The sequence below is a fragment of the Pedobacter soli genome (assembly GCF_900101435.1).
GTDB lineage: Bacteria > Bacteroidota > Bacteroidia > Sphingobacteriales > Sphingobacteriaceae > Pedobacter > Pedobacter soli.
On the sequence record NZ_FMZH01000003.1, the window covers coordinates 230,687 to 288,357 of the forward strand.

Annotated in this window: 40 protein-coding genes and 1 tRNA gene (2 of these 41 running past the window's edge); 19 read left to right on the forward strand and 22 right to left on the reverse strand. The window is 42.2% G+C overall.

Annotation, left to right across the window (positions count from 1 at the left end; translation table 11 throughout):
• From BLR37_RS08365 to BLR37_RS08415, 11 genes are all read left to right on the forward strand, one after another.
• On the forward strand, window positions 1-725 hold the 3' end of the coding sequence (locus BLR37_RS08365; protein WP_244154623.1) for a RagB/SusD family nutrient uptake outer membrane protein. 814 nt of this gene lie to the left of the window's left edge; 725 of the gene's 1,539 nt are visible here — the last part of the coding sequence; the start codon falls outside the window, past its left edge; its stop codon occupies window positions 723-725.
• Between the two features lie 2 nt (window positions 726-727).
• Window positions 728-1,390: a hypothetical protein gene (locus tag BLR37_RS08370; RefSeq protein ID WP_090767073.1), complete on the forward strand. Its 663-nt coding sequence runs from the start codon at window positions 728-730 to the stop codon at window positions 1,388-1,390.
• Window positions 1,391-1,403: 13 nt separating this feature from the next.
• Window positions 1,404-2,426, forward strand: a complete 1,023-nt coding sequence (locus tag BLR37_RS08375) for a DUF5007 domain-containing protein (RefSeq protein WP_090767076.1) — start codon at window positions 1,404-1,406, stop codon at window positions 2,424-2,426.
• A 21-nt stretch (window positions 2,427-2,447) separates the two neighbouring features.
• Window positions 2,448-5,642: a SusC/RagA family TonB-linked outer membrane protein gene (locus BLR37_RS08380; protein WP_090767078.1), complete on the forward strand. Its 3,195-nt coding sequence runs from the start codon at window positions 2,448-2,450 to the stop codon at window positions 5,640-5,642.
• Window positions 5,643-5,653: 11 nt separating this feature from the next.
• Window positions 5,654-7,213: a RagB/SusD family nutrient uptake outer membrane protein gene (locus BLR37_RS08385; RefSeq protein ID WP_090767081.1), complete on the forward strand. Its 1,560-nt coding sequence runs from the start codon at window positions 5,654-5,656 to the stop codon at window positions 7,211-7,213.
• Between the two features lie 22 nt (window positions 7,214-7,235).
• The gene (locus BLR37_RS08390; protein WP_090767084.1) at window positions 7,236-7,976 is read left to right on the forward strand and encodes a fasciclin domain-containing protein; all 741 of its coding nucleotides are present in this window, start codon (window positions 7,236-7,238) and stop codon (window positions 7,974-7,976) included.
• Window positions 7,977-7,989: 13 nt separating this feature from the next.
• Window positions 7,990-9,597, forward strand: a complete 1,608-nt coding sequence (locus tag BLR37_RS08395) for a DUF5008 domain-containing protein (protein ID WP_167356568.1) — start codon at window positions 7,990-7,992, stop codon at window positions 9,595-9,597.
• Window positions 9,598-9,624: 27 nt separating this feature from the next.
• Entirely contained in the window at window positions 9,625-11,352 is a 1,728-nt protein-coding gene (locus tag BLR37_RS08400) for an alkaline phosphatase family protein (protein WP_090767089.1), read from the forward strand.
• Window positions 11,353-11,360: 8 nt separating this feature from the next.
• Window positions 11,361-12,812, forward strand: coding sequence for a M60 family metallopeptidase (locus tag BLR37_RS08405; RefSeq protein WP_090767092.1), 1,452 nt, complete (start codon window positions 11,361-11,363; stop codon window positions 12,810-12,812).
• 30 nt (window positions 12,813-12,842) lie between these two features.
• Complete coding sequence (locus BLR37_RS08410; RefSeq protein ID WP_090767095.1) at window positions 12,843-14,588, forward strand: alkaline phosphatase family protein; 1,746 nt, start codon at window positions 12,843-12,845, stop codon at window positions 14,586-14,588.
• A 95-nt stretch (window positions 14,589-14,683) separates the two neighbouring features.
• Window positions 14,684-16,597 (forward strand): NHL repeat-containing protein, encoded by a 1,914-nt coding sequence (locus tag BLR37_RS08415; protein ID WP_090767098.1) that lies wholly within the window; start codon window positions 14,684-14,686, stop codon window positions 16,595-16,597.
• 828 nt (window positions 16,598-17,425) lie between these two features.
• Here the strand turns inward: BLR37_RS08415 and BLR37_RS08420 are convergent.
• Window positions 17,426-21,484 carry a hybrid sensor histidine kinase/response regulator transcription factor gene (locus BLR37_RS08420; protein WP_090767101.1) on the reverse strand — a complete coding sequence of 1,353 codons (4,059 nt, stop codon included), beginning with the start codon at window positions 21,482-21,484 and terminating at the stop codon, window positions 17,426-17,428.
• Window positions 21,485-21,840: 356 nt separating this feature from the next.
• Between BLR37_RS08420 and BLR37_RS08425 the strand changes: the two genes are divergently transcribed.
• The 3 genes from BLR37_RS08425 to BLR37_RS08440 all read left to right on the forward strand — a co-directional run bounded on the left by BLR37_RS08425 (window position 21,841) and on the right by BLR37_RS08440 (window position 25,331).
• Window positions 21,841-22,155 carry a hypothetical protein gene (locus tag BLR37_RS08425; protein ID WP_090767104.1) on the forward strand — a complete coding sequence of 105 codons (315 nt, stop codon included), beginning with the start codon at window positions 21,841-21,843 and terminating at the stop codon, window positions 22,153-22,155.
• 713 nt (window positions 22,156-22,868) lie between these two features.
• Window positions 22,869-24,065 (forward strand): glycoside hydrolase family 88 protein, encoded by a 1,197-nt coding sequence (locus BLR37_RS08435; protein WP_090767110.1) that lies wholly within the window; start codon window positions 22,869-22,871, stop codon window positions 24,063-24,065.
• 9 nt (window positions 24,066-24,074) lie between these two features.
• Window positions 24,075-25,331: a DUF2264 domain-containing protein gene (locus BLR37_RS08440; RefSeq protein WP_090767114.1), complete on the forward strand. Its 1,257-nt coding sequence runs from the start codon at window positions 24,075-24,077 to the stop codon at window positions 25,329-25,331.
• A 936-nt stretch (window positions 25,332-26,267) separates the two neighbouring features.
• Here BLR37_RS08440 and BLR37_RS08455 read toward each other — a convergent pair.
• From BLR37_RS08455 to BLR37_RS08495, 9 genes are all read right to left on the reverse strand, one after another.
• Complete coding sequence (locus BLR37_RS08455; RefSeq protein ID WP_090767123.1) at window positions 26,268-27,014, reverse strand: metallophosphoesterase; 747 nt, start codon at window positions 27,012-27,014, stop codon at window positions 26,268-26,270.
• A gap of 68 nt (window positions 27,015-27,082) precedes the next feature.
• On the reverse strand, window positions 27,083-28,135 hold the full coding sequence (locus BLR37_RS08460) for an HNH endonuclease domain-containing protein (RefSeq protein ID WP_090767126.1): 1,053 nt from the start codon (window positions 28,133-28,135) through the stop codon (window positions 27,083-27,085).
• Window positions 28,136-28,204: 69 nt separating this feature from the next.
• On the reverse strand, window positions 28,205-29,236 hold the full coding sequence (locus tag BLR37_RS08465; RefSeq protein ID WP_090767129.1) for an MrcB family domain-containing protein: 1,032 nt from the start codon (window positions 29,234-29,236) through the stop codon (window positions 28,205-28,207).
• A gap of 306 nt (window positions 29,237-29,542) precedes the next feature.
• A complete protein-coding gene (locus BLR37_RS08470; RefSeq protein WP_090767132.1) occupies window positions 29,543-29,950 on the reverse strand; it encodes a hypothetical protein in 408 nt (135 codons plus the stop codon).
• Between the two features lie 43 nt (window positions 29,951-29,993).
• Window positions 29,994-30,632 (reverse strand): hypothetical protein, encoded by a 639-nt coding sequence (locus BLR37_RS08475; protein ID WP_090767135.1) that lies wholly within the window; start codon window positions 30,630-30,632, stop codon window positions 29,994-29,996.
• A gap of 13 nt (window positions 30,633-30,645) precedes the next feature.
• On the reverse strand, window positions 30,646-30,948 hold the full coding sequence (locus BLR37_RS08480) for a DUF2695 domain-containing protein (protein WP_090767138.1): 303 nt from the start codon (window positions 30,946-30,948) through the stop codon (window positions 30,646-30,648).
• A 30-nt stretch (window positions 30,949-30,978) separates the two neighbouring features.
• Window positions 30,979-31,200 carry a hypothetical protein gene (locus tag BLR37_RS08485; protein WP_090767141.1) on the reverse strand — a complete coding sequence of 74 codons (222 nt, stop codon included), beginning with the start codon at window positions 31,198-31,200 and terminating at the stop codon, window positions 30,979-30,981.
• Window positions 31,201-31,257: 57 nt separating this feature from the next.
• Window positions 31,258-32,157: a hypothetical protein gene (locus tag BLR37_RS08490; RefSeq protein WP_090767144.1), complete on the reverse strand. Its 900-nt coding sequence runs from the start codon at window positions 32,155-32,157 to the stop codon at window positions 31,258-31,260.
• Window positions 32,158-32,288: 131 nt separating this feature from the next.
• Window positions 32,289-32,651, reverse strand: coding sequence for a nuclear transport factor 2 family protein (locus tag BLR37_RS08495; RefSeq protein ID WP_090767147.1), 363 nt, complete (start codon window positions 32,649-32,651; stop codon window positions 32,289-32,291).
• A 280-nt stretch (window positions 32,652-32,931) separates the two neighbouring features.
• Here BLR37_RS08495 and BLR37_RS08500 point away from each other — a divergent pair, with 280 nt between their 5' ends.
• Both BLR37_RS08500 and BLR37_RS08505 read left to right on the forward strand, forming a co-directional pair.
• Complete coding sequence (locus BLR37_RS08500) at window positions 32,932-35,001, forward strand: arylsulfatase (protein WP_090767150.1); 2,070 nt, start codon at window positions 32,932-32,934, stop codon at window positions 34,999-35,001.
• 408 nt (window positions 35,002-35,409) lie between these two features.
• Window positions 35,410-36,255, forward strand: coding sequence for a sugar phosphate isomerase/epimerase family protein (locus BLR37_RS08505; protein WP_090767153.1), 846 nt, complete (start codon window positions 35,410-35,412; stop codon window positions 36,253-36,255).
• Window positions 36,256-36,329: 74 nt separating this feature from the next.
• Here BLR37_RS08505 and BLR37_RS08510 read toward each other — a convergent pair whose 3' ends face one another.
• From BLR37_RS08510 to BLR37_RS08520, 3 genes are all read right to left on the reverse strand, one after another.
• Entirely contained in the window at window positions 36,330-37,625 is a 1,296-nt protein-coding gene (locus BLR37_RS08510) for a hypothetical protein (RefSeq protein WP_090767156.1), read from the reverse strand.
• A gap of 489 nt (window positions 37,626-38,114) precedes the next feature.
• A tRNA-Arg gene (locus BLR37_RS08515) sits at window positions 38,115-38,189 on the reverse strand.
• Window positions 38,180-38,425 (reverse strand): GIY-YIG nuclease family protein, encoded by a 246-nt coding sequence (locus BLR37_RS08520; RefSeq protein ID WP_090767159.1) that lies wholly within the window; start codon window positions 38,423-38,425, stop codon window positions 38,180-38,182. Before BLR37_RS08520 ends, BLR37_RS08515 begins: the two co-directional genes overlap by 10 nt.
• A 292-nt stretch (window positions 38,426-38,717) precedes the next feature.
• On the opposite strand from BLR37_RS08520, the gene BLR37_RS08525 reads away from it, so the two are divergent.
• A complete protein-coding gene (locus BLR37_RS08525) occupies window positions 38,718-39,440 on the forward strand; it encodes an SDR family oxidoreductase (protein WP_090767162.1) in 723 nt (240 codons plus the stop codon).
• 81 nt (window positions 39,441-39,521) lie between these two features.
• On the opposite strand, the gene metG is transcribed toward BLR37_RS08525, so the two are convergent.
• Entirely contained in the window at window positions 39,522-41,630 is a 2,109-nt protein-coding gene (gene metG / locus BLR37_RS08530; RefSeq protein WP_090767166.1) for a methionine--tRNA ligase, read from the reverse strand.
• A 40-nt stretch (window positions 41,631-41,670) separates the two neighbouring features.
• On the opposite strand from metG, the gene BLR37_RS08535 reads away from it, so the two are divergent.
• The gene (locus tag BLR37_RS08535; RefSeq protein WP_090767169.1) at window positions 41,671-42,570 is read left to right on the forward strand and encodes a S66 peptidase family protein; all 900 of its coding nucleotides are present in this window, start codon (window positions 41,671-41,673) and stop codon (window positions 42,568-42,570) included.
• Between the two features lies 1 nt (window position 42,571).
• Complete coding sequence (locus BLR37_RS08540) at window positions 42,572-42,979, forward strand: DoxX family protein (protein WP_039474257.1); 408 nt, start codon at window positions 42,572-42,574, stop codon at window positions 42,977-42,979.
• Between the two features lie 79 nt (window positions 42,980-43,058).
• Here the strand turns inward: BLR37_RS08540 and BLR37_RS08545 are convergent, their stop codons facing one another.
• The 8 genes from BLR37_RS08545 to BLR37_RS08580 form a co-directional block, all read right to left on the reverse strand.
• On the reverse strand, window positions 43,059-44,510 hold the full coding sequence (locus BLR37_RS08545; RefSeq protein WP_090767172.1) for a RagB/SusD family nutrient uptake outer membrane protein: 1,452 nt from the start codon (window positions 44,508-44,510) through the stop codon (window positions 43,059-43,061).
• 11 nt (window positions 44,511-44,521) lie between these two features.
• On the reverse strand, window positions 44,522-47,668 hold the full coding sequence (locus BLR37_RS08550) for a SusC/RagA family TonB-linked outer membrane protein (protein ID WP_090767175.1): 3,147 nt from the start codon (window positions 47,666-47,668) through the stop codon (window positions 44,522-44,524).
• Between the two features lie 653 nt (window positions 47,669-48,321).
• Entirely contained in the window at window positions 48,322-49,686 is a 1,365-nt protein-coding gene (locus BLR37_RS08555; RefSeq protein ID WP_090767178.1) for a RagB/SusD family nutrient uptake outer membrane protein, read from the reverse strand.
• A gap of 11 nt (window positions 49,687-49,697) precedes the next feature.
• On the reverse strand, window positions 49,698-52,703 hold the full coding sequence (locus BLR37_RS08560; RefSeq protein ID WP_090767182.1) for a SusC/RagA family TonB-linked outer membrane protein: 3,006 nt from the start codon (window positions 52,701-52,703) through the stop codon (window positions 49,698-49,700).
• Window positions 52,704-52,862: 159 nt separating this feature from the next.
• Window positions 52,863-53,567, reverse strand: coding sequence for a hypothetical protein (locus BLR37_RS08565; protein WP_090767185.1), 705 nt, complete (start codon window positions 53,565-53,567; stop codon window positions 52,863-52,865).
• A 108-nt stretch (window positions 53,568-53,675) separates the two neighbouring features.
• On the reverse strand, window positions 53,676-54,608 hold the full coding sequence (locus BLR37_RS08570) for a BT_3987 domain-containing protein (RefSeq protein ID WP_090767188.1): 933 nt from the start codon (window positions 54,606-54,608) through the stop codon (window positions 53,676-53,678).
• 7 nt (window positions 54,609-54,615) lie between these two features.
• Entirely contained in the window at window positions 54,616-56,214 is a 1,599-nt protein-coding gene (locus tag BLR37_RS08575) for a SusD/RagB family nutrient-binding outer membrane lipoprotein (RefSeq protein ID WP_090767191.1), read from the reverse strand.
• 11 nt (window positions 56,215-56,225) lie between these two features.
• Window positions 56,226-57,671 carry the 3' end of a SusC/RagA family TonB-linked outer membrane protein gene (locus tag BLR37_RS08580; protein WP_244154624.1) on the reverse strand. The gene runs 1,701 nt beyond the window's last position, so only the last 1,446 of its 3,147 coding nucleotides appear in the window; its start codon lies beyond the right edge, outside the window; the stop codon is at window positions 56,226-56,228.

The window sequence follows — 57,671 nt, forward strand, 5'->3', positions numbered from 1 at the left end:
TAAGCGGTGCCATTTATACCACCACACCCAACCTAACCAAGGTTGATGGTTTATTTTATGGCAATAACGCCTCGCAACTGGTAGGCTTTCCGTTTAATTACAACACCGCCGAAATGAGCGCTGTTGGCCATATCGAAGACCTTGTTCTTGCAGCGCCCATCATTTCAAAAGCGGTACCGCAAATTAAAATGCCCGACGATGTAATTGCCGGCATTTTTAACGAAGCAAACGACCTCAGGTTCAGGTTCGATCCGCTTACCGGCCTGCCCGTATCCGATTATTTCAGCGGATATGGCACTTCGAATACCGTATTCAGCAAAATTAAGTGCATCCGTAATGCTTCTACCGATGGTACACTGGCCATTTACAGCTCGGCACTGGTATTTACCCGCATGGAAGAAATTACCCTGCTTTATGCCGAATCGCTGGCTGCTATAGGCAGTATGGACGAAGCTACCGACGCCTTAGACATTGTACGCAACAGCCGTGGTATTGGCCTGTACAAAGGTACAAACGCCGGATTAATTGATGCCATTTTTGCCGAACGCCGCAGGGAGTTAATGGGCGAAGGCTGGCGCTGGTACGATCTGGTACGCTACAACAAACTGAAAAACAACGACCCTAAATTCACCGACCTGATTAAAAAGGGCGGCATTTACTGGCCTATTGATGAAGAAGTGCTGAGCACCAATGCAAAAATTACACAAAACGAATATTGGAGGTAACGATGATAAAAAGTATTAAAAATATAGCCTGTTGTATGGCCATTGCCCTGTTTGCCCTTGCCTGCAAAAAAGACGATGGCGCCTACAACTACGAAAACGAAGCCAATGTATTTGATGGAAATGCTTATGCCTACCTCAAATCGCAAACCGGCAAATACGATTCGCTGCTTAAAGTATGCGACCGGGTAAGCTGGGCAAAAGATACCCTAACCAACAGTAAAGCCATTACCCTGTTTTCGCTTACCAACCGTAATTTTTCAGTAGCATTAAATGCACTGAATAACCTCAGGTTAAGCCAGAACAAAAAAGCATTGGGTATTGCCAATCTGGATGCCGACCAGCTGGGTATTTTATTAGACCGCTACATTGTAAGCAATAAAATAACTACCGATAGCCTGCACTTTGCCGATGGTGCTTTTTTAACCAGCACCCATTTTAAGTATGGCATGAATGCGCAGGAACTGAACTCGAACGCCAGTGGTTATGTTTTTGGTGGTCCCAAAGGAGTAGTTTACAGCGACGTTAAAAACTCGCAGTACACCAAAGAATGGAAATCGGCCACTACCCAGGCGGTAAATATCGAAACCAATAATGCCATTATCCACGTGCTTTCGGCCTCGCACGAATTTGGTTTTGGCGAATTCCTCATCCGATTAAATAAATAAATCATTCTGTTATATGATACCAGGAAATAAATCAATTGCCTTATTTTTTGCAGCCATTGGCGCACTGGCCATATTCGGTTGTAAAAAGTTATTGCCGAGCGATACCGATGCCTTTAATAAAGACGCCGGATTTAAACAAACCGTTTACAAACCCATACTTGGCCGCACTACCTTAATGGGCGATAACTTCAATATCGAAAGTTCATCGCTGCCGCTTACCTTCAAAATTGTATCCATGCGCAACAGCGATGGCATTACCAGCCCAGAGTTGTTAAAACCTTTTCCGGTACTGGTATGGAAAAAAGCTTATGATGGAAGCGAGAAATCGATTCAGGAAATTGAAGCCAAGCGTACTACCGAACAACATACCCTGTTCGAAGTAGGCGAACACTCGGGCGAATTTATCATGTGGGCCGAAGCCAAAAGCAACATTGTAAAAGCACTACCCGATTCGGGTTACGTTTTCGATGTAGAAGTATCGAACAATGGCGGCCGTAAATATTTTAACAACCTGGTATTACAACCCCAGAGAGAACTACCTTACGAGCCTAACCGCATTAACCCGCTAACCGGTGCCAATACCGGTGGCAGCATTAATCCAACAGTTATGACTGGCATCGTGGGCGATAAATCGGGCCAGCCCCTGTCCTCAAGCGATATTACCATCCTGTTTAACAAAGTAGGCGAGGGCAACTCCATTTCCTTTAAGTTTTTAGATACCCTGCTTAAACCCATCGACCCGGCCAAATTTAAACTCACCAACTGGAGCAAGCTGGTACATGGCTTTAACATGCAAATGAGCACTACCGCCGTAAAATACGATGCAGCTTATCCCATCCCGCTGGTAACCATCCCAACACCTTACACCAACCCTGCAGGTAACCGTGCCCGTGTAGCTTTTGCTTACGATCGCATTGGCTTTGGGGGTTTCAGGGTAGAGGCCAACTTGGGTTTAGACTTCGCCATTTTCGAAAAGGGCGATTGGGAGGTCATCTTCTGGTTTAATAAAGATAACCCGCGGTTTACGAACGACTAGCCCCAGAAAAATAAGTTGAACATGAGTTTTTACAATACAGATATGACTAAAAAATACATCCTAAATTTATTGCTTTTGGTAACGCTGGCAGTATGGGGCGGTGCTGTATCGGCGCAAACCCTCATCAGCGTAAAGGGCAAGGTGGTAGATAAGAGTGATGGCAACGGCATACCGGCCGTAACCATTATGGCCAGCACCTCAACCCGGGCAATAGGAATGACCAGAGATGATGGATCATTTATGGTAAGCGTACCCAATAACGCCACACTAACCTTTAAATACCTCAACTACAAAGATGTTGTAATCAAATTAAACGGCAAAAACGACCTTAAGGTGGTTATGGACGAAGACCGTACCTCGCTAAAAGACGTTGTGATAGTTGGTTATGCCCAAAAAACAAAAGAAACCGTAATGGGCGCGGTAACATCGCTAAAAGGTAAAGATATTCAGGATGTTCCGGTAAGTAACGTGACCGAATTGTTTCAGGCCAAAGTACCGGGTTTAAACATCCAGATCAATACCGGTAGCCCCGGTGCTGCACCAACCATTAATATGCGCGGTTTATCGGGCATCAGTGTTACCGGCTCTGGCGACAATGCCTTTTTAACCCCAACATCACCTTTATTCGTAATTGATGGGGTACCGGTTGATTTAAATACCGATTACCAGTATGGATTTTCGAGTAATGGTCCCGGCATTAGTCCTTTATCGTTAATCCCACCCGAAGATATTGAAGAAATTAACTTCTTAAAAGATGCCAGTGCAACAGCCTTATACGGTGCACAGGGCGCTTACGGGGTAATTCTGATCAATACCCGCAGGGGTAAATCGAAAACGCCGATTATCCAGTACTCCACTAACTTTTTCTTCAATACTCCGCCTAAGCTTCGTCAGGTAATTGGTGGTGCTGCCGAAAGCAATTTAAGGCTTTGGGAAATTTATACCTATGGCGCCAATGTATATTCGGCACGCCAGAGTATTGATAATACCCCAATGCTGGCCGATAGCTTAAATGCCTTTTACAACAACTCTACCGATTGGCAGAGCATTTTTTACCGCTCTACCTATAACCAGCAGCATAACGTAAATGCCAGCGGTGGCGACGATTCTTTTAACTACAAAATTAACGTGGGTTATTACGATGAGAAGGGGATTCAGGAAAATACCGGCTTTACCCGCTACTCACTCAGCATGAATACACGTTACAAACCCAGCCCTAAATTTAACGTCAATCTCATCCTATCGAGCAGTTTGGGTAACACCCAAAAGGGAAGTGGCAATGGTTTGCTGCAAACGGGTGTGGCCTCGGGAGCAGGTTCTTCATCTTTATTGCCGGGGCCCAGCTTAATTAACAGCAGTGCGGCTTTAGGTGCTTTAATTGTTGATAACGACAATAAGGCCGGCAACATTAAAACCAGTGTAGAAGCCCGTTACGAGTTTCTTACGGGTCTGGCACTCTCCAACATCACCAGTTACGATTATTCGATGGGAACTACCGAGACCTTTAACCCAGCCATATTAAACAACAATGTAGCAGGTGTTTACTCGTACAACGATAAGCGCAGCACCTTGTACAACAGGGCTATGTTAAGTTTTAACAAATCGTTCCAGAAAGATGTACATAACCTGGGTGCCTACGTTTTCTCAGAAGTGTATGTGCGCAATTTCCAGGCGCATGCCATTAAACAAGACCAGTATACCAACGATCAGTACCAGGGACCATTCGGTACTGCAGCAGCAAGCTCTGGCGGTGGGATTTTAGATAACTACTCCGATTCAAGAGCCGCATCGCTTGCAGGAAGTATCTCTTATAACTACAAAACCAAATACCTCATCGAGGCTACTTTCCGTTTAGATGGTACATCGAGTACCGGTTTAAATGCGCCTTGGGCACGAAACCCATCACTGGCCCTGAAATGGAATTTCAACAAAGAAAATTTCCTGGCCAACTCCAAATGGCTCGACGTGGGTATGCTCCGCCTCTCGTGGGGTAGAAATATTGCCCCTGTAGGTAGTGTTTTCGATGCCAATGGTACTTACGATTATTATGGTAACTACAACGGTATGCCCACTACGGCTATCGATTTTAACAACCTGCCCAACATTAAATTATTACCTACATCAACTACCCAATACAATGCAGGTTTAGATTTAAACCTCTTTAAAAACCGCATTACGCTAACTTTCGATACCTATTACAAAATGGTCGATAACCAGCTTTGGGAAAAGAACATTACCACACACAATGCTTTTACCAAACTTAAAACCAACGAGGTAAGCAACGTAAACTATGGTTATGAGCTGGCAGTAAGTTTCAGGCCATTACCATCTACCAGCAAGGTAAACTGGACACTGAGCATTAACGGGGCTTATAACAAGGAAAAAATTACCGCCCTGCCCGATGCTACCCGTCAGCTGTTACTGGATGGAGGCGCTACCGGACAAGCCATCTTGTATCGTCTGGGTCGCAACTCGCTAACCAATATCCTGTACAATTTTAAAGGGGTATTTGCTACCGATGATGATGTACCGGTTAACCCTGCAAACGGTACCCGTTACCACACTTTTAACGGCGCTGTCCCAGTGTATTTCAAAGCAGGCGATCCGTATTATGCCGATATCAACGGCGATTACGTGCTCGATTCGAAAGATATGGTGGGTGCCGGTAACTCGCAGCCTTTAATCAATGGCGGTATCAGCAACTTTATCTCCTACCAGGGTTTTTCGCTTAACGTAATTATGGCTTACACCTGGCACCGCGATATCCTGAACAATCCGCTGGCTTCGAGCTTCCAGAATTTTGCTTCGCCTTTTTCTGCAAACAACCTGGTGCCCATCAGCGCCTATAACATCTGGCGTCAGTCGGGCGATATTGCCAATTACCCTAACCCTTACGATTATTTGCGTTATGGCAACTATGGTGCTACCGATAAATCGACGCAGTTTTTGCCTTTCCGTTATAACCAAACCCTGTTTCAGGAAGATGGTTCGTACCTGAAACTGGCAACCGTAACGCTGGGTTACAACTTTAAGCCAGAATTAACCAAACGCCTTGGCATTACCAGCTTAAGGGTATTTGCTACAGCCAACAACATCCACACCTTTAGTTTTTACTCGGGTGCCGATCCGGAAAATGTGAGTTCGCTGGGCAGGGATAACTCTGGTGGTTACCCAGTACGCAGAACCTATGCTTTGGGCTTAAACATTCAATTATAAACAGGATAACGATGAAAAAAACAATATATCTACTGGCAGCACTGCTGCTGTTGAGTGTAAACTTTAGCTGTAAAAAGTTCTTAAACGTAGAACCGTTAAGCAAGCTATCGGGTAACAATTACTGGAAAACCGAAGGCGATGCCGAAGGTTTTGCACTGGGCATGTACCGCTCGTTCAGGGAGGCCACCATGCAGAGTGTACTTTTCGAAATCGGCGATACCCGCTGTGGCTGGGCCATCCCATCATCCAAAGGTTATCCGCCGAGGATCGATTTTACTTACATGGCCACCAATAACCTTAAAATGGCCATTGCCGCCCGTGCCGACCGCTCTTTGCCTGGTTACGAAGCCAATGCCATTAACGAGTGGTTTCAGCTTAACTCACGTTACGATCTGATCCAGAAATGGGCACCTTTTTACAAAGTGATCCAATCGGCCAATATTATGGTTAAAGAAGTAGCGGCGATGCCTGATGGAGCCCTTTCGCCAGCCAAAAAGAAACAATATATCGCCGAAGCAGTGTTTATGCGCTGCGTGTCGTATTTCTTTTTAGTGCGCCTTTTTGGCGATGTACCTTACTATACAGAAGCCTACAACCAGGAAGCCCTGCCCCGCACCAATATGGTTAAAGTATTAAAAAGCTGCCTCGAAGATCTGGGGGCTGTAAAAAATGATTTACCCTGGACTTATAACGACCCTACTTTTAAAGGCATCAGGGCCATGCGTGGTGGTGCCATTGATTTAATGATGCACATGAACATGTGGTGCGCCGGTTTTGATGCAGGTAATGCACCGGCATATTACACCCAGGTTGACGAGCTGGGGAATGAACTGCAGGATATTGGTGTAGACCAGCAAAAAGCTTACCGCTTAATGCCCATTGAGCAAACTTATCTCATCATGTTCGGTAAATCGCAGGAAGGTTTATTCGAAATACAGCTGAGCGATAATACCGGCGAGAACACCGCCAAACTGCGTTACAAATACTCTTTCTCGGTAGTACACAACCCTTTCTTCGCCAGCAGCGACAGGCCGGTGAGTGAGCTGGTGTACAATGCCGATTTTATGAAGAAAATTTATCCCGAAAGCGGTACCGATAAACGCAAAACCGTATGGTTTGACGAAAACATATACGACCAAACCGGTGTATGGCAGTTCTATAAATTTTATAACCGCGCAGCTTTGGTTCAGTTCAGCGATGATAACCCGATTATTTTCCGTCTGGCCGATGCCATTTTACTGCATGCCGAAGCACTTGCCGAACTGGGCCGTGATGGTGAAGCCGCTACCTTGCTTAACGTAATCAGAGCCCGTGCGGGTGCCGATCTTTATCCGGCAAATCCGGGTGAAGGCAAAATCAAAGACGCCATCTTTTTAGAGCGCGCCAAAGAACTAATGGGCGAAGGACACCACTTTTACGACCTGGTACGCACCCGCAAAATCCTCGATCCTAAGTTTACGCCTAACCCGCTTTCGTTCTCAGCGTTTCAGGCTGGTGCATGGACCTGGCCTATTGATCCCAGCGCAACCATTAACAACCCTTACATGACTTTGAACAATTACTGGCGCTAACCCATTAAAGCATATATTAAACATGAATAAGTTTAACAAATACACACTATTGCTAAGTCTGGCGTTTTTAACCGGTTTAGCTTTTAGCTGCAAAAAATACGAGCACTACCTTGATGGGGGCGTAAAAGAAGCCAAATTTGATGGCACCATTTTACAATATCTGCAAGCCAAGCCCCTGCATTTCGATACGCTTACACAGGTAATTAAACTGGCCGGTATGGAAAGTACTTTTAGCAGCGATAACATTACCTTTTTTGCACCTACTGATCCAACCATTAACCGGGCCATCCGCACGCTAAACAAAGAGCTCCGCTCAACCGGAAAAGATACCGTAAATAAACTTTCGGATGTTAAGCCTGCCGTATGGAAAACAGCGCTCTCGCTTTACATTTTTAAAGGTACCAACCGGCTTAAAGATTATAGCCAGGTAGATACACTTGCGCTTAACACCTATAAAGGGCAGGGTTATATTTCTTACAACGGTGCTCCCATGAACATTGGCGTAGTGTATAACGATGCGGTAACCAATGCCGGTAGCGCCAATGAAGTAAGGGTAAAATATGCCGGTTACAGGCAACTGATGATTTCTTATATCACCGATTTGTCGCGTCCGCAAGCTTTCTGGATCAACGCACCTGTAGCTTCATCAGACATTAACCCCACCAATGGGATTGTGCATGCACTCAAAATGGAAAAGCACTCTTTTGGCTTTAACAGCACCTATTTTAACTCAATTGCGATAGAAAATGGAATTGGGAATTAATAAAAACAGCATTATGTTAAGAAACAGACAAATTTCAGGAAAAAATATGGGGATGGCCTGTCTGCTCCTGCTGGCCCTTTCTTTTGCTTCGTGTAAAAAAGAAAACCCCATAAGCGAAGATCCCTATGCAGGCGGTAAGGTTGCGCTGGGCATTAAATTCGCTTCAGATGTTTCGGATACTGAGCAGGTAAACGGCACTACGCAGATCACCTTCGAGGTAACCGGCCTGATGCCATTTAAAGATCAGGTTAAATTCTACATTAACGATACCGAAGCCAGCATTACCAAAATAACCGATAAAACCATTACCGTACTTTTTCCGGCAGGGGCCAGTACCGGTGGTACTACACTCATTGTGGGCGACCAGATCTTTTTTGGCCCCGCTTACCGGGTAGAGGGTAAGGTTGAGGTAGATGCTACTTTTGCCGCCAATACCAGTCTTGGTAGCATCAGGCAGATTTTATCCTTACCCAACGGTAATCTGGTTATGGTAGGCTCATTTGCAAATTACATGGCAGCAGCCACCACCAAAACCCCTATCAACAATATTGTATTAACCAATGCCAATGGTTTTATTACCTCAGGCTTTTCAACCGGCAAAGGAGCCAATGGGGCTATATCGTCTATCTTCAGGTTAGCCAACGGTCAGTTTATGGTAGGCGGTAGCTTTACCAATTACAACAACCGTGTTGGCATAAATGGTGTAACCCGCTTAAATACCAATGGCTCTTTAGATTCGTCGCGGGTAGAAGTGGTAGGGAAAACTTCCGATCACTCGTACGATACGGTAGCCACCTTTAACGGCGGGGTAAGCGGCTTCGTTAACAAGGTTTTTAATTACAACAACAGCATTTATGTTGTAGGGAGCTTTAACAATTACGCCGAGTTTTTTTACGAGCGCTCTACCCGCGACAATAAAGTAGTGGGCTATACCAAACTCAATGGCCTGTTAAAAATGAACCTCGATGGTAAGATGGATTCAAGCTATAATTTCAACGTAACAGCCAACCTGCCTTATGTTGCCGGTAATGGTCCTATTAGCGATGCGTTGATGCAAAGTGATGGCAAAATTATACTGGTAGGTTCATTTACTACTTACCAGGGCTTAAACAGCAACCGCATTACGCGTATTGGCACCAATGGCCTGGTTGATGCCACCTACCCATCCGGAACCGGAGCAGACGATGCCATCAACGCCATTACCTACAGTGCCACTTCGGGCAAATATTTAGTGGCCGGTGTGTTTAACAATTACAATGGTTTTGCCACCAAAGGCCTGGTGATGTTAAATACCGATGGTACGGTTGACAGGAGCCTGGTACTTAAAACCATCGAAGGGGGCAGTATCAGTAAAGCCTTTCAGCTAAAAAGCGGTAAAATACTCGTATTCGGATCTTTTAAAAAGTACGATGGCGTTATTCGTCAGGGCTTCATGGTACTAAATCCTAACGGAAGCCTGGCTACAGGATACAACAATACGGGTAAATTTCAGGGCATTGTGAACGATGTTTACGAAAGCACCGACATTTTCGGTAATCCAACTGCCCTCATTGCCGGTACCATTACCCTTTTCGATAACCAGCAGGTATCGGGTGCAGTACGCATCTCCCTCAAACCATAATCATGTTGTTAACCAAATTAGCTTACAATGAAAAGTAAAATAAAAAAACCGGCATTTAGCTACCCACTGGCAGCCCTTTTAATGGCAGCCCTGGTTGCTGTTTTTTCCTGCAACAAAGAACTGGCCGATAAAAAAGATTTCTCTAACAATACCGGTGGCGAGGTTGCCGATGCCCAAAAGCAAAAAGTATTGTATGTAATTGTTGATGGTGCCCGTGGCGAATCTATTTTCAAATCGCCTACACCTGTGCTTTCGCGTATGATTAAGAATGGCATGTTCACCATCAATTCCGTATCAGACGAAAATGGTTTAAACGCTACCTCCTGGGCCGATATGCTTACCGGCGTAGATAAAAACAAACACAAGGTAATTAGCGAAGATTTTGCGAATAACAAACTGACCGATTATCCCATGTTTTTTAAACGCGTTAAAGACAATACCACATTAAGAACCGCAGCATTTGGTATTTCGCAAAGCATGAGCAGCAAGCTGGTAAGTAATGCCGACGTAAACAGCACTTTTGCAACCGATGAAGCGGTAAAAACAGCCACCTTAACCGAGCTGGCCAATAACGATGCTGCTGTGGTGCTGGCCGAATTTCAGGGCGTAGATAAAGCCGGAGCACAATATGGTTACGATGCCAGTGTCCCCGAATATGCTTCGGCCATCAGCACGATTGATACCTACATTGGCGAGCTGAATAATGCCATTAAGGCCCGCGCCAATTTTAGCAAAGAAAACTGGCTCATTGTAATTGCCTCCAACAAAGGTGGTGCTTATCCGGTGATTCCGGCGTTGATGGATAATACCTTATTCAGCAAGCCCCTGTTAAACAGTTTTATCATTTTATATAACCCCAACTTTAAATCGACCATTTACAACAAGCCTTCAAGCTTAACCTCATTACCCTATGCCGGTAGTTTTGGGCGCTTAAACGGCGATACCATTGCCACGGTTGATGCCACCAAATCTAACCTCTATAATTTCGGCACTACAGGCGAGTATACGGTAGAATTTAAATTAAAAGTACAGGCATTTGGTACGCTCAACGCACCTATTTTCTTTAAAACATCGAGCCCGGCCAACAGTACTACCGGCTGGTGGATTATCCACAACGGATCAAACGGTACCTGGCGCCTGGGTGGTTTAGCATCTGCTGCTATTGCTACCCCAATTGCCAAAGCCATGGAAACCAACCGGTGGTATACCATTGGGTTTAAAATCTATTTTGTGGGTACTGTACGTTATGTACAGCTTTATCAGGATGGCGATCCTGTTGGTTCGCCCACAGTAATTACCGGCAGGAGTGTAAATAACAGCGAGCCCCTGGTTGCGGGTTACCGTTCGGGTTACGGCAATACCGCCAAACAGTTTATTGCCGATATCCGCATTTTTAACGTAGCTGTGCCCGATGCAACGATCAAAGATTATTCGTGCCAGGTAGCCATTGATGCTACCCATCCGTATTACAATAATTTAATTGGTTACTGGCCGGCATTGGATGGCACCGGAACGCTGATTAAAGACCAGAGTAAATCTAAAAATGATTTCGTATTCCAGAAATCGAACCAGTGGGTAACCTTTGAAGATTACGACAGCAAATTTTGCATTAAACCTTCGCCCGAGCTCTATAAAGTAGTACCGCGGGGCGTAGATATACCCACTTTTATTTTGGGCTGGCTAAACATCAATGCAACAGGCTTTAACCTCGATGGTAAAGTCTGGACACCAACCTACACCAACATTTTAAAGTAACCGAGGCCATGAAAAGTAAACATATAAAAGTTTTAACCTCCGCTTGTGCTGCGCTTTTACTGCTTACACAAGCGTGCAGAAAAGATTACGGCTACTCTTTTGAAGATGGCTACAGTAAAACCGAGGTAAAAGATACCTTTGGCAACCAGGAGCTCGATACCTCCAAATACAAGATAGACCGCTCGCAGTTTAACCTGGCAAGGGTTTTCCCGGGTTTGGTATCCATTTCAGAGCCGCGGCTTAAAAGTTCCAAAGTAACGCTCGATTTCGACTTTGTATACGCCAACAATGCCAATTTACGCATTTCGGTAGCACCGCAAGGCTGGTTTAGTACAGGTATGTATGCGCCTGCAGGTGAGCTGATCCAGATCGATGTACCTGCCGGAGAGTATGGCATGACCGCACAGATTGGTGCCTGGGATGATGATTTGACCAGCCTGCAAACCAAACTCAGGGCACCGGTAATTTACAGTCGCCATACCCTGGCACCGGGTAAAAACCTCATCCGTAACCTCTATGGCGGGCAGGTATACATTATCCCGCCAAGGGCATTGGGCCGCAAGGTCGAGTTCACTTTTACCGGAACGGTTAAATCGCCCGATTTTGTGCTGGGCCAAACTACTGATGAGGAATGGAAAGCCATGATGGCCACCACCACCGTACCCTTTTTCGAACTGCGTGGCAAAAGGATCATCTTTACCCTGCCGGTATCGCGTTTAGCTAAATTCCCCATTGCCAGCCCAACGGCTTTAATGCAAACCTGGGATGAGCAGATCCTGCACTGTTACTGGGAATGGTACGGCTTATCAGAAAACGCTGCAGATGCCCGCGATTTAAACCCAATGTTACCGTGGCGCATTGTACACGATATCCAGCCATCGGTGGGTGCACAGCACAGCGGTTACCCGGTAGTGGCTATGGCCAACGATAACTATTTTCAACAGGCGGTAACCCTGAGCGGTGTAGTTGGCCAGAACTGGGGTACCTACCACGAGCTGGGCCATAACATGCAAATGAACAATACCTGGAACTTTGATGGTAACGGAGAGGTATCGAACAATATTTTCTCGCTAAAAGTAACCAACTACCACGGCTATAAACACAGCAATTACAAACGGTTAATGACTGCAGCACTGGCTTTTGTTACGCCTACCGGTACAAAATCTTATGTCAATGCCTCAGAAGATGCCAAACTGGGTATGTTTATTCAGTTAATGGAGCGCTACGGCTTCAATTTTATTACCTATTTAACCACTGAAGCCCGCCATGCAAGGTTTACCTCATCCAGCAACCAGGATAAGATCGATTTCTTTTACGAACGTTTATCCGAGTTTGCCAAAACCGATATGGAACCTTTTTTAACCAAATGGGGCATTACCGTAAGTACTGTTTCCAAAACTAAAATTGCAGCCAAATTCCCCTTGTTAACTGAGGCTGTTTGGTTGTCTGATCCCAGCTAATTCATCCAAAAAACATAAAATAAACCAACAATGAAGAATTATCAGTTTAGTTTAAAAAAATACAGTGCGCTGGCCATCCTGCTGCTGTGTGCCGTTATTTTTGGCTGTAAAAAATATTACGATCCACCGGCAGTATTCGAGAAACAGGAAATTGTTTCGGTTAAGAAAAGAAAGGTTCTGCTGATCGGCATCGACGGGGCAACAGGCGAAGACATGAAAAAAATTATGCCGCCTGTAATCAGTTCCATCCTGCCTAATAGTAAATATTCGTGGCAGAGCAGGAGCGATGCGCCCGTGAGTGATGCCGGTACCTGGAAAAATATCATGACCGGTATTGCTACCATCCATAAAATACAGGACAGTACCTTTATCGTACCCGAGGGGGCCAGCGAACACGATGCGGTGGTAGAATATCCCTCGTTTATCGAACGTCTCCAGGCTACGCCTAAAATGCGTTATTCGGTAGCCATTTCGCCATGGAAAACCCTTGTTGATCGCTTACTGCTGTATGCCGATGAGCCCATTGCGGTAAACAACGATGCTGCCGCAGCCGATACCGCGGTAAAGAAAATTGGCATCAGCAAAGCCGATTTGGTAGTGGTAAATTTTAACCAGGTTAACCAGGCCGGCTTAAAATACGGTTATTCGGCCGATGTACCCGAATACAAAACTGCCGTAACACAGGTAGATACCTACATTGGTAAACTGCTCGAAGCGCTTAAAGCCCGTAAAACCTATAACAATGAAGAATGGCTGGTGGTTATTACATCTAACCATGGCGGCTATAATAAAGGCTTTACCAGTCAGACCGAGCGCGAGCGCAACTCCTTTAACATTTATTACAACCCTGCTTTTAAGAAAGTAGAAATCGATAATGTGCCTTTAACCGATGGCTTTTTATTTCCTGCCTCAAAAGCGGCTACCGATGCAAAAGCTACGCTTGCTGCAGCAAACTCAAGTATTTATGAAATAGGGGCATCGGGCGATAAAACCATCCAGTTCAAAGCATTTGTTAAATCCAGTTCATCATCAAATGGACAGAATTTTGTGTTATTATCCAAATCAAATGCATCGTATGGTACCGTAAACGGATGGAATTTTATGGTACAGGTAAATGCCGATGGTACGCGTAAATTCAGGGTAACCATGGGTTATAATACGTCAAGCTTTTTCTTCATCTACGCCCCTGCTAATTTCGATTTAAACAAATGGTACGCGCTAACTTTAAAGATTTATACCAATGCAGGCAAAAGAATGGCGGTGTTGTATGTAGATGGGGTTGCGGGTGATGCGGTTGACATCTCGGGCAGGACCATAGGCAGTGGCGCTAACGATTTGTTTCTGGGTAATTTAAGTATCACCACAACCGCAGCAGTAGCATCAGGATCGTTTGCCGTTAACGATATTGCCTTTTACAACAAAGCCCTTACCGATAGCGAAATTAGCGATTTTACCTGCAGCAGCAGCGTACCCCTTGCTAACACCAATTTAATTGGTTACTGGCCATGCAAACAGGTAGATGGCGATAAAATGCTGAACCAGGCACCTACAGCTTTAGGCAAAGATTTAACCATTGCCGGAAAAGGCGGTTTATGGAATTCGTTTGAAAGGAAGGTTTGCAACGCTACTGCGCCATCGGGCAATACCATTATGGCCGTATCCAATTCAGATATCGCTTCACAAATCATCTACTGGTTTGGCGTAAATGTAGACGATGCCTGGAAATTAAACGGAAAATCGTGGCTGAAACTGTACGAAGTAGAGTTTTATAAATAAACAATCCGCCCAATAACAAAAACCAAAAAGGTGATGGATCAGCAAAACCAATGCGTCTATCGGTCCATCACCATTTTGAACCTAAACCCAACAGCATGAAAAAAACTTACTACATCCTCATATTGGGCCTGGCCTTAGGGCTTGCAGCCTGTAAAAAGTTTGCCAACGAAGCTTTTAACGATACCACAACCGAAAAAACAACACTGAAGGTAAAGGTGATGAATGATAAGGATAACCGCCTCGAACCTGGTGTTAAAATCCTCATCAGTCGTAAAATTGATGCCAGCGCTGCCTTTCAGGTGATAGATACCGTACGTACCAATGCGCAGGGCGAATTAACCTACCAGGTACCTTTCCCCAATTTATTCAGGGCCGAAATTGATACCGCTTTTTACAAATACGATTCGAAAGAATTACTGATGCAAAATGCCAGCAATGGCGAACTGGTTTTACATACCAAACCCAAATTCGGCATGTCAACCGTTGATATCAGCGTATTAGATAGTGCCTCATCAACAGCTTTGGCCGATTTTTTGGTGAATGTAAGCTACCGTAAAATTGGTACTGCTAAGTTTATCGATAATGGTTCAGAAAAAACCAATGCCAGCGGCAAACTCCTGCTTTCTTTACCTTACCCAACCGAGGTAAAGGTTAAAATCGGCAATACCACCGCTTACCGTCCCGATTCGGTTTCGGTTAATTTACTTGATGAAAACAGCAAGAGTACCCAGCTCAAAGTATCAACCAGTGCGCTGTTTGCCTTTAATGCTTCCGATGCACTCGACCTGCAGTATGTAGCCAATACCAGTTTTAATGTATATGTGAAGAAAACCGGCGAAAGCGCGTTTACACTCTTTAAAACCATGCTTACCGATGCTTCTGGTAATTTTAACCTGATGATACCGCAACCGGCACAGGTGAAAGTAGAAATGCTCAACAATACTTATTTTACCAATTATTCGGTTGTAGCTGATGTGCCTACTTATGCTACCGTAAAACAGAAGGCAGTGCTTACACTAAAGGCGCCGGCTTATACCAGCCCGGTTTTAACCAACCTGCAATCTACCGAACTCGTACTCAATAATGGTTTATCGTTAAACGGTCCGCAGGATATGACCACCGATGGCAAAGGGAATATTTACATTACAGATTCAGGTAACAACCGGATTATAAAGGTTGATAATACCGGCAATGCCACGGTTTTAGCGGGCAACGGTACTGCTGGTACTGTTGATGGCGCCGGCGAAGACGCACAGTTTAGCGCGCCTTACGGCATCAGGTGCGGTACTGATGGTTCCTTGTATGTAGCCGATGATACCCGTCATATTATCAGGAAAATTGTAATTGCGGCTGATGGAAAAGCAACCGTAAGTACCATTGCAGGCGCAGCCGGATCAAGCGGTACCACCGATGGCGCCGGTACCACTGCCAGGTTTAACCGCCCGGCAGGTATTGCCCTTGATAAAGCGAACCGTTATTTATACGTAGCCGAATGGGGTGGCAATAAAGTGCGTAAAGTCGATTTATCCAATAACACCGTTTCAACGGTTGCCGGTTCGGGTACCAGTAGTGTATTGGGCGGAACAGGTACAGCAGCAACTTTCCAGATTCCATGGGGTGTAGCTTTAACCGACGATGAAACCGGACTTTATGTGGCCAGCTGGAATGGCAGCTCCATCAGTAAAATAAACCTGGCCAATAGTTTTGTTACCGTATTGCGTAAAGGAGCTACTACCAATTTTAGTTCGCCACGTGGGATCTACGTAGCCGGAGGCAAGTTATATGTGGCCAACACCGGTAACCATACCCTCTCGGCAATTAACACTGAAGTAGAAACCAATACTACTTTTAACCTGTTGATGGGTACCACTACATCGGGCAATGCCGTGGGTTCGGCCACAGCCACCCGCTTTAATGGCCCGGTTGGCATCTGGTACGATAAATATTCGGGTAAGTTCTATATCGCCGATACCGGAAATAATAAGATTAAAGTAATCCGGGGGAATTAGTTCCCCGGATTACTCCCTGCGGGGATTGTTCACCAACACTCAACGTCACCCTGAACTTCCGCCCGGCCGGTCGGACGGGTGTTTCAGGGTCTCTTCTTGACTAGTGTACACTATTCAGAGATGCTTCGTTGCGCTCAGCATGACATATTAAGAAAATCCGTCATTCCGAGAGCAGCGCAGCGGAACCGAGGAATCTATTTAGACGATTAGGGAAGGGAGTAAGATATAGATCAATTTACGTTACACTAAGTTCGTCACCCTGAACTTGTTTCAGGGTCTCTTCTTGACTAGCGTAAACTATTGAGAGATGCTGAAATGAATTCAGCATGACGGCGAGGGAAAAGCATGACGCAAGGGGATCCTCTGCACCCTGCTATCTGGCATAGGAGATGATGGCCGGAGAAAACGTTAAAGCTTTTCCACAACCGTTCAAAAAAGCATTGTCCAAGGCAGCGTGTCTTTCCCGACTTTTTGTCGGGGCTTGCGCTGCCGCTATAAAAGCTTTGACGATTTTATCCAACATCAGGTCCAAGCCTTGATCTTTTGTTTCTTTTCTATCAAGAGAAAAGAAAGAGCCCCCGCGGCGGTGAGCGGAAAGAAAACAGCCAAAGCATTAAGATTAGCTTCGCTGAGCACTTCGTGGTTCCCACTTTCGTGGGAATGACGGATTTGCGAAAGGGAGCGTCACCCTGAACTTCCGCCCGGCCGGTCGGATGGGTGTTTCAGGGTCTCTTCTTGACTAGCGTACACTATTGAGAGATGCTGAAACAAGTCCGATAGCTATCGGACCAGCATGACGGCGAGGGGCTACACCCTACTATGCCTCTCTCACTCCTTCCCCTTCTGATTACTCAAATAAACCTTCGGTGTATAACCAAACTGTTTCTTATACTCGCGGCTAAAATACTTCGGATCGTTAAAGCCCACCAGATGCGCCACTTCCGAAACATTGTAAACCCGGCCTTCCAGTAAAACTGCGGCCTTTTTTAAACGGATCGATTTTACAAAATCATTAACCGATAAATCAGTAATGGCCCTTATTTTCTTGTACAATACCGGCTGGCTCATGCCAATTTCGCGGGCCAGTTCCTGCACCCCAAAATGCTGATCGCTCAGGCGCTCTTCAATACACTTGGTAAGCTTAAGCATAAACTTATGGTCTACCGTATTAATCGTTACATCCTGCGGGTTCAGGTTGGCCTGCTCGCCAAACTTACGCCGCATGTTAGCCCGCGATTGCAGCAAATTGCGCACATTCAGCAACATCAGCTCAATGCTGAAAGGTTTGGTAATATAGCTATCCGCACCCGTTTCCAAACCATCTACCTGTTGTGCCTGCGAAACCCTGGCCGTTAGCAAAATCACCGGGATATGGGCCGTACGTTCATCGCTTTTCAGCAGGCGGCATAAATCCAGTCCGTTCATCACCGGCATCATTACATCACAAATAACCAGATCGGGCAACTGCTCGCTGGCCATTTCCCAACCCACCTGACCGTTTTCTGCTTCTAAAATCTGGTAGTTTAGCCCAACGGTATTGCGCAGCAACTGCCTGATTTCCGGATTATCTTCCACCAGTAAAACCGTTTCCTTAAAGTTCTGCTTCGGGTTCAGGCTACCCACCACCACATCGGGCACTGGCATAGGCACCACATAGGTACTGCTTTCCTGCCCATCGGTAGCTGGCTCATAAGGCTCCAGCTGCTCTACCCAGCTACTATCTTTTTTTAAGATAACGGTAAAACAGGTATCGCCGGCCTGCGTTTCATTTTCCGGTACACTGGCCATTAACAACTCGCCATTATGGGCCATTACAATGCTTTTAGATAGCGCCAGGCCGATACCCGAACCAATGTGCACAAAACCCGGACTGTTTACCTGGAAAAAATCGCTGAAGAGCTTGCTGGTGCTGCTTTCCGGAATCCCGATACCATTATCGCGCACTTCAATTTGTACCTCCTGCTTCACTTCTTTAATGCTAACACTAATTGCTCCGTTATCTCGGGTAAATTTAAAGGCGTTCGAGAGCAGGTTAAAACAAACCTTTTCCATCTGCAATTTATCAAACCAGATCAGTATCGGTTCGCCACTGTATTCGAAATGATAAGTAATATTGCGGCTTTCGGCCAGTTGCTCAAAGGCATTAAAAATTTCGCGTAAAAACAATACAACATCCTGTTGCTGCGGCTGCAGTTTCAGGTTACCCGTTTCCGTTTTCCTGAAATCCATCAGCTCGGTTACCAGCTGCATTAAACGGTCGGCATTGCGTTTTATCGGCAAAATCTGGTTGTTAATTACCGGCAGGTCTTTGGTGCTTTTCAGCAGGTTTTCAAGCGGACCTAATATCAGCGTAAGCGGCGTTCTGATTTCGTGCGAAACATGCGTAAAAAACCGCAGTTTAACCCGCTGCACATCCTCTGTCCGTTTTAACAAGGCCTGTACAAAAAGGTAGCGTACAATGAGAAAGAGCATGGCCGAAAACAGCAATAAATAAAGCCCATAAGCCCACCAGCTGGCCCAGAAAGCCGGGCGTACCCTGATGTTAATGCTGGCTACTTTTGCCCCCGGAATACCATCGTTATTGGCACCTTTTACCATAAAGCGGTAATTGCCCGCCGGTAAATTGGTATAAGTGGCACTAGGCGTAGCCATATCGTTCCAGCCACGGTCAAAACCTTCTAAAAAATAAGTGTATTTGTTTTTGTCGGGTTTTACAAAATTGAGTAGGGCAAACTCGATGGTAAAATTGTTCTGGTCGTGATTAAAAGTAAGCGTTTGGCCTGTATTGATTTCTTCGGCCAGTTGCCCGTCTTTTTCACTTACATACTGGTTAAACAATTTTAATCCGGTAAAAATCAATGGCGAAGCATAGTTGTTCAGTTCAATTTCGCGCGGATAAAAAGAAGTAAGCCCGTTTATACCGCCCATAAATATTTCGCCACGGCTATCGATAAAGTAAGAACGCGCATTAAACTCATTGCCTGCCAGCCCATCACTTTTGGTATAATTCCTGAACCTGCCCGTTGCCGGGTTCAGCTCCGATAAACCATTGGCCGTGCTGAGCCATAAATTATGACTGGCATCTTCCACTATTCCCAGTACATTGTTGTTAATCAGTCCGTTTTTTTCCTGAAAGGTTTTAAAGGTTTTGGTTTTAGGGTTATAAATACTCAAACCGCCAAAGTACGTTCCAATTAACATTTCGCCGGCACTGTTTTCGGTAATGCAGTTAATGTAATCAGATTGCAGCTGGTTGCTTTTACTTTCATTTTTATGAAAAACCGCCAATACGCCTGTTTTAAAGTTATATTGATACAGGCCCATATTGGTACAAATCCAAAGGTCGCCACGGCTGTCTTCGTAAATATTGGTGATATTTTTGCGCCGCAAATAACGGTCTAAAATACTTTTGGTGGTATGGGGAGGGTATTTCCCATCCTTTTTGGCCAGCGTAGTAAGCCCGTTAAGCGAGCCTATCCAGATGGTACCGCGGCGGTCTACTTCGAGCGCCAGGATTTCGGCCGAACCTGCAACCCCTAACGAATCGCGCACGTTTTTAATGTGCTGGGCTTTGCCTGTTTTCGGGTCGAAGATATTCAGCCCCCCACGGTGTGTACCAATAATAATTTTATCGCTGTTGGGGCCTTCTTTCTTCATTACCTTAATCAGGTTCGAGCTGATGCTCGATGAATCTGTAGAATTGCTTTTGTAGCTCTTAAAAGTATTGGTTTTGCGGTTGTAATAATTTAAGCCGCCCCCTTCAGTGGCAATCCAGAGGTTGTGTTGGGCATCTTCCAGCACCGAGCTCAGTACATTGCCACTAATGCTGGGCAAAAACCTGCTGTTGCGGTAAACTCTAAAGCGGGTAGATACCGGCGAAACCATGTTTACCCCGCCAAAATAAGTTCCGATCCAGATGTTCCGGTTTTTATCGCTAAAGATATTGTGAATAGAATTGTGACTGATGGTGCTGCTCACTTCCGGATCGTGCTGGCAACTGGTAAAAGTACCCAGGGTAGGGTCTAAAATGCTCAAACCATCTTGCGTGCCCACCCATAAATTGCCTTTGTAGGGCATAATTTCCCTGATATCATTATGGATAATCGAACCGGGGTTCTGGTTATCGTGCTGAAAAACCCTGAGGCTGTTATGTGCTACATTAAACTGGCATAAGCCATTGCTGGTACCCATCCAGATATTTCCCTGTTCATCGGCAACAATGGCGGTAATGTAATTAGAAGGCAGGGGCGAAGGGAAATCCACTTTTTTGTAATGGTAGCCTCCCTGATCGTGGCGCAATAAAACTACCCCATTACCCGTGCCTACCCATAAATTACCATTTTTATCTTCGCAAAAGCTATAAATGCTGTTAACCGGATCGCCGTTCCTGCTGCTGAAACGAAAAATCTTAAACTTATTGGTTGCCCGGTCAGTAAGTAAGTTTAATCCGTTTAGCGTACCTACCCAAACATTTTTATTGCGATCCTGATAAATAGCTTCCACACTATTGCTGCTTAAGCCCTTAATGCGCACAAACGAATCGTTTTGTGCATTGTAGTGGTTTAATCCGCTCGAGGTACCTGCCCACAATACCCCTTTACTATCGGTTAACAGCGAAGTAATTTCGACCCCCGAAATACTGGCCGGGTTTTTAATTTCACTTTTATAAATTTTAAAGCGATAGCCATCGTAACGGTTAAGCCCCTGGCGCGTACCAAACCACATAAACCCCGTGCTATCCTGGGCAATAGCAATTACAGAATTTTGCGACAGGCCGTTTTCGACCGTGAGGTTTGAAAAAGAAACCGCAGGCTGGCCCTTTGCCGAAAAAAAAGTAAGGAAAATTAGCAGGCCAAGCAATAGCCCGACGGGCTTATCACATCTCATATTCAATTTTGTAGGTTCTAGTTAGTTAGCTGTCCAATAAATATAGGAAGATGATTACTCTCCTTAGTATTGTACCGGGATTTTAATGCGATATTACTGATTTTTCTACCCTTTCTTTTAGAATCTTCGTCTTTTTTTCGATAGTAATGTATCAAATTTGATTCATGCAAATAACTGCAGCTGACTGGCCATTGGTTTAACCAGTACCAAACAGGCTGTTGTACCAAACAAAAAAGAGTTAGTTGATCAATAGCCGGAATAAGTGGGCCACCCGTTGTGCCCACTTATTGGCCGGCAAAACCAACCCTGGCCTTAGCCCAAATTTATCCTTTCCCTTACACCATAACGCCCCAAACATGACGCTTGAAAGAACCACTAAGCCCATTGCAAACCCATTAAAAAACGCGGTCGACATCAGGATGCTGGAACCCATTATTTTTTACTCGGGCAAACACGATGAACTGCAAATTCATGTAAAAGAAGCCCTCAACGGCGAACTGATTATTAAATCGTTAAATACCGCCATGCTCGAGATTAAAGCCGTAATGCTGGCCGATACCGATACACCGCTCAACTGGAAACAGAATAAAGAATGCCTGAAGATTACTTTCGACAGGGATTTAATGCCGCTTGGAGAAAATATGAACAGAGTGATTAAGGTGGTGTTTTGACCTCTGCTATGATCGTCACCCTGAACTTGTTTCAGGGTCTCTATGTAGCTCGCACAAATAAATAAGAAATGCTAAAACAAATCCGATAGTAAACTTGACTCCTAAAGAAACCCGTCATTCCGAGAGTAGCGCAGCGGAACCGCGGAATCTATATCGATTAACCTAAATCAGCTGTAACCCTCTCGGCTGTCACCCACCACCTCGTCGTCACCCTGAACCTCCGCCCGGCCGGTCGGGTGTTTCAGGTATCCTTATCGAAAAACACGTCATTGCGTGGAGGAACGACGAAGCAATCTTTCATGCCGGTAATTCTTGCTGCAAAGATTGCTTCGTCGGCTGAAAAAGCCTTCTCAGCAATGACGACATTCATTAGGTGTCTGTCATTGATAGTGGAGTCGAAGGGTCTACATAGCGCGCATGCTATCGGATTTGCTTTAGGGTTTCGACATAACCAACGCGAGCAAATAAGAGATGCTGAAACAAGTTCAGCATGACGACAAGGGGTTTACACAACCCTGCTTCTCAATGACGATCCCTATAATCATGCGCTATATCCAAAACGTTACATCCCACACCTCCCTTTAGGATTTTCTACCCCATCACTTAGGATTTTCGTCTTTTTTGAGTCTGCAAAAACACAATTTTGCCAGAACCAACAGTAAAATGCCGTACCGGCTTAACCGAATTTAATTAATCCACAATATACCTAAACTATGAAGAGACTACTGTTCAGCATCTGTTTACTGGCTTCGGCAGCAATTAGCCCCGCCCAAAAAGCAGTTGATGAGAAGGAAGCGATGAGAAGCCTGATTGATAAACAGTTTAAATTTGCACAGCAACAATATCAGATCCTGGCCAAAACCACACCCGATAACCGCATGCCGAAAACTTTTTACGCCAAAAGTAACCGGCTCGAAACCAGCGATACCCAATGGTGGTGCAGTGGCTTTTACCCAGGCTCATTACTTTACATTTACGAGTACACTAAAGATCAGGCCACCCTTAAAGAAGCCGAAAAACGACTGGCTATACTCGAAAAAGAAAAACACTACACCGGCAACCACGATTTAGGTTTCATGATGTTTTGCAGTTTCGGCAATGCTTACCGCATTACGGGCAAAGCGGCCTACAAACCCACTATCGATACTGCTGCCGCTTCGCTGGTTACACGTTACCGCCCCGCAGCCAAGGTAATCCAATCGTGGAACAGCAATAAACTGTGGAAAGGCCCTGTAATTATCGATAACCTGATGAACCTCGAGCTGCTGGCCTGGGTAAGCGATCACGGTGGCGACCCGAAATACAAGGAAATTGCCATTCACCATGCGGATACCTCGTTAAAAAACCATTTCCGTTCCGATTACAGTTCGTATCACGTAGTAGATTACGACATGACCACCGGTAAAGTATTGAAAAAAGGAACTGCCCAGGGTGCATTCGATGAGTCGGCCTGGAGCCGCGGACAGGGCTGGGCCTTGTATGGCTATGCCATGATGTACCGCTTTACCAAAAACAAGCGCTATTTGGAACAGGCCAAAAACATTGCCCATTTTATTATTAATAACCCCAATATGCCTGCCGATCAGGTGCCCTACTGGGATTTTAATGCACCTGGGATCCCGAATACCTATCGCGATGCTTCTGCCGCAGCCGTTATTGCCTCGGCATTATTAGAACTGGGCCAGTACAGCAGCAAGAGCGAGCAAAAGTTATTTGTGGGCGAAGCCAAAAAGATGATTGTTTCGCTTTCATCAGCAGCTTACAGTGCCAAACCCGGCCAAAACGGTGGTTTCCTGTTAATGCACAGCACCGGTGCATTGCCCCTTAAATCAGAAATCGATGTACCTTTAAGCTATGCCGATTATTACTATCTTGAGGCGCTGATGCGCTATAAAAACTGGTATTTATAACCTTACAATATGGAAAGAAGAAATTTTATAGGAGCCCTGTCTTTAACCGGAGTATTCGGTTTATTTAGCCCTAAAACCGTACTCTCGGCTACAACGCCAGTCGAAGCCCCCAACCGACTTAAAAACGACCGCGAATACTGGTACAAACTCTTATATAAAATTGCCAGTCCGGTGGTAGAAAACCTGGCCAACGGCACCCTGGTTAAAAACATGCCTTTAATTACGGCACCTAAATTCGATTCGCGTTCTCCAACCGTATCTTATTTAGAGGCTGTGGGCCGTACTTACGCAGGTATTGCTCCCTGGCTGGCCCTGCCTGATGATGCTACAGCAGAAGGTACTTTAAGAAAAAAACTCCGTTTACAGGCCGTTCAGGGTTTAGACAATTGCTTTGCACCAAACAGCCCCGATAAACTGAATTTTAGTAAAGATTACCAGCCCATTGTAGATTCGGCTTACCTGGCCCAAACCTTTTTAAGGGCACCTAAAGCCCTGTGGGAACCATTAAAACCCGAAACCAAACAGGCCATTATAGCCGCTTTTAAATCGCTGCGCAACCGCAAACCTTTTAAAAATAACTGGCTGCTGTTTGGCTCTATTACCGAAGCCTTTCTGCTTTCCATTGGCGAGCAGCATGACGAAGCCCGTTTAAACGAAGGGGTAGATGCACTTAACAGCTGGTACAAAGGTGATGGCTGGTATGGCGACGGACCAAACCTGGCTTTCGATTACTACAATTCTTTTGTAATTCACCCGATGATGGTAGATACACTGGCCATTATGGTTGATCATAAACTAGCAAAACAGGAGCGTTACGACCTGGCTTTAAAACGCATGCAGCGTTACGTGGTAGGACAGGAGCGGATGATTTCGCCCGAAGGTACTTACCCGCCTATAGGCCGTTCCATTACCTACCGTACCGGTGCTTTCCAGGCTTTAAGTCAGGTGGCTTTAATGCATAAATTGCCCGATACCATTACACCGGCACAGGTACGCTCGGCATTAACCAAAGTAAAACAGAATTTATACGATACCCCAGGTACTTTCGATGCCAAAGGCTGGTTACAACTCGGTTTTTGTGGTCACGATCCCGAAATAGCCGATTATTATACCTCTACAGGTAGTTTATACATGGCTACGCTGTCGTTCCTGCCTTTGGGCTTACCGGCCAGCGACGAATTCTGGTCGGCCCCAGCCGCCGACTGGACGGCTAAAAAAGCCTGGGCCGCGAAACCTTTCCCGAAAGATTATCATGTAGAGTATTAAAGTATAAAAGCGACTGTATTAAGGCTGGCTCACGCTATAAGCGGATGAGCTGGCCTTTTTGTTTTACTCCCTATCCGCCTGTCGGCACCTTTCCCCTTCGGAGGAAAGGATGCAGGATAAACATTTATCACTATCCCTCTTGACGTCACCCTGAACTTCCGACCGGCCGGGCGGACGGGTGTTTTAGGGTCTCTCCCTAACCGACACGAGCAATAGAGAGATGCTTCGCTGCGCTCAGCATGACAGAGAGGTTTGAGCGCGGAGTAACAAAAGTCCTTCGACAGGCTCAGGATGACAACGTTAAATATGATTCTCTATACCCTTCAATCAATCCGATGGCTATCGGACCAGCATGACGCAAGGGTTTTTCTGCACCCTGCCATCCGGCATAGGAGATTTTCGCAGGAAAAAGCACGAAAAGCTTTGCACAACCTTTCATACCCCCGCTGCCCAAGGCAGGAGCAAGTGCGTGCGTTGGCCTAAGGGCCGGCAAGCGCCTAGAAACTGCCGCCATTAAGGTTTTCGTAGGTTTTTACAAGAAAAGATCCAGGCCTTGATTTATGCCCCTTTTGTTGTTGTTTTAATCGGCGGGCATGCTTTCGCTGCGCTCAGGTTTTGTTACTTTTGGATCAAGCCAAAAGTAAGAGCGGTTCGGCGGCTGACCTGTACCGATTTTATATCGGTAGCCGAGGCAAGCCAGTGGGAAGGGAAAGGAAATAGCAACCGAATTAAGATTCCCGCCTGCGCGGGAATGACGGATCCCCTCTAGCCGTCACCCTGAACTTCCGCCCGGCTGGTCGGACGGGTGATTCAGGGTCTCTCCCTAACCGCCACGAGCAAATGAGAGATGCTGAATTAAATTCAGCATGACGGCAAGGGGTTTCCTGCACCCTGCCCTCCGGCATAGGAGACCATAAAAGAATACCCTCTAAACACTTACAGCTCAACAATCAACTGCTTCTCATAACCATTATAAGGCTCATTTAAATAGCCATGTGGATTACAAATTACTTCAGTGGAACCAATGTGGTAGCGCACAGGAGTATGGATATGCCCGTGTATCCAATACTTCGGCTGATATTGTACAATCAGATCTTCCAGATTAGAAGCATAAGCCGCACTCACCGGATCGTTTTGGTAGGCCTCCGGCACCGACCGGATACTGGGAGCATGATGCGTAATCACCACATTTTGATAAGCTGCCGATTCGGCGAGGCTGTTTTGTAACCAAAGTTTCGAAAACTGGTGGACCTTAAAAGTATCGATGCTGCGCAACCGACTATAGGAAGGATTACGGCGAATCTGTTTATAATCATTCATTTTCCCCTGGCAAATTATCCCGTATTCAATGGGATTTCCGAAAAGCGAAAAGTCTGTCCATAGGGTAGCGCCATGAAAACGAACCCCATCAAGCTCAAAGCGCTCATTTTCGAGCACCTGTATATTCGAACCCTTTGCTTCTGCTACAATTTGATGCAGCGTTTTGGGATAAGCACCTTTATAATATTCGTGGTTCCCCAGCACATACAACACCGGCTTATCCGGAATATGCGCTTTAATCCATGCAATTCCTTTAGTACCCAAATTAATATCGCCAGCCAATATAACCACATCGGCCCTTTCAAAATTTAAAGCCGAAAAGCCAAATTCCTGATGTAAATCGCTGATGATCTGGATACGCATTGAAATTGATTTAAAAACCTAAATTACAGAAGAGAAATTGAACGCAAAAGCTTTGAGGGTTTAAACTATTAGCAAACCATAAACTCAAATCCATTATTACTTGCTATCGTTATTAAAGGTTCGATCGTTGTTCTAAACTTTCCTTTGTACGAATCGGGTAACTTATCCACCTGATCAAGATCAGGAAAGATACTTAGGTAATCCTCTAATATTTTCTTCTCAATAGATTTAGCCTTTATAATCTCTATCGCCTGCTTTTGAAGATGATAAAAAGCATCAAAGTATTTATCCAACTTGGGTAATTTATCCGATTTCGAACTGTTGAACTTAGGATTAGCTGGGATTAAGTTCCAAAACAAATCATGCGAAACGAATGCATAAGGAATAAAATGTTCTACTGCAAAAGCTTTTTCATGTAACCTTGAATTGGTGTATATGCAATCCACTCCTCCCAATTCAGCAATAACCATATTCCAGCAATTCCGTTGTTTCAGCAAGCCATTTCTTTTGGCCGGCTTAATCAATTTATTAGGAATATCGGGCACATTTGGATTGTGCTTCTGTAAATATAAACTCAGGTTCCAATAACAAAAGTCTTTTAAAACCCCAATGTTAGACATCAGGTAATTTACCCAGACCGGATTAATGGTGATATGGGTTTCATCAACAGCATACAAACAATCATTTTCAAATTGACTGGATGCTTGATAAATAAATTTTGAGTTTTCAGCCTTTGCAGGAAACCAAGGGCTTAAAAAACGATGGGGTACTTGTTTATTAAAATGCCACAAGGCTTTTAGTGTTTCTCTATTTGTACTATTATTTAATTGTTTTTTTATCCTGCTACGATCCTCATCTATGGTGAGGTTCTCGCTTAAAGCAATAAGACCAACTGCTTTATGTAATTGATCTTGTTTACCAAAACTAACATTAAAATAATTAATCGTATACCAGCTGGTAGCTACCATAACTACAAACAGCCTATGCTTAGGAATGTAATATTCTCCTCGTTCCACCTCTTCTAAAATAGATAGAAACCAATAGAATTTGTAGGCTGCAGCAGTATTATTAAAACTTGCCTTTAACAGATTTATGGGTAAGCGTTCGTGAAAAGGGATCATTGAGATTCAATATATCTACTAACGGAAGAAAATAAAATTCGGGAGTAATGTACTCTTGGAAAGCTTTGTTTAATCCACTTTAAACCTATACCGATCTCTATGGTCAGCTAGGTATTTTTGCTGTTTTTTATTAAATGCTCCAACATTAGCCTTTTTAAGATTCCAGGCTTCGAAAACTTCTTTTGCTTCATCTTTAAGTAATATATCTCCACTATCAGTAAAACTGATAAAACCTTTATCAAAAAGCTTATCAACATGTGGACTTAAAAGTAACCCATTATTACCATCAAGCTTTTCATCATCTTTCGATTTGCACCAGGGTTTAATGTGGCTGGCAATTAAAAAAGCCAAATCAGATATACCCGTAATTCTACAGCATTTTTCCTGGTTAACAACATTCTTTCGAAATGTTCCCTGACCTAATCTAGCCTTAATCAATGTCTCTTTTTCAATTTCAGTCCGATTTGAGTTTTTGATTTTTTCTTCTTCATTTTCTTCCTCTTGACTTGCCGAAGTTAAATTTGTTGCCTCAACTAACTGAGCGTATATCAATAACATTGCTTTCAAGTCAGCAATCAATTCATCTTGTGCGGGTAAATCAACTAAGCTATAAAATTTAGAAATGATATTTCCTGCTTCGTAATCACCGGGCAAATGGCTTTTGGTAGTCTTATTCTTTCTTAAATCAATTTCAGCTGAAGAAAATAATTGCGGGTTATAATGTATTCGCGATCTCAACTCTTCAGCTCTATTCTTCAAAACTTTCCGATACCCACCCTTAATTTCTAAACCAACACTAGTTACACCCTGATTTAAGGTTAAATAGAAGCCTGACATGTCTTCCCTAAATATATAAACGGGATAATAACCATCTTGTGTCGTTTTCGTAACTAATACATCAAGGATTGCAACCCAAGGACAAGCCGCCCAGCGACTTTGGCCAGCTGATCCTTTGAATATATATTTTTCTGGTTCAGCAACAATTTCCTCAACGGCATTCGGAAAATCTGTTCGTAATAAATTGGCTAGAGGATTATCGGTAAACTCTTCAAGAGTTGAAGAAGCATAATGTTTGAGAACATTAATAAAAAATGCACGCATAATATAATTGGGATGGGATTATAAAATTTGTTGCCACAGCCCCCAAGAATGCTTATTCAAAAGTTAAAAAGACAGCAATATAGTTGCAAACAAATGCCGTATTGAGGTTAATTTCAACTTGTATTCTGTCCTTAGACTATTAAAAAAGATGCATTAGTAGGATGATTCGCAATCCCAAGGTAGTTATCTTTTTTTTAATAAAAAATATGACGCTCATAAACTATTAGAAATATGACACGAACTGTTTATTACAGTAGAAATTAGATAAGGGAATCTAAGCGCCCAACATTCCTCTTCTTATCAAAATTAAAACCTATCATAAAACTCCACCCACCCCTCAAGAAACACAACTTCATTTGCTTCACTCTTATAAGGCAAATAATAATGTCCGCCACTCTGATTTTCTGTGCTATAAAATTTGGCTACTAATACATCACTTTTATCTCCATGAGCGTTCGTTATTAGGGTATCGTAGATGATAGCATAAGCAATTAAATCTTTCTGAGCGAGCATTTGTTTTAGGTCAGCCTCCAATTGCTTAATTAATTCAGTACTTAGCGGAAAATCGTCGCCATAATTAGCCAGATATTGGATCGACTTACCAATTCGATCACTGTAAACCGCGATAGGATAAAATTCTCCATCTTGCTCTTTTAGCAACCATTTAGCTAAGGTAAAACCATAGTTTAGTAAGTCAATCACTTGTTGTTGCATGGGTAAAAGTTATTTTTTAAAACTACTTGCTTAACGATAAAGACTACCACTTCCACCATTTTTTCTTTCGCTCTGGGGTATTGCCAAACTGGTTTTTCTGACTTACCTGATATTCTTCGAGTACTCTTCCATCAAAACTAAACTTGTATGCAGTATAAGTCCAATCTACTGCCAGGATGTAATTGTCACAAATTTCAATATTATACTTTCCTTCCAGGGTTGTCCAAATGTCGCGACCGCCATTCTGCCATAATATTTTTCCTGTTTTATCCAATCGACTAAGCTCCAATTCGCCATGCACCAAATAATCCTCTTCAAGATAATATATACCAAAACAAGTGAAAGCATCAGCCACAGTTTTCCATTCTAAGCTCAATGATGGTAAGCTTAGTTTAAATACAGTATTAGAGCAACAAATTACCAAGCTATTATAACTTATTAAAATTGTATTTTCAGTGATTGCCGTAGCTCCTCCCTCAGAGTTGATTAAACAACTTGCGATGACTAAATCATCAACAATTAATTCAATCCCAACAGATGAGGTAGTCTGACGATGATTGCCACTTATGTAAATTTTCTCGTAAACATGCAGATAGTCGGAGGAATCAGACTCATAACCTGTTTCATCATATAATTGAATGGTACAATTTTCAAGTACCAACGTTTGATTTGGCGTCCTCATAATTTATAATCTCCTAAACATGCCATAAAAATTCAAACTGCTCTTCAACATTTGCCAATACTTCGCAATCGCAGAACCCATTATGATCTGTTAACCATTTTATAACATCCTCCACATTATTAATTCCTGTTATGTTTAAAAACCTAATGGTTAAGGCATGATCATCATTGCATTTTTCATGTTCAAAAGCTAAATCCAGATAGTCAAATAAGTTTTTGAACTGATCCTGGCTCATTGGTAATCTGGCTTGAAATTCTTTTAAGGCCTTGAAACGGAGCTCATCACGGATTTGCTTCCGTATGTCTTTGTTATTCATCTTTGTGAGTTAGCATTTTAAGTATAAAGGTCAAATATTGATGTTAATACCCGGGAAGCTGGATTCGACAGCAGTCATAAGCTGATCGAATTCCTGATAACTGGAAAAACTTTCATCTTTATAGTTATCCTCGTCAAAAACATTATTACCATCAAAACAAAAAGAATGTAATGTGAACAATTCATTTTTCATGCCCAGGGTAATGGTGTAGGATTCATCGTTTGCTCTTTTATAGTGAGCAATAATCTCCATTTTATTCTTAAGTCGCTTATAGATCTGTTTTGTGTGAGACATTTATATTTTCATCTATTAATAACCCCAATTTAAACAACTGATATTCCAGGTGTATTTTGTTTTGATGGGTTTACCCAAAATTTGAGGCGCTTCCCAGCCTGCCATTTTTAATAGTTTCTTTTTTACTAATTGCTTACAACTAGTAGAGAGGTTATCTTCCGGAAATATTACATCAGTTATAACTCCATCTTCATTGATGCTCAAAACCATCCTTAATCGGTTAGGTAAATGCTCAATCTTTGGTTCGTCTGTACATTTCAAGAGTACCGGCATTATTTCAGTAGAAGCATATTTCATTAATAATAAATTATTACCTTTTTTATATACAGGACGGGCTTCCTTTAATGATTGATATATTGATTGTAAGCATAAGTGGGTTATTTCAGAACTTTCCAACTGCAAACGGGCTAATGCTACTAACGCGTTGGCTGAGGGTATTCCTTTAAACTGTTTAGTAAAATAAGCTGTATCTGAATTAACTCGCGTAAAATTATAAATAAGACTATCAAAATAGTTCTTTTTCAAAGGGTCAATCTGAGCTTTCCTACACTTTTCAACAAGTGATGATGTAGCTGACATCAATGCCCCTTTAACAAAATCGGGAGTAGAAATAACTTCGTAAGCAATATTTACATTATAACCAGTCAAATCAAGATTGGTGATTTGAGTCTTGTATTCATCAATTAAACCATTAAGATCTGCATTTGCAAAAGATATAGAATCGGCCTGCTTTGAAAGTGCCTCAATATCAAAAACATGTATCTCTTTTAGCTTTGTTCTATTCATTACAATTAAACCTTCATTGGATCGCTCTAAAGAGTCCTGTATTTTTTTAAATGATTGAATAATAGGCGAAGTGCAATTGATAATCAGCAGACAAAATAAGGCTTGTACGGTGAGCAGTAGGCGTTTCATTTTTTGAAGGTATACAATATCCCGAAAAGTAACAATGGCTTAATCTTCCATAGACTGGCCCAAAAACAAAAAAAGGAAACATCCTCAATGTTTCCTTCATACGCTTAAAAGCTTCCCTTTGCAAACTTTCCTTACCCCATTCGGTAAAAGAACTCATCGGCTACAATTTTACCGTCTTTTACTTCGTAAACGGCAATTTCGCTCATTTTAATGCGGCCATGTTCTTTATAGGTGGCATCGATATACATCACGATTGAAAAATGATTGTCGGCCACCAGGGGCTCGGAGCAGGTGGCGCTGTGAATTTCCTGTACGCTTTCTTCCCAGCGCAGGGTTTTGTCTTTTACCGCGGCTTTACCTTCGGTAAGTTCCATTGGCGAGCCTTTAGGTTCGCGGCTTACCACGTTATCGGCATACAGTTCATCAATAGCCTGATCGTTTTTGCCTTCGCGGCAGAGCTTTACCAATTGGTTAGCAACTTCTTGTGTAGTCATAATCTTATGTTTTTGGATAGTATAAAGACAGGTAAAAACGGCGAATTGTTTCTTTTAATCATTATACCATTTATCAATTTCGTTATTATTTAAGATTCAGGCTGCTGTAAAAGTGCAGAATGACTACCTTTACCCCATACCATCTAACCAGATTGTGCTTAACCCTAAAATTATACAGACCCGGGCTGGAAATAACAGCCTTAAACCATTATATACAGCAGGGGCTAAGCACCCTTGTTGTACAACATTAACCCAAGCCATATAATCCCGATCCTCCGCTATGAAAAGCAGCAAAAGAAACATCATCAGGTACACGCTCGTCCTCTTATGGTCGGCTTTGGCCGTATCAACTACAAATGCCCAGCAAAAGCCAAACATCATTTACGTTTTGGTTGATGATTTGGGCTATGGGGATCTGGGCGTACTTTTCCAGAACCAGAAAGCTAAAAACCTGCCTGCATTGGTTACGCCCAACCTCGACGCAATGGCCAAAGCAGGGGCGATACTTACCCAGCAATATGCCAATGCTCCGGTATGTGCACCATCCAGGGCCTCGCTGCTTACCGGAGTAAACCAGGGTAATGCACACATCAGGGATAACCAGTTTGATAAGGCCCTCGAAAACAACCACACCATGGCCACTGTACTCAAAGATGCTGGTTATGCTACTGTAGCCATTGGAAAATGGGGTTTGCAGGGAACAGATGAGAAGCAACGCCCCAACTGGCCTGCCCATCCCTTAAAAAGGGGCTTCGACCAGTATTATGGTTATATGCGCCATGCCGACGGGCACGAACACTACCCGGTTGAAGGCGTTTACCGAGGTAAAAAAGAGGTATGGAACAATTACAATGAAGTATCGGCCGATTTGCAGAAATGTTATACCACCGACCTCTGGACGGCAAAAGCCAAAGATTTCATCATCGGTTTTGAAAAGCAGCACCAGGCTAAACAACCTTTCTTTATGTACCTGGCTTACGACGCGCCTCATGCCGTATTGGAATTACCTACACAAGCTTACCCTCAAGGCGGCGGACTGAAAGGCGGTTTGCAATGGCTGAACGAGAAGGGTAAAATGATTAATTCGGCCACAGGTACTGTAGATAGTTACGTGCACCCCGATTATGCCAATGCCAGCTACGATGACGACCGCGATCCAAATACACCTGCAAAGCCATGGCCAGATACCTATAAACGTTATGCCACTGCTGTACGCCGCTTAGATGATGCCATTGGCGATATCCGTACTTTATTAACCGACCTGAAAATTGCCGACAATACCATTATTGTGTTTACCTCTGATAATGGCCCGTCGATAGAATCGTACCTGCCTAAGCAGTACGTACCCAACCATCCTACCTTTTTTGAAAGTTATGGCCCTTTTGATGGCATAAAACGCGATTGCTGGGAAGGTGGTTTACGCATGCCTTCGGTAATTGCCTGGCCTAAACGCATTCCGGCCGGCAAGGTGGTTAATACCCCTTCCATGCTGTCTGATTGGTTACCTACCTTTGCAGATGCGGCTGGTGTACCTGTTCCGGCACGGATTACGGGAGTATCATTGGTACCTGCTTTAACGCAGACAGGTAAACAGGGCGAAAGCAAGGTTTATGTAGAGTATTTCGAATCAGGAAGTACCCCCGCATTTCCGCAGTTTGAGGCCAGTCATGCGAGCAGGAAACGCAACCAGATGCAAATGCTCAGGGTGGGCGATATGGTAGGTGTACGCTACAACATCAAATCGGCTGCCGATGATTTTGAAATCTACAATGTGGTAAAAGATCCGAAAGAAACGAATAACCTGGCTAAAAATGGGGGCTTAAGTGAATTACAGCAACAGTTCCGCAACATGGCCCTGCAAGCGCACATGATGGACCAGCAAGCCAAACGCCCTTATGATAGTATCGCTATTCCGGGTGTAGCCAAGCCTGCAAGCACAAAAAAAGGTTTAAAATGGTCATTTTTACCAGGTACTTTCCATTACGTAACCGTTGCCAATCAGTCGAAACCTGCAACCAATGGAGTAGCGCAAACCTTAAGCACTGCCACCACGCCTAATAAAGGCATGCTGAATTATCAGGCCCTTTTAAAAATCGAAAAGAAAGGCACTTATACCTTTAAGCTGAGCACAGGTAGCAAAGCTTTTGTAAAACTCCACCAGATTAACCTGCTCGATGCCGATTTTGGTTATACCAGCGGTCAGGTAATTGAAAAAACGGTGATGCTGGATGCAGGTTATCATCCCCTTAACATTTATGCCCTGAAAGGCGCCAATAATAGCTTAAAAATTGAGTTTAAAGGTGAAGATGGCGTGTGGCACAACCTGAGTGGAGAGAATTGTGTGTATTAGCACTAATTACAGCTGATTGATCATAAAATATCCTCTATGCTGATGAAAGTATAGGGGATATTTCTTTTTGAACCGATCATGATTTAATATGGAAAATGTGAGATGGGAAATGGGAGGTAATCTCGCCATAGGCTTTTTGCACTATGGGCTATTAACTATGAGCCATAGCTCATCCCAATCAATGACATATATAAAAAGATCGTCATTGCGAGGAGGAACGACGAAGCAATCTTTCCTGCTAGTCATCTCTTATTATAAAGATTGCTTCGTCGGCTGAAAAAGCCTTCTCGCAATGACGATTCTTTAGGAGGCCCCTTCATCAGTACTTCAATATGTTTGTTAATAAACTGACCTCTATCAAGAACTATTTCAATTTAAATATTAATTTAGTGCAACCATAAAATGAACATGACTACAAGAAGATTTTTTTTACAAAAAGGAATATTAGGTATAACTGCAGCAACGCTGGTTAATATTCCCTCAGTTTTCGCTTCGCCTGTTGAGGCCGCTGCCGCCGGTGAAGACACTTTTAAATTAGCCATTGCAGGCTATAGCTTTCTTAATTTTAACCTTGATGAATCACTTAAAATGATGAAAAAGGTTGATGTACATTACCTCTGTATTAAAGATTTTCATCTGCCTTATAAAAGCACAGCAGCAGAAATTGAGGCTTTTCATGCTAAACTTAAAGCCAATAACGTAGTAGGCTATGCTGTAGGCCCCATATACACCAAAAACAAGGAAGAGATCGACAATGCATTCGATTATGCCAAGCGGGTAGGTGTTGATTTGCTGATCGGAATTCCGGCACATGCCGACCTTGAATATGTTGCCCAAAAAACAAAAGAGTATAACATCCGTTATGCCATTCATAACCATGGTCCGCAGGATAAACTATACCCAAATGCAGAAAGTATCTACAACCTGATTAAAAACCTCGATCCGCGTGTAGGAATCTGCTTTGATATGGGACATAACAAAAGAGATGGACGCGATTCGGTTGCAGACCTACAGAAATTCTCGAAACGGATTTTTGATATGCACTTAAAGAATGTAACTTCTGCTACAAACGAAGGTACCACTTGCGAACTCGGCCGCGGCGTAATTAATATCCCTGCCTACGTAAAAATGCTCCGAAAAGTTAACTACAAAGGCTGTTGTAGCTTGGAATACGAAAAAGATATGAAAGACCCCTTGGCAGGAATAGCTGAATCTGTAGGCTATTTTAAAGGGGTAAGCGATGCTACCCGCTAGAGCGATTTTAAGTGATGATAATTTCAGGATTGATATGCGCTCTTTTATTCAGAGCGCATATCGATCATCTTTCCTTATTTGTACAATAGGGAGAAAGGCAGCCCTACACTTATTCCAAATGTTTTCTTCGGACTGTGGTCTACCTCATTTTTATAGTTGTTTACATTATTTAACCTATACTGCAGTTCAATATTGATCGGCGTAGATTTTCCCTGTATGGCTAAGGGCAGACCAAAACGCCAGTTTTGTGGACTATAGTCTCCCCAGTTTTTTTCATAGCGGATACTGATCCCTGGCTTTATGAGCGTGTTTGTAAACGGGGTGATATAAACCAGTTGAAAATTGAAGTTAGTGGTCATAAACTCTGAGTAGATACCTACGAATGCGGGATTAGTTTCGATCAGGGCAAGATTAGTCTGGGCCGTCCCCGGCACCTGGCTATACAGCCCGTAATCTACATTTGTCATCAGATCTGCATTGGCCGAGTTGTTCTGGAACCGCTTTATCCATGGCGAGAGATAAAAACTGCCAAGCCTCGAATTCTGAAAGAGGTGGGTATATTGAAGATTGATTTCCCAAAGGCGAAACCTGGTTGCCTCAAAAGCGGTAAGGTAATTGGGTGAGATGTATTTACTCGCTTCTGTAACAGGAGTAAAACCCCAGGCAGATATCCACCCTGTTTGCATCCAGGTATAGGATTTATTCTTTTCAATGTAATCCGCTTCGGCAATACCTACGGCATCATAAGCATCCCTTTGTTTTTTTCGGAGTTCCCTTGGGCTGAGGTCCTCTGTTACCGGCAAGGTAACATTGCCCGTTAAAGTTGTCACGGGTTTGTTCTGTTTATCATCTTCTGCTTTGTAGGCGCTTGCTATTTCTTCATATTTTGTTTTTCTCAGGATATCCAGATTGGTCTTTTTTCCATCCAGAAAGTTCATCGTTCCAAAAGGTAGCAGGTAGGTCAACTTAAGCCCTGCCCTAATCGTTCCCTGCCACTTGTCGTTTTTATATAGGGTTGAAAAACTGTTCTTAGCATCTGCTTCTACTACAGGGTTAATCAGGAGCATTAGACTATTATCATCATATTTAACCGGGATGTTAAAACCCAGGTTAAGCTTTTCATTCTCGGTTGATACCGAGGCATAGAACTTGGCAAGAGAAAGATCAGATACTCCGGTAAGATAACTAAGTGTCTTTCTCTGCAGGAATACATTCAGGCCGGTAGGGGTAATGAGCATGTCGGATTTTTTCTCCGTTGTGATCAGTTCTTTTTCCAGGCCCGAAAGGATGGATTTGTTGGTGATCTGCCCTGAAGCTGATATGCCACTTGCCAAGAGCAAGATCAATACGTAATGTAATTTTCTTTTCATTTGATTTAGATGATGTTGGTTTAAGCGGTGGTTGGTGGGGCTTTAGTACTTATCCCCTTATGTTGTAAAACTACTTAGCCGCCTGTTGGAGTACAATACCTAATACTGAGTATATCTCTAGTCCTGTTATTTCCGGAAAATATTCTCTTCGTTCAGGCTCCTGAAGTATTTTTCTGCCACTATTTAGCACGCGCTCAAATCCAGTCAATACATCCTTGTGGATATTTTCTCGGGTGAGAAATTGCTGGTCAGTACCAAACCGCTATGTATTTATATATCGTCAGGCACTCTTACTCAACATACTGTCCATCAATATGTTGAACCCTTACTCATGGGTGTCTTTAGGAAGTTTAGGAAACTTCTATTCCCTGTCCGACTAACGTCAGTCAGGCGGGTATCCGTTGAACTGCGGGGCCAATTATTTCAAATACCAGGCAATAACTACATCCTATAAAAATAAAAAAGCCCACCTTACGATGAGCTTTTCCTTGGTAGCCCCGAGCAGAATCGAACTGCTATCTAAAGTTTAGGAAACTTCTATTCTATCCGTTGAACTACGGGGCCATTTTATTTTTCAAATATCGCCTCCCTGAGGCAGACTTAAAATATTTTTCTCTTTTAATCGCTTCTTCCCTGATAGGAAACGCTTCATAATAAAAAATTACGAAGGGCAGGTAAGCCTTATTTGATTTCGTCTTACCAGCGTTATGCTCTTTTAACCGTTTATCTAAATCCTCACAATGACCTTTATAAAAATAATCAAAGTGTTCGCTTTTAATTACATATGCAAAGTAACTCATAACTCGTGTTTAGGTAACTTCTATTCCCTGCCCGACTAACGTCAGTCAGGCGGGTATCCGTTGAACTACGGGGCCATTTTACTTTACTGCGGGCAAATATAACAAAAGTTTTGGCTCAAGTAAAGCCATTTTAACAAGCAATATGATAAATTATCAGCCTTCAAACTAACATAGCTATCAGCTTGTATAACCAGGCTGAGAAAGATATTATTACCTCACGAAAATACTGTACTACTCACCATAATAAATCTTTTGAATAGCCTCATCTTTGTCTCATCAATTTATAAACAACATGAAATTAGCAAATAATAAAATCCTGATTACTGGCGGCGCAACAGGTATTGGTCTGGGGCTAGCCGAAAGGTTTATACAAGAAAACAATACGGTAATTATCTGTGGCAGGCGCGAATCGGCTTTACATGAAGCAGCAGCAAAATTACCTTCAGTGATTACCAAAACGTGCGATCTATCGCATGAAGCAGGTAGAATTGAGTTGTACAATTGGATTGCAGAAAACCATAGCGATTTAAATGTACTGATAAATAACGCGGGCATCCAGAACTGGATGAACATCGGGGATGATGATTTTTACGAAAAAGCAAGTGATGAAATTACCACCAACGTTTTGGCGCCCCTTCATTTAACCAAACTATTTACCCAGCTGGATACGTTGGATACCATTATCAATGTTACCTCCGGCCTGGCATTTGTTCCGCTTTCTGCCGTACCGGTTTATTGTGGAACGAAAGCTTTTATGCGTTCTTTTACCCTTTCATTACGCCACAGTTTAAAGGACTCGAAAATAGAAGTGATTGAGATGATTCCACCAGCTTTAAACACTGATTTAGGTGGTAAAGGCATTCATGATGCACATCCTGCAGTGAGCGATTTTGTGGAGTCGGTATTTGAACAGATGAAAGCAGGAAAAACCGAATTAACTTTTGGTACAAGCGGGGATCGGGCAAAAGCAAATAATGATACCATAAGCGAATACTTTAACCGCATGAATCCTTAATTCGACTTTGGTATTTAAACAAAAAGCCATTTGATCCGCTTTAGATCAAATGGCTTTTGTATTTTAACAGTAGATAGCAGATTATCTGATTACGCTACCTTCCTGAAACTTATCGGCTGGTGCCACAAAGGTGAGTTTACCTTCGGCATTTTCTGCCATTAAGATCATGCCCTGCGATAAAATCCCTTTAATTTCTCGCGGGGCCAGGTTTACAATCATGCTCACCTGTTTACCCACAATATCTTCGGGTTTATAGTATTCGGCTATGCCCGAAACTACCGTACGCTCATCAATTCCGGTATTAACAGTTAGCTTTAAGAGCTTTTTGGTTTTTTCTACCTTTTCAGCAGCTACAATAGTGGCTACACGGATATCTATTGCCGAGAAATCATCAAACTGGATATTTTCTTTCGCTGGTGTTGCCACCGCAGCACTTGCGGCATTGCTCACTTTGCTCTGATTTAATTTCTCGATCTGGAAATCGATAGCCGCATCTTCTATTTTCTCGAATAAAAGAATGGCTTCGCCAATTTCGTGACCGCGTTTCAACAGGGTAACCGTTCCGGCGTCTTCCCAGTCATGGCCGCCGTTTTTAAGCATGTTCATGAGCTTCTCAGCAGTGAAAGGCAGGAATGGTTCGATTAAAATCTGGATATTGGCAGCAATCTGCAAAGCAATATTCAGGATCGTCCTTACCCGGTCTTCGTCGGTTTTAATCAGTTTCCATGGCTCGGTTTCGGCCAGGTATTTATTACCCAAACGGGCTACATTCATTACTTCGGCCAGAGCCTCCCTGAAGCGGTAATTTTCGATAGAAGCCGATATTTTAGCCGGATAACCTGCCAGCTCATCAATTACGGCCTGATCTACCGCTGTAATTTCCATACAGGTAGGTACCGAACCACCAAAATATTTGTGGGTAAGTACAACCACGCGGTTTACAAAGTTGCCCAATATGGCTACCAGCTCGTTATTGTTTCTGGCCTGAAAATCTTTCCAGGTAAAGTCGTTATCCTTGGTTTCGGGTGCAGTAGCGGTTAACACATAACGCAACACATCCTGCTGCCCTTCAAACTCCCTTAAATATTCGTTTAACCATACTGCCCAGTTTTTAGAAGTCGAGATCTTTTGTCCTTCGAGGTTTAAAAACTCATTTGCTGGCACGTTATCGGCCAGGGTATATTCGCCATGGGCCATTAACATGGCAGGGAAAATAATACAGTGGAAAACAATATTGTCTTTACCGATAAAGTGTACCAGTTTGGTTTCATCACTTTTCCAGTACTCTTCCCAGCCGCATTTATCGGCTTCGTAACTGCTGATGTAATATTCTTCTGCTTTAGGGTTCCAAACATCAAGTTTGGCATAGTTACACAGCTCTTTAGTGGCCGAAATATAACCAATAGGTGCATCGAACCATACGTACAGCACTTTACCTTCGGCATCGCGCAAAGGTACGCGTACGCCCCATTCTAAATCGCGGGTCATGGCGCGCGGCTGTAAACCTGCATTTAGCCAGCTCTGGCATTGCCCGTAAACATTAGGACGCCATTCTTTATGGCTTTCGATATAAGCCCTTAAACGTTCTTCGTATTGATCTAAAGGTAAAAACCAGTTTTTGGTTTCCTTTAAAATGGGTTTATCGCCCGAAAGGGTAGATTTAGGATTAATTAAATCGGTGGCATTAAGTGTAGAACCGCAATTTTCGCACTGATCGCCGTAAGCATTTTCGTTACCACACTTAGGGCAGGTACCGGTAATGTAGCGGTCGGCCAGAAATTGCTTAGCCGTAGCATCATAATATTGCTCGGTAATTTCTTCGGTAAACACACCTTTTTTGTACAGGGTTTCGAAGAAATCGGCCGCTGTTTGGTGGTGCGTAAGTGATGAGGTACGGTGATAAATATCGAACGACACGCCAAATTCTTTAAACGAATCGCCAATAATTTTATGATACTTATCTACCACTTCCTGAGGGGTAATACCTTCTCTTTTGGCTTTTAAAGTAATGGGTACGCCGTTTTCGTCAGATCCACAAATGAACTTTACATCGCGTTTATTCGACCGCAGGTAACGGGCATAAATATCGGCAGGAATGTAAACACCGGCAAGGTGCCCAATATGAACCGGTCCATTGGTGTATGGAAGCGCTGCGGTTACGGTATATCTTTTTATTTTACTATTATCCAAAACAATTTTTATTAATTTGGCAAAGATAAGTGTTTTGAAGATGATTAAGCAGCCCCCGTATTTAAAAAAAGGAGATAAGATTGCGCTGGTTTGTCCGGCAAAGAAATTACCCAAACCGATTGACCACGCCATAGCGCTTTTAGAAAGCTGGGGACTGGAAGTTATTTTGGGCGATAGCGTATATGCCAGTCACCACCAGTTTGCCGGAACCGACAAGCTAAGGACAAAAGATATTCAGCGTTTTTTAGATGATCCATCCATCAAAGCCATTATTGCCGGCCGCGGAGGTTATGGTACCATCCGGATTATTGATGAGCTTGATTTCAGCACTTTTGAGCAGCATCCGAAATGGATAGTTGGTTTCAGCGATATTACGGTACTGCTTTCGCACCTGATTGCACAAAACAACACCCAGTGTATTCATGCGCAAATGCCTTACACTTTCGTCGAATCGACCGAAGCGGCACTGATATCTTTACAAAAGTCGTTATTTGGCGAAAAACAGCAGTACGATTACCAGAGCACTTTTAAAACCCGGTCGGGAGTAGCTACCGGCACTTTAATTGGTGGCAATTTAACTTTGCTGGCCATGATGCAGGGCTCGGTTTCGGAAATGGATTACAATGGTAGAATTCTTTTTCTGGAAGATGTAGGCGAACACGAATACAGCATTGACCGGATGCTGCGCATGTTAAAAAGGGCAGGGAAGCTGAAACACCTGAAAGGCCTGATTGTAGGTGCCTTTAACGAAATTTCGGAAGAAAAAATTTCATTCGGTCAAACTGCCGATGAAGTGATCTGGGATATTGTAAAGGAATACGATTACCCCGTTTGCTTTAATTTCCCTACAGGACATATTGAAAATAACCTCAGCATGGTTTTAGGGGCCGAGGTAACCTTAAAAGTAGAAACAAACAACGTTCAATTTACATATTTATAAGATGGCTATTTTAGATAATTTAGGGAAGTACAGAAACACAGGAATTTTACTTTTGCGCCTCGGTATTGGGGTGATGTTTATTATACACGGTTTTCCGAAACTGGCGGGTGGCCCTGATGGCTGGACGGGCTTAGGCGGCAGCATGAAGGTAATCGGCATTAATTTCTTACCTATTTTCTGGGGCTTCATGGCCGCAGCTACCGAAACCTTCGGCGGATTCTTATTAATTGTAGGCCTGTTTTATCGCCCGGCATGTATTTTACTGGTATTTACCATGATTATAGCCGCTTTGGTTCATTTTGGCAAAGGCGATGGTTTAGCAGGCGCCAGTCATGCCATCGAAATGGGCATTGTATTTTTCAGCTTGATTTTTATCGGCCCGGGAAAATACAGCGTGGATAAGAAGTAGAAATTTTTAATCGAGTACAATATAAAAAGGGCTGACAGTTAAGAAACTGCCAGCCCTTATATTTTCGAACAGGTTGGAATTAGTTCTGTACGATAAGTTTATTATTTTGAACTTCTGTTGAAGAAATTGGCCAGATATAGCCTGCAGTATTGAACGGGATTGCTGGTGCACTACCCTGAGTACCACTCTTCGCGGTAAAGCCTAAACCCAGTCTCATTACATCCGGCGATCTGAAGCCTTCTCCCAATAGTTCAATCCTTCTTTCAGTAAGGATGGTATTTTTGAGATTAGCAGGCAATAAATCGGTAGCCGGAAACACATAACCCGGGTTAGATCTTTGTCTTACTGCTGTAAGTAAGGCAATAGAGCGAACAGGATCTGATGTTACTGTAGCTTCGGCCAGGTTTAAAAGTACCTCGGCATACCTGATTACAGGGATATAATCGGTATATGGCGATGGTTTTTTAAATTTTGTAAGCCAGGTATTTGTGCCCACCACAGCGGTAAGCCCTTTTCTGGCATCAGTAGAGGCCGAAGCAAATGCCGCATTAGCCAAAATTCCTGTTGGGTTAAGGAAGAATTCCTGGTTACCACCTGCCGATTCTACATTATAGTAATAGGCCAGCTGGTTTTGCGTACCAGGTGCATCTAAATCAGCCATTGGCAGTGATAGCATGGCCTCATTTCCAACGTAACTTCCCGCAAATACAGTAGCAATATTGGTTTCGAGTTTATTTGCAACACCCGATGTAGCAGTAAAGGGAGCGGTTGGGCTTACAATTTTATTAGCCTCAGTAACTACCGAAGCAAGATTACCCATAGAAAGATACACCCTTGTTTTAAGCCCTATAGCTGTATTGCGTGATGCACGGGTAGCAGCAAGCGTTAATGCCAGGTCTGGCTCAGCCTCGTTAAGATCTTTTAGAATCTGTGTATACACTTCAGCAACCGTACTTCTTTTTAAATCGTTCCCAGTCAGATCTTTCTCGCCTTTTAATCTGAGTGGCACACCTAAACTTGCACCATTATCGGTAACGTAAGGTTTGGCATAGAGCTGAAGCAAACTATAATAACACAATGCCCGGGAGAATTTAGCCTCAGCAACATATTGTTTTGCAACTGCTGGTGTCAATATGGAGGCATTGGCTGCTACCCCTTCAATTACCAGGTTGGCCCTGTTAACAGCCGCATAAATTGCCCCCCATAAGTTCACTACCTCATTGGTACCAGAAGTTACGTTAAATCTCCAGGTATCAAGTCCTGTAACGCCGTTAGGCTTATTTACAATAAAATCCTCTCCACGAATATCATTATAGATTAAATAGCGTCCACCATAAAACTGGCCACTTTTTACGCCTGCATATATCCCGTTTACCTGAGATAAAATCCGTGCAGGTGTAGAAAAAGCGTCTTCTATTGGTAATGCAGTATCTGGAGAAGTATTTAAGAAATCCTTTTTGCACGATGTTGCAAATACAATTGGTGCTGCAATAAAAAGGTATTTTAACTTATTATTTAATTTGATTTTCATGATCAATAGTTTTAAAATCCAACATTAATACCGAAAGTAAATGTTCTGCCTGAAGGAACTGAATTTCTGTCAACTCCTGGAGCAAGGTTTCCACTGTTTCCTGTTGCAGTAGAGTTACCGTTTACAGAAACCTCAGGATCAGGACCAGGATAATTGGATATAATCCACAGGTTACTCGATTGTGCATATACCCTGATATTAGAAACGCCATATTTGCTCAACAGGCCTTTCGGAAGGGTATAGCCTAAGGCAAGATTTCGAACCTTTAAGAAATTTCCGGAGAAAACATTTTGCGATTGTGCAAATGCCGATCCATTTGAAGTATTATCGCCATAAACCAGTCTTGGAATATCGGTTACCTGACCAGGGGTTGTCCATCTGTTCAGTACATCTTTTTCGTTATTCCAAAAGCGTTGGTCGCGCAATCCCGCTAATGAGCCATAATACAACTTATTACCTCCTGAGAATGTAAGCCCGATGGTTAAGTCAAAGTCCTTGTAACGGAAATTGTTATCTAAACCACCAAACCATTTCGGAATAGACGGACCATCTATCACCGCATCTAAAGAAGCATCAATTGCAGGAGCATTGGTTCCGGCGTTTGGACCTTCGAGATACTGATAACGGGCAGCGGTAGCACGTTGAAAGCTAAATCTTAATTTTTCACCAAAGCGGTTAATAAAGATTCTTTCGCCGGTTGCCGGATCAACCCCTGCAGTTTGAACGGTATAAATTGACCCAATCGGATAACCTACCCGGGTAATATTGGCTGTTTCTAAAGAAGTGGCACCAAAAACATCGGCGTTGTTGTTACCTAGGGCAGTTACTTCATTTTTGAGCGTACTGAAAGTGAATATTGTTGACCATGAGAAGTTTTCCCGATCAATATTTTTCGAATTTAGCGTAAACTCAAAACCTTTATTATACATTTTACCAATATTGGTTGTTATGGCATTTCCGGGAACACCTTTAGATGGTGCCTGAGGCGCATTTTGAACCAGGTTATCGATGTTATTGTGATAATAATCCACATCAAGAGAGAAACGTCCTCCCAGAAACTCTAAATTAATACCCACATCGGCCTTTTTACTGGTTTCCCATTGCAGATCAGGATTACCCGCTTGTGAAAAGGTCAAAGCCGGATCGGCTCCATACAAGCCTGGGCTATACAGGAATAAAGATGGATAATTACCAATGTTGATATTTCCTACCTCACCATAGCTTCCGCGAATTTTAACCCTTGTTAACACCTTGCTAATTCCAGAGTTTTTGTAAAAATTCTCTTCAGATATTGCCCAACCTGCTGATGCTCCTCCAAAATTACCATACTTATTTCCCGAAGATAAACCTGAATAACCATCACGACGGAATGAACCGCTTAAGTAGTACCGTTTTTTATAATCGTAGTTTAAGCTTCCAAAGTACGAACGGAAAGCATTATTACCCTGAACCAAACCTGCCGGCGTGATAATACCGAAAGCTCCCTGATATACTTTGATAAAAGGATCGATTACATTTTGGCGGGTAGCACCGTATCCATCAGATTTGGTATACTGATCTTCAGCACCGATTAATGCACCCAAAGAATGATCGCCAAAAGTGTTCGAATAATTTAAGGTATTAGACCAGTTCCACCTGCTGTTTTTAACATAGTTACTGGTTGCACCTCCATTGTAAGATACTCCATCACCCTGAATCCGGTTTACGAAAGAATTATTATCAATCTTCAGGTTATCGATGCCATAAGTGGTTTTAAACGTTAATCCTTTAACAATTTGTATAGAAGCATAGGCGTTGGCAATTAAACGGTCACTTTCTGAAGTATTGCGGTCTTCATTAACCAACACTGCTGCATTCGGGAAGTTAGAGGCAATGGTATTGGCACCTAAGCCTACAGCAGAGCCATTAATATTGTACGATCCATCTTCATTATAGGCCGCTACGTTTGGTGGCAGTACAATGGCTAAACGGCCTAAACCAACGGTAGAGAAAGTTTGCCCCGGTAATGACCCTGTATTAGGTGCGCGGTTTAAGGTATTACTGTAAGAAAAATTAGTTCCGATGGTTACGTTTTTAAATAATTTGTGATCGAGGTTTACCCGGCCGTTTTTCCTTTCAAAAGAGTTGCCCAGGATAAAACCATCCTGATTGGAATACCCGATCGAAACATAGTAAGAAGTTTTCTCGTTTGCCCCTGAAAAATTGAGGGCATGGTTTTGAGCAGTTGCCGTGCGGTAAGCGTAATCATACCAGTTGGTTTCAACTTGCGAACCATCTGATCTGTTTTGCAGAAAAAATGCCGGTGCTAATCCGATATTCGTTCTTGCTTCATTTTTGATTTGTACATATTCTGCCGCATTCAGTAAAGGTGTAAGATTTTGTGCCTTTGTAGAACCCACCCAACCTTCATAATTGATTTTGGTAACCCCTTGTTTTCCTTTTTTAGTTGTGATTACAACTACGCCGTTGGCTGCCCTCGATCCATAAATGGCTGATGATGCTGCATCTTTAAGGATATCAATCGATTCGATATCTGAAGGATTAATATCACCCAGTGCATTACCCGCTGCACTATTTGCAGACTGATCGCCGGTGAATACCGGAATACCATCAACAATAATAAGCGGATAGGAACTCAGCGAGATAGAGTTAAAACCCCGAACCCTAAACACAGGTGGATTATTTAATACCCCGTTAGGCTGGATAATGTTAACACCCGCAGCTTTTCCTGCCAATGCCTGTTCGAAACTTTGTACAGGCAGGTTTTTTAATTTCTCGCCACTTACACTCGCAATAGAGCCGGTTACATCTCTTTTAGACTGCGTGGTGTAACCCGTAACTACCACATCTGACAATGTTTTGGAATCGCTGATTAAATTCACGTTAATTGTTGTTGCGCCGCCAACAGCTTTGGTTTGACTGATGTAGCCGATAAACGAGAACTCTAGCGCTGTAGCCCGGCCCGAAACCCGAATGGTATACTTACCATCGGCTCCGGTTGTGGTTCCTCCGGTTGCACCTTTAATTTTAACACTTACGCCTGGGAGTGGTAAGCCATCCTCCTGGGCCATAACGGTCCCTGTGATTGTTCGGTCTTGCGCCATTGCAGAACCTGCAATAAACAGCAAGAGGAACAAACTTTGTAGAAGTTTTTTCATAAAAATTTAGTTTAATTAATGATAGTTGATTAAAGCTTTTGGTATGTAGTTATCTGTTTTATTAAAATGAAACAACATTGTTTTATAACAACTAGCCGGAAAGTACATTAGGCGCAAATTATTAGCTAATCAGCAAATGTCATTCACGTTCAGGGTAGCCCTGTAGCAGTCAGTTATAAGATTAATCTGAGTAGGTTGGAGGGAATGGTTACGGCACTTCATTGGCCGCAATTTGGCCTTCAGTTGCTCTGTATTGGGCAATTGCACAGGTTGCAATATACCCCAACACGAACAACTCTTGCAGGAGTTTTTTCATGAATTAGTTTTAGTTTAGGTTAATAATACCTCAATATAAAACTTAGTATCATGTAATGCAAATTTTACACAAAGAAATTTTTTGATTAAATTTTCCTTTGTAAATCAGTGCCGGAACTAAAAATTGAAAAATATGCGCCGATATGCATCAAACACATAAACAAGGAGTTAAGATACTATACAGGCAAATTATAATTAAACAAATAAGATACAATTAGATTAAAACAGGATTAGAAAAACTAATGGTGTAATTGATTATAAACTGCAGTTAATTATAAAAAATAAGGCAAAAAAAAACAGGCCTCAATTGAGGCCTGTTTTTTTTAAGAAGTTGGCGATTAATTATAGCCAGGGTTATTTGGTAATAATAAATCATTTGTTGTTATCGCATCTTGTGGGATCGGATAAAGTTCGTCATTTGCCGTTCTTCCCTTAGCCTCTAAAAATACGGTAGCCATTGATTTAGCTGAATTTGTAGGAGAAGCTGTTCTTCTCATATCGGTCCATCTTGTACCTTCGAAAGCAAGCTCAACTCTTCTTTCCTGCGTAAACGACTGCTGGGTAACAGTTGTTAAAGCAGCTAAACCTCTTTTCGTTCTAACGTCGTTGATTCTGGATAAAGCCACTGCATCAGTTCCATTATTAGAACTCATAAACTGTGCTTCGCCAGAAATTAAATACATTTCAGAAATCCTAAGGATAGAGAATGGCAACGCACCATTACCAGAAGGATCTTGATATTTTTTACAATACCAGCCTGGGTTTGCAGTAGGAGCCACAATCTGCTGAATAGACGCAGCTTTTCTTGTATCGCCTGCCTCATAAGCATTTACCAGACTTTGGTCTACAGGAAGTTCTGCACGGCCACCACCTGGCATAGTTGGGTGCTGTAAGAAATAATCTAAAGATTGTTGCGCTTCTGTAGCAGTAAAATTCAGTTTAAAAATATGCTCTGTAGAAACATATGGTGTTGTGAATATAGAAGCATAATCAGAAGTGATCTGGAATTTTCCAGAATTAATTACCTCATCTGCATATTGTTTTGCCAACGCATAGTTTTTACGGATTAGGTAAACGCGAGCCAATAATGCTTTCGAAGCCTGCATTGAGGCAAATTTAGCATCACTAAAATCAGTTCCTGCATCAATACTAGCTTTTAAATCGGCAATGATCTGATTGTAAACTTCATCAACACTATTTCTTTTAACCTTTACCACATCTCTGTTAAATACAATTGGCACCGGACCAAAAAGTGTAACGAGTCTATAGTAGGCATAAGCCCTTAAAAAATAGGTTTGGGTTAAAAGAGGTTTCTTGGTTGCATCAGGAATTGATCCACTATTTAAAATTTCAAGCAAATCATTAGCTCTTTGGATAATAGCAAAAGGACCAATAAAGTACCTTGCCACCAAAACATTATTTGTTAAAATAGCATTGTTATCAACCTCACCATGCTGGAAGAAAGTTGCCCTGTAAACAAGGTTATCTGCCGATAAATCTTCTGTAGCATAACTTAAGTAATAGTAACTTGTGTTTCCGGATTGCAGCGCATCATAAATGCCATTCAGCAATTTTGGTGCTTCAGCCGGGCCAACCACTTCTGGAGATAAAGAAGCGATGGGATTAACATCTAGCTGTTTTTCACATGATGTGAAAACAGTTAGTCCGATAGCCATTAAGGCAAAAATTATTTTATTTCTCATCTTGTTTTTTTCTATAAACCAATATTAATCCCGAAAGTGTATGATTTAAACTGAGGAATACTTCCTTGATCCACACCAGTATTACCAACAGTAAAATCTGAAGAAACCTCCGGATCAAACCCTGTGTATTTCGTAAAAGTCAATACATTGTATCCTGTTGCATATACGCGAACATTTGATAAATGCAACTTGGTTGTAATAGATTTTGGAAGGTTGTAACCCAGAGTAATATTCTTTAACCTTAGGTAACTTCCATCTTCTAAGAACCTCGACGAGCGCTGAGTGTTATAAGTTCCTCTTGTACCGCCAACTGCTCTCGGATATTTAGAATCAGTATTTGTTGGTGTCCATCTGTTCTCATAAACATCGCGCAAAATGTTGGTAGCTGGAGCTGAAGCTGATACAACACCTCCTAAACTTGCCCAACCACCAGTTCCTTCTGCACCTAAGTTATAGATATCGTTGCCATAAGAATATTGGAAGAATACATTCAGGTCAAATCCTTTATATGAGAAATTGTTGGTGATACCACCGTAGAATTTCGGAAGAGGGTTACCTAAAAATTGTCTATCATCTCCTGTAATAGTACCTGAGTTATTAATATCTTCATAAAGCATATCTCCGGTATTTTTATCAACGCCTAAAGATTTGATTAAGAAGAATGCGCCTAATGGTTGACCAACAGCTGTTCTTGTTGCAAAAGATCCATCAATTGGCTGATCATTATATAATGCTGTAACTTTATTTTTATAGGTAGAAATGTTTAATGAGGTATTCCATTTAAACTCATCTACAAGGTTTTTACTGCTGATCTGGAAGTCAAAACCATGTCCTTCTAAACTACCGATATTTTCCAAAATTGTAGTAAAACCAGTAGTACTAGGGATTGGTCTGTTTAACAATAAGTCTTTGGTTTTCTTTTTGAAGTAATCGGCATTGATTTCAATCCTGTTGTTTAACAAGCCTATTTCTAAACCTAAATCGAACTGATTAGTGGTTTCCCATTTAAGATCAGGGCTACCAATGGTGCTTAATGCAAAACCTGGGGTATCATTATAGTTAAATCCGCCGCCAATTAGCCTTCTTGAAGTAAAGTTACCAATTCCTTCCTGGTTACCGGTAGAACCGTAACTTGCTCTCAATTTCAAGAAACTAACTACTGCGTTATTTTTCAAGAAATCTTCTTCACTGATAATCCAGCCACCCGAAACAGATGGAAAATAACCATATCTTCCTTTAGTTGGAATCTTCGATGAACCATCTCTTCTGATTGAACCACCTAATAAATATTTACCTTCCCAAGCTAAATTTAACCTGGCCAACATCGATTCAATTTTGAAATAAGTCAAACTTGCAGTACCACCAGTGATTTGTGCTGCAGAAGTTACATAAGGTGTAGCATCTGAAGGGAAATTTGATCCATCTACACGGTTGTTTGATTGATTATTCCATTGAAATTCGTAAACTGCAGTACCATCAACGTTCAAACGGTTATCAAATAAATTTTTATTATAAGATAATGTTTGTGTGGCAAGATAGTTTTCAGTTTGTACATAACCAGAAGATGCCGATCCGTTTGATCCTTGTCCAGACAATGAAGTTATAGGATTATAGGTTCTTTGGTCAAGGTAAGTATAATCGATACCCACCGCTGATCTGAATTTTAATTCTGGCAGGATTTTGAACTCTGCAAACGTTGAGTTAAAAATATTAGAAAGATTAACATAGTTTACAGACTGGAACATGTGCACCGGGTTATTATAATCGTTGGCCGCAAATGTACCGTTAGCGTTATAGATCGGCTGATCTGGTCTGGCTACCAAAGCACGGGGGAAAGGAGAGTAAATGCTGTTATCTACAGGCGATTCTTGTCTGTAAGAACGTGAAAGCGCTATATTACTTCCGATTTTGATAAAGCTATTAATATCATGTGTAACATTTGTTCTCAATGCATACCTTTTAAAACCACCGAAGCTAAGCGCTCCATCCTGATCAAAATAGTTTAATGAAGTGTAAAACTGTGTTTTTTCACCTGCACCAGAAGCAATTGAAAGCTGGATATTGTTTGTTCTTGAATCATGATTCAAAATTTCATCTAACCAATTTACATTTGCTGTCGGGTTGTCGATCTGAGCCTGGGTAAACAGGGCACTTAAACCAGCGTTAACTCTCGCCTCATTATACATTGTTCTGTATTCAGAAGCATTTAGCAGATCGCGGGTTTTAGTTAGTGATTGAGCACCTGTATAAGCCGAAACATTTATGGTCGATTTTCCCGATTTGTTTCCACCTTTTGTAGTGATGATAACAACACCGTTAGATCCGCGCGAACCATAAATGGCTGCCGAAGCTGCATCTTTCAACACGTCAACAGTTAAGATATCCTCAGGGTTAATATTCGCTAAAGCAGAAATACCAGCACCTGCAGATGAAGGTGTAGTACCACTGTTGCTTGGTAAAATTACACCGTCTACAACATACAATGGGTTGTTTCCTGCGGTGATAGAAGACCGGCCACGAATATTAATAGAGATTGGCGCACCAGGTCTGCCTGATCCGGAAGAAATCTGTACACCGGCCATTCTACCCTGTAAAGCCTGTGCAACACTAGGAACAGGTTGTTCCTTTATCTCTTCGGCGGTAACACCAACACGCGCTGATGTTACATTTCTCTTAGATTGAGTTCCATAGCCTACTACTACAACATCAGTAAGTGATTTGCTATCCTCAGATAAAGCAATATTTACTGTATTAGCGTTACCTAAACTGATAGATTGGGTAATATAGCCCAGGTAAGAAAACTCAAGGGATACATTGTTCCCGCTTACCTCTAATATGTATTTACCTGCTGAGGAAGTAACGGCACCTTTGTTTGTGCCTTTAATTTTTACATTTACCCCTGGAATAGGTAAACCGTCTCCTTTTGATGTAACCGTACCAGTTATCGTTCGTTGTTGGGCAAATGCCGCAAACGATACAAATAACAATACGAACAAACTTTGTAAAAGTTTTCTCATAAAAAAATGTTAGTTAATAATTTCGCAATGATAGGATATATTATTATGTAAGACAAATTTGACACTAAAAGGACCAAAATCTTGACTTTTGACTGATATAAAATAAAAAAGCAATGGCTATCAGCCATTGCTCACGCTATATAAAAAATTGTGTATAAATTAATAAACCCAGATAAATCTTTGTTTTATTCCTGGTTTCTGTGCAAAATCGATTCTGGCTTTAACAGAAAATACTGATGCATAATTTTTTCCATTATAGCTTGATGGTATCCAATCGATATCAAATGCTTTCTCGGCAATAATTAAACGTTTGGTAACCGGTATACCATCTGCAACATAATGGGCCTCATAAGTAGCTTTTCCGTTTTGATCGATATTGGTTACCAGATCTGCATCTAATGTACCATCTGCACTTTTATTTTCTTTTAATACTACACGCCTTAATTCCGTACCCAATAACGATATATATTGGTCAATTGAAGCGATGGGCACAGGTATACTTGCTTTTTCTTTTACAAGAGGGTCATTTGTTGCAATATCAACTTTAATGCGGTTAATACTAATGGTATCTAAAAACAAGAGCTTTTTAAGATCGTAGTTATACCGTAAAAACACATTACCATTATTATTAAATGCGTACCAGTTTCCTGATCTGGAATTGTCTTTATATACACCTCTTAAGAAAACCTTATCCTCATCCTTTAATACTGAATATGTGCCTTCAAACTTCTTTGAGTCATTCATTGCATATACAACCTTAGTTTGATCAGAAAGAATTGAAGTTTTTTGTTCCTGGGCATTGCTAACTTGTACAGTAGCAAATAGCGCCAAAGCAGAAAAATAAATGTTTTTGTAAATATTCATAACAGAGCTGATTAGTTATCTAAATATACAAAATAATCTCCCATTTTAGACAAACAAAAATGCCCTTTGAAGATATCTCCAAAGGGCATTTACTTAATATTAGAATTTCTAACGCGATGATTTATATTTAATAACTAATGAATAAACCCTTTTTGCAGCCGTTTGATTCCAATCAAAGTTTAGCGTGAATGTTTTCGTTGCAGGATCATACTTGTTTACAGATCCAGGAATAATAGCAAGTGTTGCATTACCCAACGCTTTCATCGTTACCAGATTTGTAGCCGGATCTACTGTTGCCTGAAGGTTATCAATACCACCCACACCTGAAGAACCACCGGCCCATCTTAAGTTTCCAATCTGAACAGTATTAGCCCCAACCGTAGTAAGAGTTAGGTCAGGATTAGTAGAAGTATTACCATTTAAAGCATCACCAGTTGTAGGCGTTGTAGGATTACTATAACGTTGTACAAAACTTCCAGCCTGCATAGCATAAATACCATCGTAAGCATTTTTTGCACTCACATTTAATAAAATAGTATTGAAGTTCCCGCTTATAATGCCAGATGACGCTGAAGTTATGGTCAGTGGTAGCACTTCCGAAACAGCAAAATTAAAAGTTGAAGGCTTTAATAAAACATTGAATGTTGCCTTACTTGTTCCTGCCTTAATCACAACCTCAGTTGCCGAAAGTGTGTAGCTTGTAGGCTGAAGAAGTTCATAATGACCACCTGTTGCGGTATTATATTCCGTGATTTTTGAAGCGGCTCCCACAGCAACCTTTACGGTAATATCCTGAGGTGCTGTAGCTTCCGGACCCGAATAACTAACCGTAACTGGTAAAGAAGGAGTACTGGCTGCTTCATACGCAAACGAATATAAAGGGTACGGAGTGCCATTTTGAACAATCTGTGCTGGGTTGGCAAACTCAATAACATTGTGGCCTTTGGCAGGATCCAATATCATCGTATCATCCTTTAAGCAAGAGCTTAGAAAGGTTATTGCGAGTAAAGCCGCTATAGATTTAAAAATATTTTTTTTCATGTCTTTATTAATTTAAGTCCCAAAAAATACGAGAACCAAATAATGTAACTGAAGGAACATTTGTAGGGTTCAGGTTATACTCCGATTGAGGGTAAAGTACTCTTCCAATCAATTTATCAGGACGAGTAGATACCGATTGTTTAGATGCGAAAGTTAAAAGTGGATCTTGTGATCCGTTAACAATCGTAGGATAAGTTGTGCGTTTAAACTCATTGAATGCTTCGTCACAATGAATCATGTTCATCGCAATATACTTTTGAGTAATAATTGCCTCAATCTTTTGCTCGTTGTTTGTGGCAAGATCAAAGTTTGCCAATCTGCTTGTGTTATTCGTAGTTAAATAGGTTGTAACATCTGCATTTACATTTTTACTGGCATCAACAACATTACTCTGATTTTGATATAAATAGTTGAATGAAGCCGTTATACCAGCATTAAAAGCAGTCTTAGCATCGCCTGTTAAATACCCTCTTACATAAGCCTCAGCTTGTAAAAAATAACTTTCTGAAGCTAACATTAACGATTGACCTTGAGAAGGTCCTTTGGCAACTCCCAATCCTGGGGTATTTGCATCAACACCGGTAAACCATGAAGTAGATCCTGCTGGAGGAACCTGAGAAGAAACCGTATTCTCCTCGCCCAACTGGTTAACAGCTGTACTAGGGAATCCTCTGAAAATTACACCACCACGTCCCGGGTCAGAAAGTTTTGTACCATTATAAAATGAGAATATCCATCTTGTTGGAATCGCTTGACCTTGCGATCTAGCATTATCAGTACCGAAAGCCAAACTACCATAGTTAGGGTTTTGTTGACTAATACCTTGTGAATTTATTGCCTTAACATAACCAGGATTAACCAATGCATCAGTAGTCAAAAATCCAACTGTTGTATTTAAAGCGGCAAATTCAGTAGTTGTGTAAGACTGTAATGCTGTTACACCAGCCATTTTAATTAACAACCTTAATTTAAGCGTGTTGGCAAATTTTTTCCATAAATTCATATCACCTTTAAATAATGGATCTGCACTCGCCAATACCTTATTTGCGGTTGTTCCCGCCTGGGCAGTGGTAATTGCATTAATAGAGGCTGTTAATTGCGCAACTAAATCTTTGTAAATATCTTCAGCTTTATCGTATTTCGGCGCCAAAACCGAATTACCTTTTAATGCTTCACTGTAAGGTACATCATTGTACTGATCAACAACCTTAGCAAAAACATAAGCTTTCATAATTCTGGCTATTGCAGTAGAATAAGCCAAACCTGGCGTAGCTGCTGTATTATCAATTACATATTGGTAATCCGTTGCATTATCGTAAGATGACGAAAATCCGGTTACAAAACTTCCTGCAGTATAGGCATAAGTTACACCAGATCCATAACCACCAACCCCGTAAATGTTAGCGGCAAAACCACCAGGAAAGTAGTATGCACTGTTTAATGATTGCGTAATAGAAGCTGTACCAACAATTGCCTGTGGTAAAACAAGCGCTGGAGTAGCCGTAGTAGCATTATTTGTATTTGTATTTATATCAAGGTACTTTTTGCAGGAAGAAACCCCAACTGCAACAGCACCTATCAATAAAAGGTTTATAATCTTTTTCATATTAATGTATGTTAAAATGTTAATGATAATGTCGCTCCGTAGAATCTTGCCGGAGGTGTTTGGCCTAAGTTAACAATACCGATACCATTATTATCAGAACCAGCAGAACTGTATTCTGGGTCTGTGTAGATGTTTGTTTTAGGTGTCCAGATAAATAGGTTTCTGCCTTGTACACTAATACGTGCTGCTTTTACATATTTTAAATTTCCAAGAACAGATCTAGGAATATCATATCCCAAAGAAAGCTCTCTTAGTTTCCAGAATGCTGCAGAGTAAACATAGTTAGTACCAACGGCAGTATTGGTTGGTCCGTTAGTCCAGAAATCTACCCCTCCGGTTCTTGTGGTAATGTTGGTATTTTCAACATAAGTGTTAGTAGCCGGATCTAAATAAGAAGAGTTTGGAACAACAAAACGTTCACGGTTAAAATAGGTTGTTCTGATACCAGCTCCAGAAAAATCATAGCTGCCAGAACTTTGTGCCATAACAAAACCACCTCTGTATTCAAATAAAGCAGCCAGGCGGAAACCTTTAAATGAAGCCGCAGCATCTAAACCTAAACGGTGTTTTGGTTCGGTGTTACCTAATACGAAAGTACCTGTAGTAACGCTAGGAAAACCAGTAATACGATCTACAATAATTCTTCCTTGCGGATCTCTAACATAATCAGAACCTTTCAAAGATGGGAAAGATTGACCTTCAATAGCCCAAACGCCCAAACCAGTGGTTGCAGAGCCCGATAATGAAATTTGGCTCAAACCATTACCAATTGAAGTAACTTTATTTTGATTGTAAGTATAGTTAGCACCCACAGAAATTTCCAATCCATTTACAGCATTTTTAACTGGAACTAAACGAAGAGATGTTTCGACACCTTTGTTAGTAACTTCACCTGTATTTGTTAAAAATGAACTAAAGCCCGTTGAAGTTGCCACATCAATAGGCACCGTCTGATCGGTTGTGCTTGTGTTATAATAAGTAAACGCTCCTGTAATTCTTGATTTAAATAAAGCAAAATCAACACCACCTTCATAAGCCAAGGTCATCTCAGGTTTAATATTTGCTGATACAATTCTATTACCCAATGTATATCCAGGGATACCGTTGAAAGGGTAACCATAAGCTGATCCGAAAGTTGGCAATAACGAATATGCACCAAAGTTAGAGCTGTTACCTAAGTTTACGTTACCCACTTTAGACACACCACCTCTGATTTTTAAAGATTCAATTACTTTAGAGTTTTTTATTGCCGGAATAGCATCAGAAGCAATAAACGAAATATCTGCCGATGGATAGAAGAAAGATCTGTTTTCAGCAGATAAGATCGATCTCCAGTCATTTCTACCAGTTACGTGTAAGTATAAATAGTCTCTGAAACCTAAACGTAAATCTCCATAAAGACCAATTTGTCTGGCTTTATAATCCGCTTCTGAAGCACCTGAATTACCTAAACCATT

What these genes read in the sequence shown, in the direction of transcription:
- BLR37_RS08370 (WP_090767073.1), top strand. Translation starts at nt 728, where the DNA reads ATGATAAAAAGTATTAAAAATATAGCCTGTTGTATGGCCATTGCCCTG.
- BLR37_RS08375 (WP_090767076.1), top strand. Translation starts at nt 1,404, where the DNA reads ATGATACCAGGAAATAAATCAATTGCCTTATTTTTTGCAGCCATTGGC.
- BLR37_RS08380 (WP_090767078.1), top strand. Translation starts at nt 2,448, where the DNA reads ATGAGTTTTTACAATACAGATATGACTAAAAAATACATCCTAAATTTA.
- BLR37_RS08385 (WP_090767081.1), top strand. Translation starts at nt 5,654, where the DNA reads ATGAAAAAAACAATATATCTACTGGCAGCACTGCTGCTGTTGAGTGTA.
- BLR37_RS08390 (WP_090767084.1), top strand. Translation starts at nt 7,236, where the DNA reads ATGAATAAGTTTAACAAATACACACTATTGCTAAGTCTGGCGTTTTTA.
- BLR37_RS08395 (WP_167356568.1), top strand. Translation starts at nt 7,990, where the DNA reads ATGTTAAGAAACAGACAAATTTCAGGAAAAAATATGGGGATGGCCTGT.
- BLR37_RS08400 (WP_090767089.1), top strand. Translation starts at nt 9,625, where the DNA reads ATGAAAAGTAAAATAAAAAAACCGGCATTTAGCTACCCACTGGCAGCC.
- BLR37_RS08405 (WP_090767092.1), top strand. Translation starts at nt 11,361, where the DNA reads ATGAAAAGTAAACATATAAAAGTTTTAACCTCCGCTTGTGCTGCGCTT.
- BLR37_RS08410 (WP_090767095.1), top strand. Translation starts at nt 12,843, where the DNA reads ATGAAGAATTATCAGTTTAGTTTAAAAAAATACAGTGCGCTGGCCATC.
- BLR37_RS08415 (WP_090767098.1), top strand. Translation starts at nt 14,684, where the DNA reads ATGAAAAAAACTTACTACATCCTCATATTGGGCCTGGCCTTAGGGCTT.
- BLR37_RS08420 (WP_090767101.1), bottom strand. Translation starts at nt 21,484, where the DNA reads ATGAGATGTGATAAGCCCGTCGGGCTATTGCTTGGCCTGCTAATTTTC.
- BLR37_RS08425 (WP_090767104.1), top strand. Translation starts at nt 21,841, where the DNA reads ATGACGCTTGAAAGAACCACTAAGCCCATTGCAAACCCATTAAAAAAC.
- BLR37_RS08435 (WP_090767110.1), top strand. Translation starts at nt 22,869, where the DNA reads ATGAAGAGACTACTGTTCAGCATCTGTTTACTGGCTTCGGCAGCAATT.
- BLR37_RS08440 (WP_090767114.1), top strand. Translation starts at nt 24,075, where the DNA reads ATGGAAAGAAGAAATTTTATAGGAGCCCTGTCTTTAACCGGAGTATTC.
- BLR37_RS08455 (WP_090767123.1), bottom strand. Translation starts at nt 27,014, where the DNA reads ATGCGTATCCAGATCATCAGCGATTTACATCAGGAATTTGGCTTTTCG.
- BLR37_RS08460 (WP_090767126.1), bottom strand. Translation starts at nt 28,135, where the DNA reads ATGATCCCTTTTCACGAACGCTTACCCATAAATCTGTTAAAGGCAAGT.
- BLR37_RS08465 (WP_090767129.1), bottom strand. Translation starts at nt 29,236, where the DNA reads ATGCGTGCATTTTTTATTAATGTTCTCAAACATTATGCTTCTTCAACT.
- BLR37_RS08470 (WP_090767132.1), bottom strand. Translation starts at nt 29,950, where the DNA reads ATGCAACAACAAGTGATTGACTTACTAAACTATGGTTTTACCTTAGCT.
- BLR37_RS08475 (WP_090767135.1), bottom strand. Translation starts at nt 30,632, where the DNA reads ATGAGGACGCCAAATCAAACGTTGGTACTTGAAAATTGTACCATTCAA.
- BLR37_RS08480 (WP_090767138.1), bottom strand. Translation starts at nt 30,948, where the DNA reads ATGAATAACAAAGACATACGGAAGCAAATCCGTGATGAGCTCCGTTTC.
- BLR37_RS08485 (WP_090767141.1), bottom strand. Translation starts at nt 31,200, where the DNA reads ATGGAGATTATTGCTCACTATAAAAGAGCAAACGATGAATCCTACACC.
- BLR37_RS08490 (WP_090767144.1), bottom strand. Translation starts at nt 32,157, where the DNA reads ATGAAACGCCTACTGCTCACCGTACAAGCCTTATTTTGTCTGCTGATT.
- BLR37_RS08495 (WP_090767147.1), bottom strand. Translation starts at nt 32,651, where the DNA reads ATGACTACACAAGAAGTTGCTAACCAATTGGTAAAGCTCTGCCGCGAA.
- BLR37_RS08500 (WP_090767150.1), top strand. Translation starts at nt 32,932, where the DNA reads ATGAAAAGCAGCAAAAGAAACATCATCAGGTACACGCTCGTCCTCTTA.
- BLR37_RS08505 (WP_090767153.1), top strand. Translation starts at nt 35,410, where the DNA reads ATGACTACAAGAAGATTTTTTTTACAAAAAGGAATATTAGGTATAACT.
- BLR37_RS08510 (WP_090767156.1), bottom strand. Translation starts at nt 37,625, where the DNA reads ATGAAAAGAAAATTACATTACGTATTGATCTTGCTCTTGGCAAGTGGC.
- BLR37_RS08520 (WP_090767159.1), bottom strand. Translation starts at nt 38,425, where the DNA reads ATGAGTTACTTTGCATATGTAATTAAAAGCGAACACTTTGATTATTTT.
- BLR37_RS08525 (WP_090767162.1), top strand. Translation starts at nt 38,718, where the DNA reads ATGAAATTAGCAAATAATAAAATCCTGATTACTGGCGGCGCAACAGGT.
- BLR37_RS08535 (WP_090767169.1), top strand. Translation starts at nt 41,671, where the DNA reads ATGATTAAGCAGCCCCCGTATTTAAAAAAAGGAGATAAGATTGCGCTG.
- BLR37_RS08540 (WP_039474257.1), top strand. Translation starts at nt 42,572, where the DNA reads ATGGCTATTTTAGATAATTTAGGGAAGTACAGAAACACAGGAATTTTA.
- BLR37_RS08545 (WP_090767172.1), bottom strand. Translation starts at nt 44,510, where the DNA reads ATGAAAATCAAATTAAATAATAAGTTAAAATACCTTTTTATTGCAGCA.
- BLR37_RS08550 (WP_090767175.1), bottom strand. Translation starts at nt 47,668, where the DNA reads ATGAAAAAACTTCTACAAAGTTTGTTCCTCTTGCTGTTTATTGCAGGT.
- BLR37_RS08555 (WP_090767178.1), bottom strand. Translation starts at nt 49,686, where the DNA reads ATGAGAAATAAAATAATTTTTGCCTTAATGGCTATCGGACTAACTGTT.
- BLR37_RS08560 (WP_090767182.1), bottom strand. Translation starts at nt 52,703, where the DNA reads ATGAGAAAACTTTTACAAAGTTTGTTCGTATTGTTATTTGTATCGTTT.
- BLR37_RS08565 (WP_090767185.1), bottom strand. Translation starts at nt 53,567, where the DNA reads ATGAATATTTACAAAAACATTTATTTTTCTGCTTTGGCGCTATTTGCT.
- BLR37_RS08570 (WP_090767188.1), bottom strand. Translation starts at nt 54,608, where the DNA reads ATGAAAAAAAATATTTTTAAATCTATAGCGGCTTTACTCGCAATAACC.
- BLR37_RS08575 (WP_090767191.1), bottom strand. Translation starts at nt 56,214, where the DNA reads ATGAAAAAGATTATAAACCTTTTATTGATAGGTGCTGTTGCAGTTGGG.